Origin of the sequence: Huijunlia imazamoxiresistens (genome assembly GCF_037132455.1) — a bacterium.
In the GTDB taxonomy this organism is placed as follows: domain Bacteria; phylum Bacteroidota; class Bacteroidia; order Chitinophagales; family Chitinophagaceae; genus Flavisolibacter; species Flavisolibacter imazamoxiresistens.
Genome location: NZ_JBBBEI010000008.1, coordinates 1 through 57,102, shown reverse-complemented (window position 1 = coordinate 57,102; position 57,102 = coordinate 1). Strand labels below are relative to the sequence as shown.

The 57,102-nt window shown below is 55.4% G+C and carries 51 protein-coding genes (1 of these 51 only partly in view); 25 read left to right on the top strand and 26 right to left on the bottom strand.

Annotation, left to right across the window (positions count from 1 at the left end):
• Together V9K67_RS11810 and V9K67_RS11805 are read right to left on the bottom strand one after the other, a co-directional pair.
• Positions 1-554: the 5' portion of an SAM-dependent methyltransferase gene (locus tag V9K67_RS11810; RefSeq protein ID WP_336722647.1), read on the bottom strand. 154 nt of this gene lie to the left of the window's left edge; 554 of the gene's 708 nt are visible here — the first part of the coding sequence; its start codon is at positions 552-554; its stop codon lies off the left edge, out of view.
• Complete coding sequence (locus V9K67_RS11805; protein WP_336722645.1) at positions 554-1,312, bottom strand: EI24 domain-containing protein; 759 nt, start codon at positions 1,310-1,312, stop codon at positions 554-556. Before V9K67_RS11805 ends, V9K67_RS11810 begins: the two co-directional genes overlap by 1 nt.
• 69 nt (positions 1,313-1,381) lie before the next feature.
• On the opposite strand from V9K67_RS11805, the gene V9K67_RS11800 reads away from it, so the two are divergent.
• Complete coding sequence (locus V9K67_RS11800) at positions 1,382-2,002, top strand: DNA-3-methyladenine glycosylase (protein WP_336722643.1); 621 nt, start codon at positions 1,382-1,384, stop codon at positions 2,000-2,002.
• A gap of 80 nt (positions 2,003-2,082) precedes the next feature.
• Here V9K67_RS11800 and V9K67_RS11795 read toward each other — a convergent pair whose 3' ends face one another.
• Positions 2,083-3,099: a PorP/SprF family type IX secretion system membrane protein gene (locus tag V9K67_RS11795; protein WP_336722641.1), complete on the bottom strand. Its 1,017-nt coding sequence runs from the start codon at positions 3,097-3,099 to the stop codon at positions 2,083-2,085.
• A gap of 102 nt (positions 3,100-3,201) precedes the next feature.
• Positions 3,202-3,852: a uracil phosphoribosyltransferase gene (upp, locus tag V9K67_RS11790; protein ID WP_336722639.1), complete on the bottom strand. Its 651-nt coding sequence runs from the start codon at positions 3,850-3,852 to the stop codon at positions 3,202-3,204.
• A 160-nt stretch (positions 3,853-4,012) separates the two neighbouring features.
• On the opposite strand from upp, the gene V9K67_RS11785 reads away from it, so the two are divergent.
• Positions 4,013-5,107: an anhydro-N-acetylmuramic acid kinase gene (locus tag V9K67_RS11785; RefSeq protein WP_336722636.1), complete on the top strand. Its 1,095-nt coding sequence runs from the start codon at positions 4,013-4,015 to the stop codon at positions 5,105-5,107.
• An 84-nt stretch (positions 5,108-5,191) separates the two neighbouring features.
• Here V9K67_RS11785 and ade read toward each other — a convergent pair whose 3' ends face one another.
• Positions 5,192-6,808, bottom strand: a complete 1,617-nt coding sequence (gene ade / locus V9K67_RS11780; RefSeq protein ID WP_336722634.1) for an adenine deaminase — start codon at positions 6,806-6,808, stop codon at positions 5,192-5,194.
• 97 nt (positions 6,809-6,905) lie between these two features.
• On the opposite strand from ade, the gene V9K67_RS11775 reads away from it, so the two are divergent.
• The gene (locus V9K67_RS11775) at positions 6,906-7,601 is read left to right on the top strand and encodes a LytR/AlgR family response regulator transcription factor (RefSeq protein ID WP_336722632.1); all 696 of its coding nucleotides are present in this window, start codon (positions 6,906-6,908) and stop codon (positions 7,599-7,601) included.
• Between the two features lie 440 nt (positions 7,602-8,041).
• Positions 8,042-10,240, top strand: coding sequence for an ATP-binding protein (locus V9K67_RS11770; RefSeq protein WP_336722630.1), 2,199 nt, complete (start codon positions 8,042-8,044; stop codon positions 10,238-10,240).
• A gap of 490 nt (positions 10,241-10,730) precedes the next feature.
• On the opposite strand, the gene trmD is transcribed toward V9K67_RS11770, so the two are convergent.
• The 5 genes from trmD to dinB all read right to left on the bottom strand — a co-directional run bounded on the left by trmD (position 10,731) and on the right by dinB (position 15,835).
• Positions 10,731-11,402, bottom strand: coding sequence for a tRNA (guanosine(37)-N1)-methyltransferase TrmD (trmD, locus tag V9K67_RS11765; protein WP_336722629.1), 672 nt, complete (start codon positions 11,400-11,402; stop codon positions 10,731-10,733).
• Between the two features lie 44 nt (positions 11,403-11,446).
• Positions 11,447-11,845: an RNA-binding S4 domain-containing protein gene (locus tag V9K67_RS11760; protein WP_336722628.1), complete on the bottom strand. Its 399-nt coding sequence runs from the start codon at positions 11,843-11,845 to the stop codon at positions 11,447-11,449.
• Positions 11,846-12,016: 171 nt separating this feature from the next.
• Complete coding sequence (locus V9K67_RS11755) at positions 12,017-13,381, bottom strand: dipeptidase (RefSeq protein ID WP_336722626.1); 1,365 nt, start codon at positions 13,379-13,381, stop codon at positions 12,017-12,019.
• A 126-nt stretch (positions 13,382-13,507) separates the two neighbouring features.
• Positions 13,508-14,494, bottom strand: coding sequence for an EamA family transporter (locus V9K67_RS11750; protein ID WP_336722624.1), 987 nt, complete (start codon positions 14,492-14,494; stop codon positions 13,508-13,510).
• Between the two features lie 174 nt (positions 14,495-14,668).
• On the bottom strand, positions 14,669-15,835 hold the full coding sequence (dinB, locus tag V9K67_RS11745) for a DNA polymerase IV (RefSeq protein WP_336722622.1): 1,167 nt from the start codon (positions 15,833-15,835) through the stop codon (positions 14,669-14,671).
• Positions 15,836-16,042: 207 nt separating this feature from the next.
• Between dinB and V9K67_RS11740 the strand changes: the two genes are divergently transcribed.
• On the top strand, positions 16,043-16,645 hold the full coding sequence (locus V9K67_RS11740; RefSeq protein WP_336722619.1) for a DinB family protein: 603 nt from the start codon (positions 16,043-16,045) through the stop codon (positions 16,643-16,645).
• Here the strand turns inward: V9K67_RS11740 and rimM are convergent.
• From rimM to V9K67_RS11720, 4 genes are all read right to left on the bottom strand, one after another.
• Positions 16,602-17,117, bottom strand: a complete 516-nt coding sequence (gene rimM / locus V9K67_RS11735) for a ribosome maturation factor RimM (RefSeq protein WP_336722616.1) — start codon at positions 17,115-17,117, stop codon at positions 16,602-16,604. The two genes, V9K67_RS11740 and rimM, sit on opposite strands and share 44 nt — an antisense overlap.
• Positions 17,118-17,282: 165 nt before the next feature.
• On the bottom strand, positions 17,283-17,729 hold the full coding sequence (rpsP, locus tag V9K67_RS27245; protein WP_336722614.1) for a 30S ribosomal protein S16: 447 nt from the start codon (positions 17,727-17,729) through the stop codon (positions 17,283-17,285).
• A 271-nt stretch (positions 17,730-18,000) separates the two neighbouring features.
• Positions 18,001-19,686 carry a single-stranded-DNA-specific exonuclease RecJ gene (recJ, locus tag V9K67_RS11725; RefSeq protein ID WP_336722612.1) on the bottom strand — a complete coding sequence of 562 codons (1,686 nt, stop codon included), beginning with the start codon at positions 19,684-19,686 and terminating at the stop codon, positions 18,001-18,003.
• Between the two features lie 34 nt (positions 19,687-19,720).
• On the bottom strand, positions 19,721-20,683 hold the full coding sequence (locus V9K67_RS11720; RefSeq protein WP_336722611.1) for a polyprenyl synthetase family protein: 963 nt from the start codon (positions 20,681-20,683) through the stop codon (positions 19,721-19,723).
• Positions 20,684-21,021: 338 nt separating this feature from the next.
• On the opposite strand from V9K67_RS11720, the gene V9K67_RS11715 reads away from it, so the two are divergent.
• From V9K67_RS11715 to V9K67_RS11680, 8 genes are all read left to right on the top strand, one after another.
• Positions 21,022-22,605, top strand: coding sequence for an OmpA family protein (locus V9K67_RS11715; protein ID WP_336722610.1), 1,584 nt, complete (start codon positions 21,022-21,024; stop codon positions 22,603-22,605).
• A 310-nt stretch (positions 22,606-22,915) separates the two neighbouring features.
• Positions 22,916-23,728 (top strand): outer membrane protein assembly factor BamD, encoded by an 813-nt coding sequence (locus tag V9K67_RS11710; protein ID WP_336722608.1) that lies wholly within the window; start codon positions 22,916-22,918, stop codon positions 23,726-23,728.
• Positions 23,703-24,044, top strand: a complete 342-nt coding sequence (locus tag V9K67_RS11705; protein ID WP_336722606.1) for a DNA-directed RNA polymerase subunit omega — start codon at positions 23,703-23,705, stop codon at positions 24,042-24,044. Before V9K67_RS11710 ends, V9K67_RS11705 begins: the two co-directional genes overlap by 26 nt.
• A gap of 133 nt (positions 24,045-24,177) precedes the next feature.
• On the top strand, positions 24,178-25,371 hold the full coding sequence (gene coaBC / locus V9K67_RS11700) for a bifunctional phosphopantothenoylcysteine decarboxylase/phosphopantothenate--cysteine ligase CoaBC (protein WP_336722604.1): 1,194 nt from the start codon (positions 24,178-24,180) through the stop codon (positions 25,369-25,371).
• Positions 25,368-26,285: a type IX secretion system protein PorD gene (gene porD, locus V9K67_RS11695; RefSeq protein ID WP_336722603.1), complete on the top strand. Its 918-nt coding sequence runs from the start codon at positions 25,368-25,370 to the stop codon at positions 26,283-26,285. The genes coaBC and porD overlap by 4 nt, the downstream gene beginning before the upstream one ends.
• Positions 26,282-26,656 (top strand): DUF4296 domain-containing protein, encoded by a 375-nt coding sequence (locus V9K67_RS11690; RefSeq protein WP_336722601.1) that lies wholly within the window; start codon positions 26,282-26,284, stop codon positions 26,654-26,656. Before porD ends, V9K67_RS11690 begins: the two co-directional genes overlap by 4 nt.
• A gap of 23 nt (positions 26,657-26,679) precedes the next feature.
• On the top strand, positions 26,680-27,396 hold the full coding sequence (locus tag V9K67_RS11685; protein WP_336722599.1) for a CoA transferase subunit A: 717 nt from the start codon (positions 26,680-26,682) through the stop codon (positions 27,394-27,396).
• A 123-nt stretch (positions 27,397-27,519) separates the two neighbouring features.
• Positions 27,520-28,176, top strand: coding sequence for a 3-oxoacid CoA-transferase subunit B (locus V9K67_RS11680; protein WP_336722597.1), 657 nt, complete (start codon positions 27,520-27,522; stop codon positions 28,174-28,176).
• Between the two features lie 23 nt (positions 28,177-28,199).
• Here the strand turns inward: V9K67_RS11680 and V9K67_RS11675 are convergent, their stop codons facing one another.
• Together V9K67_RS11675 and V9K67_RS11670 are read right to left on the bottom strand one after the other, a co-directional pair.
• A complete protein-coding gene (locus V9K67_RS11675; protein ID WP_336722595.1) occupies positions 28,200-28,850 on the bottom strand; it encodes a response regulator transcription factor in 651 nt (216 codons plus the stop codon).
• Between the two features lie 32 nt (positions 28,851-28,882).
• Positions 28,883-29,725, bottom strand: a complete 843-nt coding sequence (locus V9K67_RS11670; RefSeq protein WP_336722592.1) for a sensor histidine kinase — start codon at positions 29,723-29,725, stop codon at positions 28,883-28,885.
• Between the two features lie 35 nt (positions 29,726-29,760).
• Here V9K67_RS11670 and V9K67_RS11665 point away from each other — a divergent pair, with 35 nt between their 5' ends.
• From V9K67_RS11665 to V9K67_RS11645, 5 genes are all read left to right on the top strand, one after another.
• The gene (locus V9K67_RS11665) at positions 29,761-30,468 is read left to right on the top strand and encodes a hypothetical protein (RefSeq protein ID WP_336722590.1); all 708 of its coding nucleotides are present in this window, start codon (positions 29,761-29,763) and stop codon (positions 30,466-30,468) included.
• Positions 30,469-32,057: 1,589 nt separating this feature from the next.
• Positions 32,058-32,714, top strand: coding sequence for a response regulator (locus tag V9K67_RS11660; RefSeq protein WP_336722589.1), 657 nt, complete (start codon positions 32,058-32,060; stop codon positions 32,712-32,714).
• A 54-nt stretch (positions 32,715-32,768) separates the two neighbouring features.
• On the top strand, positions 32,769-33,524 hold the full coding sequence (locus tag V9K67_RS11655) for an SAM-dependent methyltransferase (protein WP_336722587.1): 756 nt from the start codon (positions 32,769-32,771) through the stop codon (positions 33,522-33,524).
• A gap of 221 nt (positions 33,525-33,745) precedes the next feature.
• The gene (locus V9K67_RS11650) at positions 33,746-34,414 is read left to right on the top strand and encodes a response regulator transcription factor (RefSeq protein ID WP_336722584.1); all 669 of its coding nucleotides are present in this window, start codon (positions 33,746-33,748) and stop codon (positions 34,412-34,414) included.
• Positions 34,415-34,488: 74 nt separating this feature from the next.
• Positions 34,489-35,319: an aminotransferase class IV gene (locus tag V9K67_RS11645; RefSeq protein WP_336722581.1), complete on the top strand. Its 831-nt coding sequence runs from the start codon at positions 34,489-34,491 to the stop codon at positions 35,317-35,319.
• 18 nt (positions 35,320-35,337) lie between these two features.
• Here V9K67_RS11645 and V9K67_RS11640 read toward each other — a convergent pair whose 3' ends face one another.
• Both V9K67_RS11640 and mqnB read right to left on the bottom strand, forming a co-directional pair.
• Positions 35,338-36,174 (bottom strand): 1,4-dihydroxy-6-naphtoate synthase, encoded by an 837-nt coding sequence (locus tag V9K67_RS11640; protein WP_336722579.1) that lies wholly within the window; start codon positions 36,172-36,174, stop codon positions 35,338-35,340.
• The gene (mqnB, locus tag V9K67_RS11635; protein ID WP_336722576.1) at positions 36,171-36,824 is read right to left on the bottom strand and encodes a futalosine hydrolase; all 654 of its coding nucleotides are present in this window, start codon (positions 36,822-36,824) and stop codon (positions 36,171-36,173) included. The genes V9K67_RS11640 and mqnB overlap by 4 nt, the downstream gene beginning before the upstream one ends.
• A gap of 126 nt (positions 36,825-36,950) precedes the next feature.
• On the opposite strand from mqnB, the gene V9K67_RS11630 reads away from it, so the two are divergent.
• Genes V9K67_RS11630 through fabD form a run of 4 tightly spaced genes read left to right on the top strand, consistent with a single transcriptional unit; the run spans position 36,951 to position 39,350 of the window.
• Positions 36,951-37,364, top strand: a complete 414-nt coding sequence (locus V9K67_RS11630; RefSeq protein ID WP_336722573.1) for a 6-pyruvoyl trahydropterin synthase family protein — start codon at positions 36,951-36,953, stop codon at positions 37,362-37,364.
• Between the two features lie 29 nt (positions 37,365-37,393).
• Positions 37,394-37,810 carry a 6-pyruvoyl trahydropterin synthase family protein gene (locus V9K67_RS11625; RefSeq protein ID WP_336722570.1) on the top strand — a complete coding sequence of 139 codons (417 nt, stop codon included), beginning with the start codon at positions 37,394-37,396 and terminating at the stop codon, positions 37,808-37,810.
• A gap of 17 nt (positions 37,811-37,827) precedes the next feature.
• Positions 37,828-38,427, top strand: coding sequence for a GTP cyclohydrolase I FolE (folE, locus tag V9K67_RS11620; RefSeq protein WP_414696770.1), 600 nt, complete (start codon positions 37,828-37,830; stop codon positions 38,425-38,427).
• Between the two features lie 32 nt (positions 38,428-38,459).
• Positions 38,460-39,350, top strand: a complete 891-nt coding sequence (gene fabD, locus V9K67_RS11615; RefSeq protein WP_336722567.1) for an ACP S-malonyltransferase — start codon at positions 38,460-38,462, stop codon at positions 39,348-39,350.
• Between the two features lie 102 nt (positions 39,351-39,452).
• On the opposite strand, the gene V9K67_RS11610 is transcribed toward fabD, so the two are convergent.
• On the bottom strand, positions 39,453-39,905 hold the full coding sequence (locus tag V9K67_RS11610; RefSeq protein ID WP_336722565.1) for a GNAT family N-acetyltransferase: 453 nt from the start codon (positions 39,903-39,905) through the stop codon (positions 39,453-39,455).
• A 95-nt stretch (positions 39,906-40,000) separates the two neighbouring features.
• Positions 40,001-40,993, bottom strand: a complete 993-nt coding sequence (locus V9K67_RS11605; protein WP_336722563.1) for a beta-ketoacyl-ACP synthase III — start codon at positions 40,991-40,993, stop codon at positions 40,001-40,003.
• A gap of 86 nt (positions 40,994-41,079) precedes the next feature.
• Here V9K67_RS11605 and ruvA point away from each other — a divergent pair, with 86 nt between their 5' ends.
• Complete coding sequence (gene ruvA / locus V9K67_RS11600) at positions 41,080-41,661, top strand: Holliday junction branch migration protein RuvA (protein WP_336722561.1); 582 nt, start codon at positions 41,080-41,082, stop codon at positions 41,659-41,661.
• A gap of 70 nt (positions 41,662-41,731) precedes the next feature.
• Complete coding sequence (gene sov, locus V9K67_RS11595; protein ID WP_336722559.1) at positions 41,732-48,871, top strand: T9SS outer membrane translocon Sov/SprA; 7,140 nt, start codon at positions 41,732-41,734, stop codon at positions 48,869-48,871.
• A 287-nt stretch (positions 48,872-49,158) separates the two neighbouring features.
• Here sov and V9K67_RS11590 read toward each other — a convergent pair whose 3' ends face one another.
• The 6 genes from V9K67_RS11590 to V9K67_RS11565 form a co-directional block, all read right to left on the bottom strand.
• Positions 49,159-49,638 carry a hypothetical protein gene (locus V9K67_RS11590; protein ID WP_336722558.1) on the bottom strand — a complete coding sequence of 160 codons (480 nt, stop codon included), beginning with the start codon at positions 49,636-49,638 and terminating at the stop codon, positions 49,159-49,161.
• 251 nt (positions 49,639-49,889) lie between these two features.
• The gene (locus V9K67_RS11585; RefSeq protein WP_336722556.1) at positions 49,890-50,648 is read right to left on the bottom strand and encodes an SDR family NAD(P)-dependent oxidoreductase; all 759 of its coding nucleotides are present in this window, start codon (positions 50,646-50,648) and stop codon (positions 49,890-49,892) included.
• A gap of 54 nt (positions 50,649-50,702) precedes the next feature.
• The gene (locus V9K67_RS11580; RefSeq protein WP_336722555.1) at positions 50,703-53,372 is read right to left on the bottom strand and encodes a PKD domain-containing protein; all 2,670 of its coding nucleotides are present in this window, start codon (positions 53,370-53,372) and stop codon (positions 50,703-50,705) included.
• Between the two features lie 126 nt (positions 53,373-53,498).
• Positions 53,499-54,317 (bottom strand): alpha/beta fold hydrolase, encoded by an 819-nt coding sequence (locus V9K67_RS11575; protein ID WP_336722552.1) that lies wholly within the window; start codon positions 54,315-54,317, stop codon positions 53,499-53,501.
• Between the two features lie 5 nt (positions 54,318-54,322).
• A complete protein-coding gene (gene lnt / locus V9K67_RS11570; protein WP_336722550.1) occupies positions 54,323-55,897 on the bottom strand; it encodes an apolipoprotein N-acyltransferase in 1,575 nt (524 codons plus the stop codon).
• A gap of 113 nt (positions 55,898-56,010) precedes the next feature.
• Positions 56,011-56,664: a uracil-DNA glycosylase family protein gene (locus V9K67_RS11565; RefSeq protein ID WP_336722548.1), complete on the bottom strand. Its 654-nt coding sequence runs from the start codon at positions 56,662-56,664 to the stop codon at positions 56,011-56,013.
• 127 nt (positions 56,665-56,791) lie between these two features.
• Here V9K67_RS11565 and V9K67_RS11560 point away from each other — a divergent pair, with 127 nt between their 5' ends.
• Positions 56,792-57,037 carry a hypothetical protein gene (locus tag V9K67_RS11560; protein ID WP_336722547.1) on the top strand — a complete coding sequence of 82 codons (246 nt, stop codon included), beginning with the start codon at positions 56,792-56,794 and terminating at the stop codon, positions 57,035-57,037.
• Positions 57,038-57,102: the final 65 nt, after the last annotated feature.

Below are 57,102 nucleotides of genomic sequence, written 5' to 3'. Positions count from 1 at the left end.
ACCAGTGCTTCCATCAGGGCATTGTTGCGGTAAGGCGTTTCAATAAAGATCTGGGTGCAGGATTTCTGCCGCGATTCGGCTTCCAGCTGTTTAAGCGTGCGGGTACGTTCGGCCGCGTCGATGGGCAGGTAGCCGGCAAAATGGAATTGCTGCCCGTTCATGCCGCTGGCCATCAGTGCCAGCAGGATGGAGTTGGGGCCTACCAGGGGCTTTACCGGCACGTTCATTTGCTGGGCCCAGGCCACCAACTGCTGGCCGGGATCGGCCACGCCGGGGCAGCCCGCCTCGCTGATGACGCCAATGGTTTTATGCTGGCGCACCGCTTCGGTAAACGCCGCCTTGGTATCCGGCGTCACTTCTTTTATGTTGTGCCATTCGTAGTTATCGATCACCATTTCGCGCCAGAGGAGCTTCAGGTAGCGGCGGGCCGTCCGTTCGTTTTCCACGAAAAAGACGTCGCACTGCTGCACGGCGGTTAGGATATAAGCGGGAAGGCAATCCACTTGGCCTTCGTACAGAACGGTAGGGATCAGGAGGAGGGAGGCTGCGGGCATCAGGAGGTTTTTACTTTATGCAAACTTAAGGTGGCGGCTACTACGGCATAGGCGGGGGCCACTACCCAGCCCACCAGCACCAGGGAGTGCATCAGGTAAAAGATCAGGCCGTTGCCGATGGCCAGTCCCCGGTGCCGGCCGACGAAATAAATACTTTGGGAAAAATTCAGCTTGTTGCGTTCCAGGCTGTAGTCCAGCATCGAGAAGCCGAAATAATAGCACTCCACCACCAGGGCGATGAGCGGCGCCACGGAGCCGGCGATGGGGATCAGCGACAGCAGCACGATGGCCAGCAGGTAGATCGATTGCCAGAAGGTATTGCGCAGCGCCAGCCGGACGCCCCGCCCGACGTCGCGCAGGAACTGCGGAAAGCTGAACGGAAAATCCTTGCCTTCCAGGATGCTTTCGGTCTTTTCGCTCAGGTAGGCGAAGGCCGGCGAGCCCAGGATGAGAAAAAGGAACTTGAACAGGGAAAAATAAAAGAGCAGCAGGATAATCCACAGGAAGACGCCCGCCAGGACGAACAGGAAGCTGAGCAGCTCGTTGCGTTCCCGCTGCAACCAGGCTTCCAGCCCGGTCTCCCGGCTGATCAGGTGTACCATCTCGTTGGCCGATTGCAGGAAAAAGTACATGCCCAGGATAAACAGGACCGTATAAACGACGCCGGGGATCAGGATCCATTTCCACAGCCGGTGCTTGCGGATAAACTGGTGCGCCTCGATGTAAGATTGTATGGCAACAATGATTTCTTTAAGCAAGGATTAAATTTGAGCGATAAAAGTAAGGAATCGGGTTGCAATGACGCACCCCGGCCTGCATTTTCATCCATGGCGACAAATTATGAAAAGCTGCCGCTCTCCTTTTACCTGCGTGAGGATGTGGTAGGGATCACCCGGGAACTGCTGGGTAAGGTGCTGGTGACGAACTGGAACGGCGCGCATACGGCGGGCCGCATTGTGGAAGCGGAGGCCTATGCCGGTGAGGCCGACCGGGCGTCGCATGCCTTCCGGGGGCGGACCCCCCGCACGGGAGTAATGTTCGAGCAGGGCGGCACCGCCTATGTATACCTGTGCTACGGCATTCACCAGATGTTCAATATCGTTACCAACGAAAAAGGGAGGCCGCATGCCATCCTGATAAGGGCGGTGGAGCCCCTGGAAGGTATTGATATCATGTTGTGGCGGACGGGCAAGAAAAAGGCCGATGCCACGCTTACCCGCGGGCCGGGCAACGTTGGCAAGGCCCTGGGCTTCCATACCACCCAGTGCGGCCATTCGCTGCAAAGCGACGAACTGTTCATCGCCGATGACGGCTTCCGTGTCACCGACGATATGGTGGCCGTAGCCCCCCGCATCGGCGTAGACTATGCCGGCGAGCACGCACTTTTGCCGTACCGGTTTTATTTAAAGGGAAGTGTTTATGTAAGCGGCAAAAGGGGAATTGGTTAATTGGTTCATTGGGCCTTGACATTTGAGAGGCCGCCTCCCGATTCCTAATTAACCAATGACCCAATGAACTAATTCCATGTTTAAAATTTAGGACAATTCAGCTTCCGGGCATTGGGATCCTGGTGGCGCTTGATGTAGATGAGGGAGAACTCGGCTCCACCGCGGAGGTTGGAGGCCGGCTTTAATTTCGAGATATTGACGTCGTAGGTAGCGCCCACGTGAAATTCGCCGAATTCCAGCCCGATATAGGGGATCACGGCATCGCCGAGGCGGTACCAGCTGCCCAGGTATAGGTTGGTGGGGCTATTTTCGTCCCCGTTCAGGTTGAGCATATAGGCGCCGCCGAACACCGTATTGGTGGCATTGGCCTGCCGGCTGTAGTTGGCGCTGAAGTGCAGCTGGTCCAGCCCGCCGTTGACCGGCACCATGCCGCCGCCCTGGAAGGTGACCCGGGCCGGCAGGTAGAAATTGCCGGTATCGGTAAATTTTTCCTTGTGGCGGTTGAGGTGATACATCGACACGCCGGCGTAGATATTGTTCGAGCCGTTGGTGGTGCCGTTGTAGAGGATGCCGGTGCTCAGGTCAAAATACGACAGGGTGAGCCTGGAATTGTTGAAAGCTTCCTGCGACAGGCCGGTAAAGCCGTCGGCACGCAGCTGGTCCTCCATTTTCAGGCTTTGCGTGTTGAGCCGTTTGCTTACATAGGTGCCCTGGAAACCCAGCCCCAGCTGGTGGTAGCCGTTTTCATCCAGCCCTTTTTGGTAGGCGGTGGAGGCACCGAGGTAGTTGTATTGGAGGACGCCGCCACCGCTGCGGTCGCTAAAGCCCAGCAGGCCTATCCCGAACTGGTCGATCTCGGGAATAGCGTTTTTCAGGATGTTGCCATCCACCGAAAGGGTGTAAGTGGTAAAGGCGTTATTGATGGTAGGCCATTGGTTGCGGTAATTGCCGGCCACCCTCAGGGCGCCGTTGAACTTGCCGGTCAGGGCAGGGTTCAGGGTGAGCGGGGAGGCGAAAAACTGCGAAAAGTTGGGGTCCTGGGCAGAAGCGGCAATCGCGCCAAAACACAGCATTAGCAAAAAGGCGATCTTTCTCATTGCACACAGAGGTTGAGTATGAAAAATTACTAAGAATAAATTACAATTAAAAGCCATTCTCTGCGGTTCCCCCGGATTTTTCTGCGTTCGCCTGTTAATTCTCTACGATTGGGTTTTGGAGCCGAACGCCAGGTCGCCGGCGTCGCCCAGCCCGGGCACGATGTAGCCCTTAGCGGTCAGTTCGTCGTCGATATCGCCGCACCAGATGGTGGCGGTGGGAATTTCCCTTTTGACGTATTCAATGCCTACCGTGCAGGCAATGGCGGTGACCACGTGGATGCTGGCGGGATTGCTCTCCGCCTTGATGTACTGGATGCTTTTCACCAGCGAGGCCCCGGTGGCCAGCATCGGGTCGGAGAGGATCACGATCCGGTTGTCGAGCTCGGGGCTGGAAATGTATTCCATACGGATCTCGAAGGAGCCGTCCTTGTGGTGCTTGCGGTAAGCCGAAATAAAGGCGTTGTCGGCCTTATCGAAATAATTCAGCAGCCCCTGGTGCAGCGGAAGACCGGCCCGCAGGATGGTGGCCAGCACCGGCTGCTGTTCCAGCACCCTGCAAGCCGCTATTCCCAGCGGGGTTTGCACGTCCTTCTGGACCATCGGCAGCACCTTGCTGATCTCGTAGGCGGCAATTTCGCCGATGCGCTCCAGGTTCCGGCGGAACCGCATGCGGTCGTTCTGTACTTCCGTATCCCGGATTTCCGCGATCCAGTTGCTGACCAGGGAATGCGCTTTGCTTAAGTTAATGACCATGTGCATTGAGTTTCATCGATAAAGGCGAAGGGTTCCTGTCCTGCTTCCGCTCGTTCACTACCCTGCCAAAGCTAAGTACGAATTGCCAGATTCCTGATGCAACTTTTAGGCCTCCCCATTTGCTCCGTACCTATAACTTCGCAGCCTGTAACTTTCGCTTATGGTTTATAAAGTAATCGGATTAATGAGCGGCAGCTCGCTCGACGGACTGGATATTGTGTATACTGAATTGCACGAAAATGGCGGCAACTGGAGCTTTGAGATCCTGGCTTCCGCCTGCTATCCTTACGACAATGACTGGAAAGAGGCCCTGAAAGGCGCCACGGCGCTGAATGCACTGGACTACCAGCTGCTGCATACCGCCTACGGGCACTACCTGGGCAGCCAGGTCAACCGCTTTATCGAAGAGCACAACCTGCACTACCAGGTGGCGCTGATTGCGTCGCACGGGCATACTACCTTTCACCTGCCCGCCCAAAAAATGACCGCCCAGCTCGGCGACGGGGCCGCCCTGGCGGCCGCTACCGGCCTGCCGGTGGTGTCGGACCTGCGGGCCCTGGATGTGGCCTTCGGCGGGCAGGGCGCGCCCATCGTTCCCATTGGCGAAAAGTTGCTCTTCCGCGACTACGACCTTTTTCTGAATATCGGCGGCATCGCCAACATCTCCTTTAAAAAAGACGGGCAGTGGACCGCTTTTGACATTTGCCCGGCCAACCGGGTGCTGAACCTGCTGGCCGCCAAGCACGGCAAGGATCACGATCCCGGCGGGTCGCTGGCCGCCCTGGGCCAAGTGAACGAAGGGCTGCTGCAAATGCTCAACGAACTGGAGTATTACCGGAAACCGGCGCCCAAATCCCTTTCCAACAGTTTTGGTACCGACGAGGTCTATCCCTTGATCCGGTCCTTCGGCCTGACGCATAACGACAGCCTGCGCACCTACGTGGAGCATATCGTGGGCCAGGTAACGGCTGCCCTGGCCCTGGCCCCGGCCGGCGCCGAAGGCCCGCGCAAGCTGCTGGTCACCGGCGGCGGCGCCCTGAACACTTTCCTGGTGGACCGCCTGCGGGAAGCGGCCGCCGCCCTGCAAACAGAAATCGTCGTGGCCGACGAGCTGATCCTGAACTACAAGGAAGCCCTGGTCATGGCGCTGATGGGCGTGCTGCGCTGGCGCCAGGAATACAACACCCTTTCCTCGGCCACCGGCGCCGAACGCGACAGCATCGGCGGGGCGGTTTGGATAGGGCAGGAGGCTTAAGCAGTTTACAAGTTTACGGGTTTACAAGTTTACGAGTTCGTTACCGGCGCCAGCAACTTGTAAACTCGTAAACTTGTAAACTTATCATAGAAACGAAAACGCATCTCCGTCGAACAATCCCTTATCACTGAGTTTTAAATGCGGGATGACCAACAGGGCCATGAAGGAAAGGGTCATGAAGGGGGCGGAGAGGGACGAGCCCAGGTCCTTGGCCACCTGGTCGATGGCGGCATATTTTTCGGCTACGGTGTAGCCGTCTTCGGTGCTCATGAGCCCGGCTACGGGCAGGGGCAGCACCCATTCTTCTTTATGCATGCAGGCAATGCCGCCTTCGCTGGCGATCACCGCGTTGATGGCCCGGCAAAGGCTTTCGTCGTCGGTACCCACCGCCACGATGTTGTGCGAGTCGTGGGCCACCGAGGAGGCCAGCGCTCCCGATTTCAGTCCGAAATTTTTAATAAAGGCCTTGGCCGCCGGTGCCGGGTGGTAACGGTTGACTACTACCATTTTCAATACGTCGTTGTCCACATCGCTGACGATGAAGCCCTCTGCTACCTTAGGGGTCACCGGTAGTTTGTTGGTAATGAGCTGGCCGTCCAGCGCTTCGATCACCGGCAGGGTGGTTTCGCCCTGCCAGGGAACGGCAAGATCCTGCGGATGAAGGGGGCTGCAATGAAAGTTGTTGATGATGCTGATTGGTTGGCGGGGAATAGCGGACCGGCCCTGATCGGCTACCAGCTGGCCGTTGATATAGGTTTGCTGCACTTCAAACTGCTGCAGGTCGGTAACCACGATGAAGTCGGCGGGGTTGCCCGGTTGCAGAAGGCCTACGGGAAGTTGGTAGTGGGTCACGGGATTGACGCAGGCCGCCTGCAGCACGTTGAACACATCGAAGCCCCTGGCCACGGCACGGGCGCACAATTGATTGATATGACCGCTCACCAGGCTGTCGGGGTGCTTGTCGTCACTGCAAAACAGCACCATATGAGGATGAGAGTGGAGCAGGGAGGCCAGCGCTTCAAAGTTCTTGGCGGCGCTTCCTTCACGGATGATGATCTTCATGCCGCCCTGTATTTTGTCCAGGGCTTCTTCGAGGGTAAAGCATTCGTGGTCGGTGCTGATGCCGGCGGCAATATACCTTTGGGCGGCTTCGCCCCGCAGCCCCGGGGCGTGGCCGTCTACCGGCTTGCCCTGTTTGCGGGCGGCGGCGATCTTGCGCAGCACTTCCTCATCACCGTTCAGCACGCCGGGAAAATTCATCATTTCACTCAGGTATTTTATTTCCTCCCGTTCCATCAGGCTTTCCACATCGGCGGCATCAAGGGTGGCTCCGGCCGTTTCAAAGGACGTGGCCGGCACGCAGCTGGGGGCGCCGAAGAAAAATTTAAACGGCGTGGTCTTCCCGTTTTCGATCATGTAGTGCACGCCGGCCAGGCCGCAGACATTGGCAATCTCGTGGGGGTCGCTGACGGTGGCCACCGTTCCGTGCACCACTGCCAGCCGTGCAAATTCCGAAGGCACCAGCATCGAGCTTTCGATGTGCACGTGTGCATCGATAAAACCGGGGAGAATATAGGGCGCCTGTGGAAGGGCGGCCACAGGGGTAATGGACGCAATGATGCCGTCCACTACTTCCAGTCGGGCCGGAAAGATGCGGCGCTGCCCGATCGCTACGAGGTTGCCGGTAAGGGAAAAGTTCATAAATTAAAATTTATTCTACGGAATGCAAATTGTAAATTTAGCAGTAAGTATAAATTGAATTGATACAGGTTATATATTTGTTACAGACTCCTTACGTATGAGATGCTTGATCGTAGATGATAACCAGATGGCCCGCATGGCAATGAAGCAACTGGTCAGCCAGGTGCAGGTGTTAGAGCTTATTGCTGAATGCAGCAATGCATTGGAAGCGTATAACTATTTGAACACCGAGCAGATCGACCTGCTGTTGCTGGATATTGAAATGCCCGGAATGACCGGCATCGAACTGACCAAGAAGCTGGGAAACAAAAGTCCCCTGATCATCTTTACCACCGCCAAATCGGATTACGCCGTGGAAGCCTTTGAGCTGAACGTGGTGGATTACCTGATCAAGCCGGTTAACCTCGTCCGCTTCCTGCAGGCCGTCGAACGGGCGGAAGAAGCCCTGGACAGCAACAAGGAAGATGTGAAGATCGAAGCCCAGGAGTTTGTATTCGTAAAAGATAACGGTATCTTAAAGAAGCTCAACGTCGAGGACATCCTCTACCTCGAGGCCATGGGCGACTACGTAAAAGTACATACCAGCCAAAAATTCCATGTGCTCCATTCCACGCTGAAATCCATCGAGGAAAAACTCTCCCCCGCCAAATTCATCCGTGTTCACCGCAGTTATATCGTGGCCCTCCAGAAGATCGACTTCATCCAGGACGGGGTCATTAATATCGCCAAGGCCAGCATCCCGGTGGCCGAAACCTATAAAGCCTCCCTCAACAGGCGCCTGAACCTCCTGTAAAAGCTCATCGCAGCTTTTCCGCTTTTCATCGAGGCGTTGCCGCTGTTAAACTAAATACCACTCCAGGCCCCCCGGTCATGAGATACTTTTGTGTTGTCGGTCAGCGAAAACCCGTAATTATTTATCAGGGTTACTGCCACAAACAAGTATTAAATAAAATCCTATGTATAAACCGGAGGCCATTTTGAATGTTTTTCCAGACAACCAATCCATTATGAAAAGTTATGCCCTTCATTTATTTGTTTCAATAATCCTGTTAATCATTTCGGAATACTTTTTTCTACAGGAAATTTTCGGCGACAGGCAATGGCTGACCCTGTTCCTGTCTGCTTTGGGCTTAACTTCTAATATTGTATTCATTTCCTATATATTTAAACAATACAAAAAGAATTATCAGGATTCATAACAAATGATTTTTTGTATTTTAGTTGGCCGACTATATGCAAAAAATCTTTTTTAAATACCTTGCCCTTTGGGGTTTCCTGATCGGCATCCTGTTTATTGTTTTTCTGCAGTTTATATCCGGCAGGAACATCAACCGCCTGATCCAGGGCAATAAAAGCCTGCTCCATGAATTGGCGGTCCAGAACAATCTTCAAAAGGTCCAGTTCGACATCATCCGCCTGGAAAGCGATGTACGGGGCGCCGTCATTTCCGGCAACGGGGTTTTCCTGGAGGATGTCAACCAGCGTATCACCGGGGTCGAGACGGCCGCTGCCGGTTTAAAGGATCTCCAGGGCATGAAGGCGAACAGGACGGAAGTGGACCTGCTGCACTTCCTGATTCGCGAAAAACTCCAGTTTACCCGCCAACTGATCACTACCTACCAATCCACCGGCAAAGCCGCCGCCGAAAAGCTCGTCAGCACCAACCGCGGCAAGGTTATCACCGACAGCCTCAACGAAGTCATCAGTAAGCTCTACAGCGATCGGCAGGGTACCCTGCAGCGGATTACCGCCTCCAATGAAAAGAATGGCCAGCAGGCGCGCACCTGGGGCCTGGTACTGGCCGCCATGGCCTGCCTGTTCCTCATTATCGTTTTCCTCTACATTACCAATCAAAGCGCCCAGCAGCAGCGGATGATCGCCAACCTCAACCAGTCCGAGCGCAAGATCAAGGAGGCGGCCCGCCTGAAGGAGCAGTTCATGGCCAACATGAGCCACGAAATTCGCACGCCGATGAACTCCATCATCGGCTTTACCAACTTGCTCAAGCGCACCAACCTCAACGATTCCCAGCGCCAATATGTACAGAACATCCACTCGGCCGGAGAAAACCTGCTGGTGCTGGTCAACGATATCCTCGACCTGTCGAAGATCGAGTCGGGCATGATGCATTTGGAAGAAACCAATTTCAGCTTACGCAGCCTCATCAGTTCCATCGGCGCCATGTTCATCGAGCGGATCAAGGAAAAGAAACTGGAGCTGAAGATCGAGGTGGCCTCCGAAACCCCGGACATCCTGTGCGGCGACGCTATCCGCCTTACCCAGGTGCTGGTGAACCTGCTGAGCAACGCGGTCAAGTTCACCGAACGCGGCGGCATCACCATTGTTGTCACCTCCATTTACTGCACCGAGGAGCGGGCACGCCTGCGCCTGGTAGTAGAGGATACGGGCATCGGCATCGCCCGGGAAAAGCAGGCAGCGGTATTTGAGCGCTTCCAGCAGGCCGATTCCGAAACCACCCGCAAGTTTGGCGGTACCGGCCTGGGGCTGTCCATCGTCAAACAGCTGGTGCAGCTGCAAAAGGGCTCCATTGAACTGCAGAGCGAGCCCGGCCGCGGCTCGAAGTTCACCGTAGAGCTGGAATTCAAGATCCCCGACGCCAATGAAATGCTCTCCAATGCCATTGCCGCAGAAGCCGCCACCCCGGTCAAGCTGGATACCATCAAGGTGCTGATTGCCGAAGACAATACCATGAACCAGCAGCTGATCCGGCACCTGATGAAAAGCTGGAATATCGAATGTACCCTGGTGAACAACGGCGCCGAGGCGCTGGAGGCCCTGAAAAGGCAGAGTTTTTCGCTCGTGCTGATGGACATCCAGATGCCGGTAATGGATGGGTATACCGCCACCGGCATCATCCGCAACGAGCTCCATATGGACATTCCCATCATTGCCATGACGGCCCATGCCATGATCGGCGAAAAAGAAAAATGCATGCAGCTGGGCATGAACGACTATGTCTCCAAACCGATCAAGGAAACGGTTCTTTATAATATGATCGCCCAGTATTCACACTACAATGCGAGTCCTGGCCATCACCGGGACGAGGCGCCCAATCACCACGAGCCTGCCTTCCGGTACATCCGGTTGAACTACCTGCACGAATTGTCCGGCAACGACGAGGAGTTCGAGCGGGCTATGATGGAGCAGTTTGCCAAGCAAACGCCCTCGGAGCTGGGCGAATTGCAGGAGGCTATTGACGCATCTGATTTTGTGGCCATCCGTAAGGTAGCTCATAGCCTGAAATCTACGGTAGGCTATATGGGCCTGGCCTCGGAGCTGCATCCTTACCTGGAAAAAATAGAAAAGTCGGCCGTTGGCCAGAGCATGACCGAGGTCCGTTCCAGTTTCGACCACGTACGTACCGTTACCCAGAATGCGATTGGCGAGGTAGAAAAATACCTGGCGTTATAACCGTTTCACCCCTTTAAAAACCGGTATGGGCTTCTTTTACAGGGCTTCAGCGATAAAACTGGGGCGTTCATCGAAACAAAGCCTTTTCCTGAATTCCGCCCTGTAATTTTACATCATCAACTCAAGCGAAGCACATTAAAAAAAGCACATAAAAACTTCTTCATAAACGACTTGGTTTCGTATGGTTAAGGGTGAAGCCCTGCTATTCCTGGCGGGGCAATTTTTTTTCCTGAATAAACATTTAAATTACTATAAAATAGCTTCTTGCCTCCTGTTTCAATAGGTGGGAGCAATGTCCTAATCTAATCACAGCCTTTTGTTTCTACAAGAGGCTCTTTTGTTTTCGGCCCCCCATGATCACACCCCGTTATCCACCTCCCCAAAATAAAAATGCGTTCCGGATTTTTCAATCAACCACGGAACGCAAACGAGTTTGTAAACTTGCGAACTCCTAACTCAGGAACTTTGGAACTCAGAAACTCTGGAACTTTCAGAGCAGGTCCGGCCGGCGTTCTTCCGTTCTTTTTACGGCCATATCGTGGCGCCAGGCTTCCACCTTCTTCGGGTCGCCGCTCAGCAGGATATCGGGTACCTTCCAGCCCCGGAAATCGGCCGGGCGGGTATAAACAGGCGGCGCCAGCAGCTGGTCCTGGAAGGAGTCGAAAAGGGCCGAGGTCTCATCGTTCAGCACACCGGGAATCAGCCGGCCGATGGCGTCCACCAGCACCGCTGCGGCCAGTTCGCCGCCACTCAGCACATAATCGCCGATGGATATTTCCATGGTCACGAAGTGTTCGCGAATGCGTTCATCGATGCCTTTATAGTGCCCGCAGATCAGCAGCAGGTTTTCCTTCAGCGAAAGGATGTTGGCAGTTTTCTGCTGCAGGGTGGCGCCGTCGGGGGTCAGGTAAATGATTTCGTCGTAGGTCCGTTCCTTCTGCAGGTGCTCGATGGCATTGGCCAGGGGTTCGCACATCATCACCATGCCGGCGCCCCCGCCATACTGGTAGTCGTCTACCTGGCCGTAGTCGTTCACGGCCCACTGGCGGAGGGGGTGCAGGTGCACTTCCAGCATGCCCTTGGACTGGGCCCTTTTCATAATGGAGTGGGAGAGGGGGCTCTCCAGCAGTTCGGGTAAAACGGTAATAATGTCTATACGCATAAGGCGCAAAGATAATCGTGCTTTCCGGTTTGTCGGGCGGCGGGTTATTCCTCTTCCTCGGGGCCCATAAAGCCGTCCAGGTCCCGCCTTTGCTTTTTGGTGGGGCGGCCGATCTTGCTGGGGCGTTTGCCTGTATGAAACGAAGCCGCCTGGAACTGCATCCGGTCGAGCTCTTCCTGGGGGGTAATGTCCACGTAGTACTTGATGGCTTCGGAATACGCCATCCGGTTGTGCAGCAGGCCGGTGACCTTGATCCGCCAGCGTTTGGCCTCGGTTTTCACTTCGTATTCCTCGCCCTCGCTGACGGCTTTGGACGCCTTGACGGCGGTCCCGTTCAGCTTTACCTTGCCCGTATCGCAGGCGGCGGCGGCCATGGTGCGGGTTTTAAACAGGCGGATGGCCCACAGGTATTTGTCGATGCGCAGTTTTTCTTTTTCAGCCATAAGGAAGTAAAATTAAATAATCCCGGTAGTTCATAGGAAGGGCGGCCTGTTAAAAGCCGCCCGAATGCAGTGAAGAGTTCGGAACCCTGCAAGGCCGTTTGCAGGGGAAAAGGCTTTTCCCGGGTTCCGAACTCTTTTCTTCTCTCTTTATCTCTTTCCCTTCTTTTTCTCCTAGCCTTCTGCGAAGAACTTATGGAAGTAAGGGATGGTTTCGATGCCCTTGTAATAGTTTTCGAGGTTAAACTTTTCGTTGGGGGAGTGGAGGTTGTCGCTGTCGAGGCCAAAGCCCATGAACACGATCTTAACGCCCAGCTCTTTTTCCAAAATAGTGCAGATGGGAATGCTGCCGCCGCCGCGTACCGGGATGGGCTCCTTGCCGAAGGTTTCGCGGATGGCGCTGGCGGCCGCCTGGTAGGCCTTGCTGTCGATGGGCGTGATATAGGCTTCGCCGCCGTGGTGCTCAAACGCCTTTACCGTTACCGAAGGCGGGGCGATCTTCTGGAAATGGTCCAGCAGGATGCGGGTGATTTTTTCGGAAGACTGGTTCGGCACCAGGCGGGCCGAGATCTTGGCCGTGGCCTTGGAAGGCAGCACCGTTTTGGCGCCTTCGCCGGTATAGCCGCCCCAAATGCCGTTCAGCTCCAGGGTAGGACGGATACCGGTCCGCTCGTTGGTGGTAAAGCCGTATTCGCCCCACAATTCCTGTACGCCCAGGTCTTTCTTATAGTCCGCTTCATCATAGGGCGCCTTCGCCATCAGGCTTCTTTCCGCCGGCGTGGCTTCCAGCACGTCGTCGTAAAAGCCGGGGATGGTAATATGGTTTCTTTCGTCATGGCAGGAGGCGATCATTTTGGCCAGGATGGTGATGGGGTTGACCACGGCGCCACCGTACACGCCGCTGTGCAGGTCGCGGTTGGGGCCGGTTACTTCCACTTCGATATACGAAAGGCCACGGACGCCAATGTCCAGGGAGGGGGTGTCCATGCTGATCATGGCGCTGTCGCTGATCAGGATCACATCGGCCTTCAGCAGGTCTTTGTGGGCGGCCACGAACTTGCCGAGGCTGGGCGAGCCGATCTCTTCCTCGCCTTCGATGAGGAACTTGATGTTGCTTTGCAGCGAGCCGGTCTTTACCAGGGTTTCCAGGGCCTTCACGTGCATGTAGAATTGCCCCTTGTCGTCGGCGCTGCCGCGAGCATATACTTTCCCGTCCTTGATCACCGGGTCGAAAGGGCCGTGGTGCCAGAGCTCCAGCGGCTCGGCCGGTTGCACGTCGTAGTGACCGTACACCAGCACGGTAGGTTTAGCGGGGTCCACTATTTTTTCGCCGTAGACCACGGGGTGGCCTTCGGTTTCCATGATCTCCGCTTTGTCGGCCCCGGCATCGAGCAGGCGGCGCTGCACCAGTTCGGCGCAGCGGCGCATATCTTCCTTATTCTCGCTTTTGGCGCTCACCGAAGGGATGCGCAGCAGCTCCAGCATTTCCTCTAAAAACCGGTCTTTATTCTGTTCCTGGTAGTCTTTCCAAACTTGCATAACGGTTGAATGGGTTGTGTAATGAAAAAGCCCTCCCTTTCGTCCCGGGGAGAGGTGCAAACTATCATTATAAATGTAAGCGGAAAGTCCGAAAGTCCGGAAGCCGGAACCTCAGAAGACGCCGGGTCAGGTCTTTCCGGCTGCCGTAGGTTCCTTCTTGCGGACCTCCCTTTTCTTTTCCCCCTTTTCCGGTTGAGGGCTTTCGGTCTTTTTCTGGAGGTTCACCAGCAGCACCCCTCCCAGGATCACCGCCAGCGCCAGCACTTTCTGATAGCCGATAGGCTCGCCGGCAAACAGCCATCCCAGGAACACCGCCACTACCGGGTTTACGTAGGCGTAGGTGCCCACCTGCGCCGCGGGCCGCACGCTCAACAGCCAGATATACGACATATAACCGACGAACGACCCAAAGAAGATCAGGTACAGCAAGGCCCAGATAGAAGCGGTGGTGACGTTTTCCAGGCGGAAATGCGCCGCCTCCCCGGTGATCCCGCTGGCCGCCAGGGACACCAGTCCTGCCGCCAGCATTTGGATGGCGGCCTTCATGGCGGTGGAGCAGTCGGCCGACACGTACTTCGAATAGAGGGAGCCCGCCGCCCAGCCGATGGTGCCCACCATCAGCACCAGCACGGCCACCATTTTCCCCGGGCCGTAGAGATCGTTGGACGAGCCCTTGCCGGCAAACAGCAGCATGACCCCCACAAAGCCGATCAGCAGGCCCAGGACGACTTTCTTATTGCGGAAATTATGGGCCCATTGTCCCCGGTCGAGCAGGATGAACCAAAGGGGCACCGAGGCCACGATAATGGCCGCCAGCCCGCTGGGCAGGAATTGTTCCGCCCACGCCAGGGCACCGTTGCCGGCAAACAGCATCAGGATGCCGCCGACGGCGACGCTGCCGAAGGAGCGGGGGGAAGGGAGCTTTTCACCCCGGGCCAGCAGCCATCCCAACAGCAGGACGCCGGCCGTAACAAAGCGGGCGCCGGCCATCAGCAGGGGCGGAATGCTTTCAATGGCATACAGGATGCCCAGGTAGGTAGAGCCCCAGATGATGTACAAAGCGGCAAAAGCGGCCACCACAAGGGCTTTCGAGGGTGAGGAGGAAGGAGTCATAGGTAAAAAGAGTGCAAAGATGGAGCGGGATGGAAATGTAAAATGTAAAATTTTGAATATAAAATGTAAAATATGGATGAAATGCCGGAGGAGAAAGGGGAAGGTAGCAGGAAAATAGGCCCGGAAAAAATGGCTTATCCTTATTTTACATTTTACATTCTGCGGTTTTACATTTTATATTTTCTTTTTCAGGGTGCTGGCTTTGGTGACGGCGGTGTTACCATAGCGGGTTTTCAGTCCGTCGATGGTTTGATAGAGCTGCATCTTTTCGTGCGGGTCTTCAAACAGGTTCATTTGCAAGGTCACCGGCGTCAGCTGGCTGAAGCGTACGCCCAGCAGCCGTACTTTTTCGTCCTTTTTATACAGCTTGCCGAAGATGTCTTTCACTTTGGCCAGCAGCGTATGGTCCAGGGCCGTATAATCCACGGTCTCCTGGCGGGTGGCGGTTTCAAAGTTGGCGTAGCGGATCTTGACGGTGATGCAGCCCGCCAGCTTTTTTTCTTCGCGCAGGTCGCGGGCGGTTTTTTCGGTCAGGCGTACCAGTTCGCCCTGCAGGAAGGCAGGGTCGCTGCTGTCCTCGGCAAAGGTGCTTTCGCGCGAAACGGATTTCTGCTCGCTGTACCCTTCCACCGGCGCCTCGTCGATGCCGTGCGCCTTCCGGTGCAGCGAGCTGCCCCAGCTTCCCAGCAGCTGTTCCAGCCGTTCTACCGGCGCCTGTGCCAGCTGCCGGATGGTATGCAGGCCGGCTTCCTTTAATTTCTGTTCCGTTTGTTTGCCCACCATCGGGATCCGTTCTACCGGCAGGGGCCACAGGAAAGCGGTTTCCCGGCCCGGGCCGATCTCCAGGTAGCCGTTGGGTTTGGCTTCGTTGGTGGCCATTTTGCTTACCAGCTTGCTGGACGACAGGCCATAGGAGATGGTCAGGCCCGTCTCTTTGAGGATCGTTTCCCGCAGTTCGCGGGTATACCGGGCCACGCCAAAATAACGGTCCATGCCGGTCAGGTCGATATAAAACTCGTCGATGGAGGCTTTTTCAAACAGGGGTACTTTGGCGGCAATAAGGTCCGTGACCTGGCGGGAGTACTGGCTGTAAAGGGCATGGTTTCCCTTCAGGAAGAGGGCGTGCGGGCAAAGCTGTATCGCTTTACGGGCAGCCATGGCGCTGTGGATGCCGTACTTGCGGGCCTCGTAGCTGCAGGCGGCAACGACGCCGCGTACCGGGTCGCCGCCGACGATCAGGGGCTTTCCTTTCAGGGAAGGGTCCCGCAGGCACTCCACCGACACAAAGAAGGCATCCAGGTCAAAATGGGCGATCCGCCGGGCAGGGGCAGGTAGGGGCATGGGGGCAAAAGTAGGGATTTGGGTATTGGGAATTAGGGAATTAGGATATTGGTTAATTGGGTATTCGTTAATTGGGATATTGGCAATTCGTAAGGATCCTTTCGGCGGCAATGCCCAATATCCCAATATCCCAATTAACCAATACCTTAACTTGGTTGGGCCGGGATTTTGCATGCAGGTTGGATAGTGGATCAAAAACAAATACACATGAAAATCCAGCAAGAGGTCTTACTCAATAATTTGAAGCAGGATGTACAGGTAATTTTGGATTGTGTGGAGGCGTTCCGGGAAGAAAAGGATGCCTTGCGGATACAGCCGGTTCCCGGGCAATGGAGCATCACCCAGATACTGGAGCATTTGAATAGCTACGGCCGGTACTACCTGCCGGCGATCGACCGGGCGCTTTGTTCCAGCCCGTCCCGGCGCGACGCCTGGTTCAATTCCGGCTTTTTGGGAAATTATTTTACCAATCTGATCCGGCCGGCGAATGTATTTGAAGTAAAGAACAAGATGAAGACCCAGAAGGCCCACGACCCCGAGAACAACCTCGATCCCGATAAGGTGCTGGACGAGTTTGTACAGCAGCAGCAACAGCTCCTGCAGCTCCTGGACCATGCCGCCGCCAAAAGCCTGAACGACATCAAAGTGCCCATATCCGTGAGCAAAGTGGTAAAGCTAAAGCTGGGCGATACCTTCCGCTTCCTCATCGGGCACGAGCAGCGGCACATGATTCAGGCCCGCAATGCCTTGCACACCATTGGACTGTCTACAGGTAAATTTCCAGCAATCCTTCAGGCAACTCCACAATAACCTGGTTTTTCCGGTTGTCGATTTTCAGAAGCGTTTGTTCATTCAGGGGAATGAGCACTTCTTTGCCTTCGATTTCAATGCGGCACAGCACCTGGTGGGGCTGTTCGATCACTTCCAGGATCTTGCCCAGGGTTTTATGGTGCTCCACGATGTCGAAGCCCAGTAAATTGATGGGGGAGGATTTGGCGGAGAACTTCTTGAAGTCCGCCTCGGGAAACCAAACTTCCTTCTGGGCCAGCTTGACGGCGGCCTCGCGGGTGTTGACGTCCTGGAGCTTCAGGTAGATCTCTTCCTCGCTTTTGATGCGGGTGCTTTCGATAAACCAGGGGATAAAGGAGTTCTTGCGTTCCTCCACGAACAGGGCGTTGAGGCCTTTCAGGGAGGTTTTCTTTCCCAGGTTGTGTTGCAGGATCAGCTCTCCCTTCAGGCCGAAGGCGCTGACCAGCTTGCCGACTTTAAAGTATTCTGTCATGTTTTTTAAGTTCCTGAGTTTCTGAGTTCCTAAGTTCCTGGGTTGTTTGGGTTGTTGCCATCGGTAAACAACTCAGAAACTCAGGAACTTAGGAACTCAGGAACTGTTTGAATAAAAAAAAGGCGGCAGTAAACTGCCGCCTTAGTTCGTTGAAAGTCCGGACGATTATCCCTCAGAGCCGGGTTGGCTTTCAGTCCTGCGCTCAGGCCTGCGATACGGCGGATTTCTTCTGGCTCTTCTTTCCCGTTGCGCCGCTTCCTGGCGCTTCTGGATTTGAGCTTCATGCTCAGTATGCCATTTCTGGAATTTCTCCATAGCCGTCGCATCGTCAAACAAGCCCAGTTTCACACCGCGGAGCAGGTGCTTCAGGTATAAAACGCCCTTGTACGATAAAATCTTACGCACGGTATCCGTAGGCTGAGCACCTTTGTGCAGCCATTCCAATGACTTCTGACGATCCAGCTGGATAGTAGCGGGGTTCGTTAAAGGATTGTACGTACCGAGTTTCTGAATGAATTTACCATCGCGGGGGCTGCGAGCATCTGCAACAACAATGAAGTAGAACGGTCTTTTCTTAGAACCGTGTCTCTGTAAACGGATTTTAACTGGCATCTTAAATAGACATTTAAATGCGGTGAACAAATAAAATTACCGGGCAAATGTAAGTCAGAGATTGAAATCCTGCAATACTTAATTGTAAAGATTTGGTTAACAGGCTGAGGCGTTCCTAAGTTCCGGCGTTCCTAAGTTCCCGAGTTAGTGGACAGTTGTGCCTGTTTACCAATAAGTTATGAGTTTAAAGGGAGTGTTTATTGCAGTTTGGGGCCTTGCCGGCCCGGAGTTACGCCAACCCAGGAACTCAGGAACTTAGAAACTCAGGAACTCACCACGTGCCGCTTTTTTTAACGTCCACCACCTTCATTTGCAGGGATTTTTCGCCGTTCCAGTCGTTTTCGTCGAGGCGGAAGACCACGTCCACGGGACCGCCGCCCTCCAGCAGGGGCATTTTGGCAGCCAGGCCGAAGCCGATGCCGGTGACGATCATGCCTTCCTGCTTCAGCACAAAGCGCAGGTGGGTGTCTTTTACCACCTTGCTGTAGCCGGTATTGTATACGTTGCGGGCCACGAAGGTGGGGCGGAGGTTGTCGGGGCCGAAGGGCTCCATCTGGCAAAGAATGTCGTAAAAAGGCCGCCGGATGTCGCGGAAGTGGATCTCGGCGTCGATGACGATCTCGGGGATCAGCAGCTCGGGGTGGATGGAGGCCTGCACCACTTCCTCGAATTTTTGGCAGAAGGCTTCCACGTTTTCGGGCTGCAGGGTCATGCCGGCCGCGTAAAAGTGGCCTCCATAGCCCAGGAGCAGGTCCTTGCACTGGTGGACGGCCTCGTATACGTTAAAGCCCGAGACGCTCCGGGCCGAGCCGGCCACGTATTCCCCCGAACGGGTTAAGATAATGGTAGGGCGATAGTAGTGTTCGATCAGCCGCGAAGCCACGATGCCCACCACGCCTTTGTGCCAGTGGGGCTGGAACAGCACGGTGCTTTTGCGGTTCAGCAGCAGCTCGTCGTTCTGGATCAGGGCCAGGGCCTCTTCGGTAATGTTGCTGTCGGCCTCCTTGCGGCTGCTGTTGTCGGAATGCAGCTGCTCGGCCCACTGCATGGCCTCCTGCAGGCTGGCGGCAATGAACATCATGACGGCCTTGCGGGCATCGTCCATCCGGCCGGCCGCGTTGACGCGGGGCGCAATAATAAAGACCAGGTTGTTGATCTGCAGCTCTTTATTATGGTTGCTGAGGATGCTCAGCGCCTGGATGCCGAAGTTGGGGCGGTTGTTGGCTTTTTCCAGGCCGAAATACGCCAGGATACGGTTTTCGCCGGTGATGGGCACAATATCGGCCGCGATGGCCGTGGCCACCAGGTCCAGGAAGTTGTAGGCCTCCTGCTCGGGCAGGTTCAGCCGGTGGCAAAGGGCGGTAATGAGCTTGAAGCCCACGCCGCAGCCGCATAATTCTTTATAAGGGTAGGGGCAGTCCTTTTGTTTGGGGTTGAGGATGGCTACGGCCGGGGGCAGCTCGTCGTCGGGCAGGTGGTGGTCGCAAACGATAAAGTCGATGCCCAGTTCCTTGGCGTAGCGGATCAGCTCTATGGATTTGATGCCGCAGTCTAGCGAAATGACCAGGGAATAGCCGTTTTCGGCGGCAAAGTCGATCCCGGCCTTGCTGATGCCGTAGCCTTCCCGGTAGCGGTGGGGGATATAGAATTCGGTGGCGTCGTGCTGCTTTTTGATGAACTGGTACATGCTGGCCACTGCCGTGGTGCCGTCCACGTCGTAGTCGCCGTAGACCAGGATTTTTTCGCGGTGGAAAAAGGCGTCGGTGATGCGGTTGACGGCTTCCTGCATGCCCTTCATCAGCCAGGGGTCGTGCAGGTCGGTCAGCTGGGGACGAAAGAACCGCTTGGCTTGGTCGTAGCTGGAGATGCCCCGCCCGGCCAGGACCGTGCAGAGTACCGGGTGTATCTTCAAAGCGTGAAACAGGGCCTCCGCTTTTTCCGGACACACCCCACCCATTCGCCAGCGCTTTTCTTTCATTACCAGAGGAGTCTTAATATTTTCTATCCGTTACAAAGTTTACTAAATCTTCGAATCCGTCGCGAAATTCGGAGGGGGGAAAAGTGTGCAATATATCCAAAGCCGCTTGTTTGTACTCATTCATTTTGTTAATAGTGTACTCGATGCCGCCGGCTTTGGTCACCACATCAATAATATGGGCCACCTTCGATTTGCGGGTGTTTTCATTCCTTATTATATATATAAGCTCCTTGCGGGTCTTTTTATCCACCGTGTTGAGGGTGTAAATGAGCGGCAGGGTCAGCTTTTTTTCCTTGATATCGTTGCCGGTGGGCTTGCCCACGTCCTGGAAGGCGTAATCGAAGAGGTCGTCCTTGATCTGGAAGGCGATGCCGATCTTCTCGCCGAACAGCCGCATCCGGGCAGCGGTTTCCTCGTCCTGGGTGGTCGACCAGCAGCCGGCGGCACAGGCCGAGGCCAGCAGGGAGGCCGTTTTGTTTTTAATGATCTCGAAGTACACGCCCTCGTCCAGGTTCAGCGACCGCGACTTTTCCATTTGCAGCAGCTCGCCCTCGCTCATCTGGCGCACGGCCTCCGAGAGGAGCTGCAGGATCCTAAAGTCGTGGTTATCAAGAGAAAGCAGCAGGCCCTTGGCCAGCAGGTAGTCGCCTACCAGCACCGACACCTTGTTTTTCCAGAGGGCGTATACCGAAAAGAAGCCGCGGCGCTCCAGGGAGTCGTCCACCACGTCGTCGTGCACCAGGGTGGCGGTATGCAGTATTTCTACGAGTGAGGCTGCACGGTAGGTGGATTCGTTCACTTCGCCTCCCAGCCGGGCGGCCAGGAACACAAACATGGGACGCAACTGCTTGCCCTTGCGTTTCACCACGTATTGCATGACACGGTTGAGCAGCGGCACATTGCTGTTGACCGCCTCCTTGAACTTCTGTTCGAAGATCTTCAGCTCGTTCTCTATTAAATTAACGGGTAACTGCATTCGTAAAATGGCGGAAAGGTACAAAGGCAAAAATATATTACCGCAAATGGTAAAAGAATTGCATTTTTGCGCGGGCTAAGTACAAAGAAATTTAAGGATTTCTCAAGTAATTATTTCAAAAGTTTGGTAATTATATGTCAATGTATATTTTTGCCCAAGATTAGGACATTGTTTTCAAAAATTAATAACACGTTATGGCAAGCAAGAAGTACTCTTTTTTGACAGGTGTATTATGCCTGTTGGCATCGTACGGCTTTTCTCAGGATACGAGCCAGGTTCCAATGGCGGCAGATTCCTCTATTATCCCCAACCGTAGATTGCCTCAGCACACAGAGTTCATGAACGGTACTTATAACTTCCCCGCGAAACCCCGCAACCAGTGGGAAGTGGGTGTGAAAGCCGGTGCCTTTACCGTCAGCAGCGACGTATCGGCTATTTTTCCTACCCTGGGCCTGGGCGCACACGTGCGTAAGTCCTTCGGTTATGTTTTCTCTGCCCGTTTAGAATACATGTATGGTGTAGGTAAGGGTATGAACTACTTAAGCGCCGTGAACTACGGAAAGAACACCGCGCTGAACGGCAATACCAACGCCGACCTCGGCGGACCGGGTGCCAACTACAACACCTTCCTGTTCTCTCAGGGCGGTACTCCCGTGGCTCCGATCTATACCCGTTCTGCAGCACAGCCGGTTGAAAAAGTGTTTTACAACTATAAAACACAGGTACACGACCTGGCCCTGGAAGGTATCATCACTTTGAACAACATCCGTTTCCATAAAGCAAAGACCGGCCTGAACATCTATGGTATCGCCGGTATCGGTGCTACTATTTATGAAACAAAGGTGAATGCCCTGGGTTCCGATGGCAACCGTTATAACTATAACTCCATCGACCCCACGCTGGAAACCTGGAAAAACCGCAAAGAAGTAAGAGACCAGATCAAGGCCCTGCCCAACTGGGATGACTCTTACGAAACGGCTGCGGAAAAGCAAGGTCCCCGTCGTCCGAAACTGTTCGGCATGACCTTCAAGCCCGTGGGCCACGTAGGTGCCGGTGTCGCGTACAAGCTGAACAACCGCTTCAACATCGCCCTGGAAGATCGCTTCACCATTACCAAGGATGACCTGCTCGACGGTCAGCGCTGGCAGGAAAACCAACAAGGTGCTCCTTCGCTCACCCGCGACTACGACGCTTACAACTTTGCATCGATCGGTATCAACTATAATATCGGCGCCAAAGCTACCGAGCCCCTGTACTGGCTGAACCCCCTGGACTACGCTTACAGCGAAATCCGCAACCCCCGCCTGATGCGCCTGCCCAAACCCGTTCTGCCGGATGCTGACGGTGACGGTGTAACCGACCAGTTCGACCAGGAGCAAACTCCCCAGGGTTGCCCGGTTGATACCCACGGTGTAAGCCGCGATACAGACGGTGACGGTGTTCCGGATTGCCGCGATAAAGAACTGGTAACCCCCACTTATTGCCAGCCTGTTGATGCGGATGGTGTCGGTAAATGTCCTTGCCCCGAAGGTTGCGGCGTGGATACAACTGCCAACGCCTGCGCTACCAAACTCGGAGCCCTGCCCAGCGTAACCTTTGCCGGCAACAGCATTACCCTGAGCAGCGATAACCGCAGCCTGCTGGCCAGCATCGCTAGCCGCATGCGCAACAACCCCGAATGTAAAGTAGTGGTGATCGGCTACTGCGCCTCCAGCAAGTCGGAGCAACAAAGAAGCTGGGATCGTGTGAACTCCGTAATCAACTACCTGGTAGAAAAAGAAGGTGTGAGCGCCGACCGCTTTATCTTCCAGTACGGCCAGGAAGGTGGTGATTGCAACACGGTTGACCTGCGTGCCGCCGCCTCCAACGAAGAAGGTCCGACCAACGTGCCGGCTCCGCACCCGAACCTGAGAAGAAGATAATCCTTCGCTCAAAATAAAGCAGCACCCGACGGCTGCTCCTATCTACGGACACTGCCGTCTCGTCTCGTCTCGCCTGAGGCGAGACGAGACGAGACGGCAGGAGTTCCCTGGAAATGGCTCCGTATGTGCATCACTTTTCATCTGGATGGAGACAGGCCGGCACTGCCCGCGCCTGCCCTAAAAACAGACTTTTTCAGCAGCCCTTCCCGCGGAGGGGCTGCTTTATTTATGTTAATCTTAACGCCTGCAGGGGGGTGATCTGGAGAATTTCAGGAATATTTGCCCAAACTGTTTAACTTTGCCACCCTTTATGAGATTTTTTTGCATATTTTTCCTTTCTTTTCTGCTGGTGAGCTGTGGAGGCGTCAGCAAAGTGCTGAAAAACCCTGACCCTGCGTATAAGCTCCGCATGGCCGAACAGTATTATGCCAAAGGGAAATATGTGTTTGCCCAGCAACTGTACGAGGACATCATGCCCTATTACAAAGGCAAGCAGGAGTTCGAGGATATTTATTATAAATATGCGTATACCGCTTATAACCAACGCGATTACCTGAACGCTGAAAACCTGTACAAGACCTACCTGGAAATATTTCCCAACAGCCCCAGAGCCGAAGAAATCGACTTTATGCGGGCCTTTACCTTTTACAAACAATCGCCCAAGCCCGAGCTGGACCAGACCAATACCATCAAGGCCATGGGCATGATGCAGACCTTTATCAACACCCATCCCGGGTCGCAGCGCAACAAGCAGGCCGCCGAGATCATCGATATCTGCCGGCGCAAGCTCGAAGCCAAGGACCTGAGCACCGCCAAACTGTACTTCGATATGGGGCAGTTCCGGGCAGCTGCGGTTTCTTATGCTTCTTTGTTAAATTCGTATCCCGATTCACCGACAGCGGAGAATTATAAACTGATGGTTATTCGGTCCTATTTCCGGCTGGCAGAGTTAAGTGTGGAAGAAAAAAAGGTGGAGCGTTTTGAAAAAGTAGTGGAAGAAGGCCACGACTTCATGGACCGCTTCCCGCAAAGTTCCCTGACCGGTGAAGTGGAACGCTATATCAATCAATCTCAAACAAACATCAAAAATTTTTCAAATGAGCAGACTAAGACGTCAACTTAGTACCAGCACTTCCAATAACGTGGAAACCCGCAACCTGAACGACCTGAAGGAAAAGACAGGTAACCTGTATGCGGCCATCGCTATTGTGGCCAAGCGGGCGAACCAGATCAACATTTCCATCAAGGAAGAACTCCACAACAAGCTGGAAGAGTTTGCTACCCATACCGACAGCCTGGAGGAAATCCACGAAAACAAAGAACAAATCGAGATCTCCAAAGCCTACGAGCGGATGCCCAACCCCGCCCTGCTGGCTACCCAGGAGTTCATGGAAGGCAAGGTGTACTTCCGGAAAACCGAGGACGACCTCTTTCAATAAACGCATTGACGAACGGGAAAAAAGCGGTGGATCTTCCATCGCTTTTTTTGTTGGATATCGCAAAGGGGGATAAATTGCTGTTTTCGCCGGCGGTAAAACAACGCCTTCCGGCGCTTAAAATTCCATGATGGATATGTTGACAGGTAAACGAATATTGCTGGGCATAACGGGCAGCATAGCGGCCTATAAAAGCATTTTCCTGGTACGGCAGCTGATCCGTGCCGGGGCCGAGGTAAAGGTGATCCTGACGCCGGCCGCCGGGTCGTTTGTTTCCAGGCTGACGCTTTCCACCCTTTCCAGGCATCCCGTGCTGGTAGACCTGTTCGACGAGCAGTCGTGGGCCAACCACGTGATGCTGGGCCGCTGGGCCGATGTGATGCTGGTAGCACCCCTGAGCTGCAATACGCTCAGCAAGATGGCTTATGGCCAGTGCGATAACCTGTTGCTGGCCACCTACCTGTCGGCGACCTGCCCGGTGCTGGTAGCCCCGGCCATGGACGAGGACATGTGGCACCATCCCGCTACGAAAGAAAATATCCGGCGCCTCAGGGATCATGGCTGTACCGTGCTGCCCGTGGAAAGCGGCGAGCTGGCCAGCGGGCTGACGGGGGAAGGCCGGATGGCCGAGCCCGAAGTAATCGTACAGCTGATCGGCGAACATTTCGAAAAGCACCAGCAGCTAAACGGCAAAAAAGCCCTGGTTACCGCCGGGCCAACATACGAATCCATTGACCCGGTCCGTTTTATTGGAAACCATTCCTCCGGCAAAATGGGCTTTGCCATAGCCGAGGAACTGGCCCGCAGGGGCGCCGAAGTAACCCTGGTGGCCGGCCCGGTTTCGTTAAAACCGACCTCCGCCGCTATTAGGCTGGTGCCGGTAAAGACCGCCGGGCAGATGTTCGAAGCCTGTATGCAGCAGGCCGACCAGTATGACATCGCGGTGATGGCGGCCGCCGTAGCCGATTATACACCCGTGGAAGTGGCCGAACAAAAGATCAAAAAGTCGGATGACCAGTTTTCCATCCAGCTTAAAAAGACAAAAGACATCCTCTTCCACCTGGGCCAGCGGAAAACCCCACGGCAGGTGCTGGTAGGGTTTGCCCTGGAAACCTTCGACGAAGAGCAGCACGCGCTGAAAAAGCTGCGGGAGAAAAACGCCGACATCATCGTACTAAACTCCCTGAACGATCAAGGCGCCGGCTTCCGGTCGGATACCAATAAGGTGACGCTTTTCCATAAAAGCGGCCAGGTGCAGCCGTTCGACCTGAAGGCCAAGGAAGGGGTGGCCAGGGATATTGTGGACTCAATTACCTCGTTATTGCCATGAAAAAGATATTATTCGCTATCCTGTTGCTGGTGCTGGCCGGAAGGGGCCTGGAGGCCCAGGAGCTGCAGGCCCGCCTGACGATCCAGTCGGGCAAGATCAGCTCCAACGTCAACAAAAAAGTCTTTCAGACCCTGCAGACGGCCCTGAACAACTTCCTGAGCAACCGGAAATGGACCGGCGATACCTACCAGCCCAATGAAAAGATCAAGTGCCATTTCCTGATCAGCATTGACCAGGATATGGGCGAGAACGTCTATAAGGCTTCCCTGACGGTACAGGCGGCCCGGCCGGTATACAATACAGCCTATGAGTCGCCCCTGGTGAACTTCGTCGACAACGACTATGTGTTCCGGTATGTGGAATTTCAGCCCGTGGAATTCAACGAAAACAGGGTGCAGGGCAACGATCCGCTGGCAGCCAACCTTACCGCGGTGCTGGCCTATTATGTGAATATCATTATCGGGCTGGACTACGATTCGTTCAGTGCCCGGGGAGGCGACCCTTATTTCCAGAAAGCCCAGAATATCGTTAATAACGCCCCGGAAAGCCGCGATATCATCGGCTGGAAAACCTTTGACGGCGTCCGGAACCGTTACCGCCTGGCCGAGAACTTAGTGGACAGCCGCTATACCCTGATCCATGATGCGGTCTACGGGTATTACCGGCAGGGCATGGACCTGTTTTCGGAAGACGAGGAAGTGGCCCGCGAAGGGATCCTGGCTGCCCTGGTGGCCCTGGGAACCCTGAACCAGGAATTTCCCAATTCCATGATCCTGCAGTTCTTCTTCCAGGGAAAAAGTACCGAGCTGGTGAAGATCTTCAGCCGTGCCAAGCGCGATACCCGGGTGAAAGCCAGAGACCTGCTGACCAAGCTGGACGTGACCAATGCCAATGATTACAAAGAACTAAAATGATACGAGCGTTAACCATTTTAAGCGTTTTGCTCCTGTGCTGGGGCTGCGGGGGGAACTCCCAGGTGCCCCGGGAAGTGCTGCCGCCGCAGAAGATGCAGCAGGTGCTCTGGGACCTGATCCGTGCGGATGAGCTGACGTATGCCCGGTCGGGCACGGATACCAATGCCACCAAGCTCATTCACCGAACCACGCTGTACCAGCAGGTGCTGCGGATCCACCGCATCAGCAAAGAGGTGTTCCGCAAAAGCTACAGCTATTACCAGCGTAATCCCGACCTGATGAAGGTGATCATCGACTCGATGTACCACCAGGCAACGGCCCCGCCGCCGGCGCCGCCGCCGATGAAAATGGTGAAGCCGGTGAAAAAGTAAACAGGCCAAAAAATGATTGTTGCATGAATAAAGTTTTTGCCAATGCCCGCGCAGCCCTGCAGGATGTTCCCGAGGGTGCCACGCTGATGGTCGGCGGATTCGGGCTCTGCGGCATTCCGGAACATTGCATCGCCGCCTTACGGGAATCGGGTGTGAAGGGTCTTACCTGCATTTCCAACAATGCGGGCGTGGACGATTTCGGCCTGGGACTGCTGCTGAAAGCACGGCAGATTAAAAAAATGATCTCTTCCTACGTCGGCGAGAACGCGGAGTTTGAGCGGCAACTGCTGAGCGGTGAGCTGGAGGTGGACCTCATCCCGCAGGGAACACTGGCGACCCGTATCCAGATGGCGGCCATGGGCATCCCGGCTTTTTATACCCCGGCGGGCTACGGCACCGAAGTGGCCCGGGGCAAGGAAGTGCGGGAATTCGGGGGAAAAATGTACCTGATGGAACTGGCGCTGCCGGCCGATTTCGCGTTGGTAAAGGCCTGGAAAGGCGACCGTTACGGCAACCTGGTCTTTCGGAAAGCCACCCGCAACTTTTCCGCCTCCATGGCCAAGGCGGGCACCATTACCGTAGCCGAGGTAGAGGAACTGGTAGAGCCCGGCGAACTCGACCCCGATTCCATCCACGTGGCCGGCATCTACGTCCACCGCATCTTCCGGGGCTCCAACTACGAAAAACGGGTCGAACGCCGCACCGTCCGCCTGACCCGTTCCGGGAATAATAAGCAATAAGCAATTAACAATAAGCAAAGGGCAACCTTTACCCGACCTGGCAGGTTTTTAAAGCCTTCCGGGTCGTCTCCCTGAACTCAGGAACTTTGAAAGGCCCCCTTCACCTTTAAACGACCTTGTTTTATGGCTTTGGACAAATTTGGAATTGCGGAACGCATTGCCCAGGAGCTCCGGGACGGCATGTATGTCAACCTGGGAATCGGCATTCCCACCCTGGTCTCCAACTACATTCCCGAGGGCATGTTCATTATGCTGCAGAGCGAGAACGGCATCCTGGGAACGGGGCCTTACCCGACCGAGGATGCGATCGATCCCGACCTGATCAATGCAGGCAAGGAAACCGTCACCGTACTGCCTGGAGGAGCCTTTTTTGACAGTGCGGAAAGCTTTGGGATGATCCGGGCCGGAAAGATCGATTTAACGGTGCTGGGGGCCATGGAAGTGAGTGAGCAGGGGGATATAGCCAACTGGAAGATCCCCGGAAAAATGGTGAAAGGGATGGGAGGCGCCATGGACCTGGTGGCCAGTGCCCGTAACATTATCGTAGCCATGATGCATACCAACCCGCAGGGCGAATCGAAGCTGTTGCCGCAATGTACCCTGCCCCTGACGGGAGTGGCCTGCGTCAAAAAGGTGGTCACCGACCTGGCGGTGCTGGAAATTACCCCGGATGGCTTTCAATTGCTCGAGCGCGCACCGGGGGTGTCGGTCGAAGAGATCCGGAGCAAAACGGCGGGTCGCCTGCTGGTGCCGGCCGACGTGCCGGAAATGCGCTTGTAACCCCCGGCGGCCCTGGCAGCGCCTTAATCCACCAGGTTGTTCTTGACCGCGAAAAATACCAGCCCCGCGGTGTTTTTACTGCCGAAGCGCTCCATCAGCCGGTCTTTGATGGCTTCCACCGTGCGGGCGCTGATGTCCATCTTCTGGGCGATTTCCTGGGCGGTATACTCCGTACAAATGAGTTTTAAGACTTCTTTTTCCCGGTCGGTCAGGGTGATCTCGTTATCGAGCGACGGCACCACCTTTTGTTTGGAGTGCGACCGTTTCAATAAAATGCGGTTGACGAAATTATTCAGGTAATAGCCTTTTTCGCAAACATCCATGATGGCGCGCCGGATATCCTGGGGTTCGGAGTTTTTCAACAGGTAGCCATGAGCGCCGTTCTCCATCAGGTGGTACACAAAGCGTTCGTCTTCGTACATACTCAGGATGATTACGTGGACGTCGGGAAATTCCTTGCTGATGATCTTGGTGGTTTCAATGCCGTCTTTCTGCGGCATCCGCAGGTCCATCAGCACGACGTCGGGTTCGGCGGCCGCCAGGTTCTGAAGCAGTTCGTCCCCGTTTTCGGCCTCCAGGACGAATTTAATGTTGGTAAACGAACGTAAGGAAAGGATGACCCCCTTGCGGAACAGTTTGTGATCGTCGGCAATAGCAACCTTAATTACCTGCATATGAAAGAAATGATAAAAATGTAATGTGTTGATTATTGTTCATTTTCGGAAATTTCATCTCCTGGAACTTCAATTGTCACCTTGAAATTGTCCTGGGAAGGATCTTTCTCAAAAAATATGGTCCCACGGGCCACCTTCATGCGGCTGCTGATATTTTTCAAACCCAAACCGGATTTACTCTTGTTCAGTCGTTCAAAATCGCTTTGTACCAACCCCTGGCCATCGTGTTCCAGCCACAGGACAAAGGTATTTCCTTTCCTGTTCTGCGTAAGATGGATATAGGCAGGATGGCTGTGTTTTAAAATGTTATTCACCAGTTCCTGGATCACCCGGAAAATGTTCATTTCTTTCTCGGTATTCAGCCGTTCGCTATAGTCGTAAAACTGGCTGTAGGCTTCCAGGGAGCCTGAGCCGTTCAGTTTGTGAAAAATATCGTTGACGGCCGATTCCAGGCCGAAGTTTTTCAAGGTCGGCGGCATCAGGCTGTGGCTGATGCCCCGGATCAGCTGAATGGCTTCATCGATGATCTCCCGGGTCAGGGCAATGGATTCCCGTTGGGTATCCTTATCCTGCTGGACGAGGTTTTCGTTGAGGTACAGGCGGGCGGTAGCCAGCAGGGGCCCGGCGTCGTCGTGGAGGTCGGCGGCAATACGCTGCCGTTCTTCCTCCTGCGATTCGATGGAGGCCTGCAGCAGGATCTTTTGCTGTTCCTGCTCGATCTGCTGCAGCCGCAGCTGGTAGCGGATCACCCGGCGCTGGTGAAAAATGATAAAAAGGACCAGCCCTACCGTCAGCACCAGCATGCCCAGCGTGCCGAGGAACAGCACGGTATACATTTGAGGATTGGCATTATTCGCAGCTTGTAATAAAAACATCAGGCAAGGTCTGTGTAACTGTTAAAACTAAGTTGTTGATTCTGTTTGGGGTTCTTCAGCCCAAAAATAAGAATGCCCACAGAGAACAGCAGGTTTTTAAATGCATACAGGAAATAAGTGAATACATAAAACCCGGTCAACTGTGTTTTGTGGACATCGTTGGTAAAGATGTAAATAAAAAAGGAGCCGGCCAGATAAAACATGAAGGCAATGATCATCCAAAACCGGTAATCATCGTAAATAAACAGCGTGGCGGGATTGTTGAGCTGTTCGTAGAGGTAATAAAACGAAAAGACCAGGATAAAGATGGACTCTACGCCAATAGGGACGGAGTCGATCTTGCGGAACTTGGCAAACAGGCCGTACAGCAGGAAAAAGACGCAAAGGACCACGGAGGCTGCGCTGATGAGGTTGCGGATCCACTTTTTCTGGATACACATCCGGATAAAAAAGGCAAAGCAGCAGTATTCAAAAATCGTTACCAGGCTGAAATAGAGCCGCCGAATGGGGCTGCCCTTATGAATATAGGGAAACAGCAGGGCGCCCAGGTAAGAGATGGCTGCATACAATACGATCAGTTGCAGCTCTTTTTGACGTTTGCATTTCGAAAAAAAGAACAGGAAAAGACCGATAGGGAGAAAATCGGAAAAGACTCCGGTATAGTAAAAAAAGCTTTCTATCGTATGGATATTTCCTCAAAAATAGAAAACTTACTAAGTAAAAAGTACAGTTTTCGGTTTTAGCTTTCCCACCAGGCGATCGTATCGGGTTCGTCGGGGTTGGGACGGAAGGAAATGAGCGCGTACGCCGCTATATTCGGTTTCATAGTAATACGTTTTTAATGGCTAGTGCGAAGGGATAGGGGGAGCAGTGGGGCCGGGACTTAATTTTCCCACCAGGCAATGGTTTCAGGCTCGTCGGGGTTGGGGCGAAAGGAAAGCGAGCTTTGTTGCAGGGTATTCGTTTTCATAGTATTACGTTCTTGAAGTTATAAAAGGTTACCGGATTAATAAGGCAGGGAATGGTTAATTTTCCCACCAGGTGATGGTTTCGGGTTCGTCGGGGTTGGGGCGAAAGGATACAGGGGCTTGTTGCAGGGTATTCGGTTTCATAGTAGTATATTGATCAGTTTTCAAAGGGATTGCTGGGTGATTGCGACAGGAAATGATTAATTTTCCCACCAAACAATCGTTTCGGGTTCGTCGGGGTTGGGGCGGAATTGAATAGCAGCTTCTTTTATAGCCTGGGCGATCATATCGGTGCGTTTTATAAGAATCGGAATAGGGTGTTTACCAAATAAAGTAGGAATGGTTCAGCGTTTTCACGGCTGCGGACGGTGGCGGAGGGTTAGTTTTCCCACCAGGTAATGGTTTCAGGTTCGTCGGGGTTGGGGCGAAAGGTTACAGGGGCTTGTTGCAGGGTATTCAGTTTCATAGTAGTATATTGATCAGTTGTTCGAAGGGGTTACATGATTTTTAAGGAAATAGCTTAATTTTCCCACCAGGCAATCGTTTCGGGTTCGTCGGGGTTGGGGCGGAAGGTTACAGGGGCTTGTTGCAGGGTATTGAGTTTCATAGTAGTAAGTTGTTTAATAGTTTGTATAGGGAACGCGATCAGGGGTAAGGGCATTAGTTTTCCCACCAGGTGATGGTTTCGGGTTCATCGGGATTAGGGCGGAAGGCGATGGTGGGTTGTTGCAAAGTATTCAGTTTCATAGTATTACGTTTATTTCAGTTTGAAAGGGTTGCGTGATTGATTACGATGTAAAATTGTTCCCTGGGCGGATTTTTTACAATAGGGGGGAAATAAAGGGCATACGGATGCAATTGCCTGAAATGCGGTTGCAGCAAGCGTTTCAGGGAAAATTGCCGAGTATTTATCCGGGCAAAATTTAGGAAAAGTACGTGCCTTGTATAGTAAAAATACGATGCCGGTCCGGCCCTTTGCTGGTTCTCAACAAGGGGCGGAATCCGCCTTTCAGGTGGCGGGGTACGGGGAGGTGGGAGGAGGTAAACCCTTGAAACCCTTAAAAAAAAGCAAAAAACCTGCCGTACTCATGGCTTGTTGACAGGTGGTCCGTTTCCTGCTTCATAAATTTACCTCTAATTGGAACGTGGTACAAGTGCAAAAAAGATGCCTTAAAAAAAGATGAAAAAGGAGGGCGGCATTATTCGTAAATGTACGCGACTGGGCTGCGTATTCTTACTATTGTCCGAATCCTGCCTTTTCCATTATCTTTGATGGTATCTCATTTGTTGATGACCCGTATAAAGCCTGAGCCCTTTGGAAGCTGCCGATTTTATTTGTAACTATTAAAATCCACCCCGGATAAATGAGCCTTGAGACTATTAAAATTGCCATAGCCGATGACCATAAAATATTCCGCGACGGCATCAAATTATCTTTAAAGGAAAAAACTGGCCTGAAAATTATCTGGGAAGCAGAAGACGGCAAAGACTTGTTGCAGAAGCTGCAGACCAACCGTCCCGACGTGCTGCTGATGGACATCCGGATGCCCGAAGTCGACGGCCTGAACGCCATCAGCCAAATCCGCAAAGAATACGAACAACTCAAAATCATCGTGCTGACCATGTACGACGAGCTGGAAATGATCACCCAGATCATGACCATGGGCGCCAACGCCTACCTGACCAAGACCTCCGATCCCGAGGAAATCCACCAGGCCATCGTTTCCTGCATGACCGACGAATTCTATTTCAACGACCTGGTGAACCAGGCCGTGCTGCTGAAGCTCCAGCAAAAGAAAAAAACAAAGCAGGCGTATCCCAAAACGGTCAAGCTGACCGAAAAAGAGCTCAAGATCCTCAAATTCATTGCCGAGGACAAAACCACCGAGGAGATCTCCCGGGAGGTGTTCCTGAGCCCCCGGACCGTGGAAACCATCCGGCAGAAAATGAAGGACAAGGTGGGCGCCAAAACCATTGCCGGCCTGGTCATGTACGGCATGCGCAACCGGCTGCTGGAATAATCCCGCCGGTTTTCCCCATTCACGCTCCTTCACTTATCTATAGGTACTTTTCCCATGCAACAGCCGCCCACTCCCAACGCCAACAGCCGTTTATTCCAAAGCTTTTACAAAGATGTCTGGCGCAAGCTGATCCCCGACGGGCTGACCGAGGCGGAAACGGACTTTATTGAGGAGGTGGGCCGCCTGAAGGCGGGCAGCCGGGTGCTGGACCTCATGTGCGGCTACGGCCGCCATACCCTGGCCCTGGCCAAAAGGGGCTATGCCGTGACCGCCGTGGACAACCTGCCCGATTATATCGAGGAAATCGGCGAAACGGCCCGCAGGGAAGCCCTGTCCGTAGAGCCGGTGCTGGCCGATGTGGTGGAAGCTGCTTTCCAGGGTCCCTACGATGCCGCCCTGTGCATGGGCAATTCCTTTGCCTCCTTCGATGCGGAAAATACGGCGGCCCTGCTGCACAAACTCGCCGCCTGCCTCCAGCCGGGAGGCGTGTTCATCATCAATACCTGGATGCTGGCAGAGATCGCCATCAAACACTTCGAAGAAAAGACCTGGCTGTATGTCGACGAGTTTAAATACCTGCTCGACAACCGCTACCGGCTCCAGCCCTCCCGCATCGAAACCGACCATATCCTCATTGCCCCGGACGGCCAGACCCAGGTGCTGAAGGGAGTGGATTACATTTTTAGCTTTGCGGAACTGCAGCAATTGCTCGAACAGGCCGGCCTGTCGATCCGGGCTGTGTATTCCACGCCCCGCAAACGCCCCTATGTTTTTGGCGACAAACGCGCCTACATCGTTGCCGGCAAGTAGCCGCCGGCGCCCTCCCCGCTTTGAATTGCGGCTTTTACGGTCCTCTTCGTAAAAGCACGCAGAAAATACCCGAAAAATACCCTATCTGGCAGGGGTACAACCGGTTATAGCACTCCTTTTGCGGTTTTCAACAGAATAAATGCGTAGTTATACGATAGGAAAGTCCGTTGATTTTAAGGAATTTGCATTGTGCTTTTTCAAAATGTCATAAAATTTTACTTATGAAAAATCTCGAACCGGAAGTGTTGAAAGTCGTGATCGCTGATGACCATGCCCTGTTCCGCGCTGGGGTGCGCACCGCCCTGTCGGGCCGCAAGGACATCCAGTTAATCGCCGAAGCCGAGAACGGGATGCAACTGCTGCAACTGCTGAAGGACATAAAACCCGATGTTATTCTGCTCGATATTCAAATGCCCATCATGGACGGCCTGACCGCCCTGCCGGAGATCCGCAAAATCTACCCCGACATGATCGTCATCATGCTGTCGATGGTCAGCGATTATTCCATGGTGTCCAAAATGATGGAAGTCGGCGCCAATTCCTACCTCACCAAGGAATCGGACCCCGAAGTGATCTACCAGGCCATCAAATCCTGTTACGAAGGGGAGTTTTTCTTTACCGACCTGACCAATCGGGCCCTGTTGAGCGGGCTGCGCAATAAAAAGCGCCCCGAGCCCCCCACCCCGGAAGTGTTCCTGAACGATAAGGAAGTGATGATCCTCAAACTGATCTGCGAGGAGCGGTCCACCAAGGAAATTGCCGACCTGGTCGACCTGAGCCCCCGGACTGTAGAAGCCATCCGCGACAAGCTGAAAATAAAAACCGGTACCAAATCCCTGGCCGGGCTGGTGATGTTCGCCGTGAAAGCCGGGCTGGTGGAGCATGCGTAAACCGGGCCGCCCTTTCTACCCCGTATTTTTACGGTACGGCCCTATTTCCTGGCTTTTTGGTTCATTTTTGCCGCATGAACGCTATTTGCTTGAACGGCCGGATATACGCGGCAGATGAACCCCTGTTTACGGCCCAGAACCGGGGTTTCCGCTACGGCGACGGGGTTTTTGAAACCATCAAGGTCTACGCGGGTCATATCCTGCTGGCGGCGTTTCATTTTGACCGCCTGTTCCTGAGCCTGCGCCTGCTGAAAATGGAGGTGCCCTCCAGCCTGAACCGGCAGGAGCTGTCGGACCAGGTACTGCAGCTGTGCCGCCGCAACCATTGCCTGGACCGGGCGCGGGTGCGGCTGGCCGTGTACCGGGGCGACGACAATGTCGCCAATTATGTGCTGGAAGCTTTTCCGCTGGCAGCGGAAAGCAGCCGCCTTAACGAACAGGGCTGGACCCTGGAACTTTTCCCCTATGCCCGCAAAAGCTGCGATGCGCTGGGCAACCTCAAAACCGCCAATTACCTTCCTTTTGTGCTGGCCGACCTGTACGCCCGGGAAAAAGGCGTGGACGAATGCCTGCTGCTGAACGTGGAAAACCGGATCTGCGAGGCTTCCAAGGCCAACATCTTCCTGGTGCGGAACAACGAAGTGCATACCCCCGCCCTGCACCAGGGCTGCGTCAACGGCGTCATGCGCCGTTTCCTCATCGAACGCCTGAAGCAGAACAACATCGTGGTTCACCAGCACGAGCTCACCGAAGACCTGCTGAAAGAAGCCGAGGAGGTGTTCCTGACCAATGCCATCAACGGCATCCGCTGGGTACAGCGCTACCACCAGTCCACCTACACCCGCCACTTCATTCAGCAAATTCATTCCTGGTGCTTTCCTTCCTTTCCCGAAGGCCCGCAATAAAGGGCCGCCTGCTCCGGCTTACAGGAACAGGTCTTCCGCGCCGGCAACGGCCCCCTCCTGCTGCCTGCCGTCGCGGTAGATCCCATACAGGTTTTGGATGGCCTGCCGGCCCTCGGCGCCCAGGTCCAGCGAATAGTTGTTGACATACAGGTCGATATGCTTGCGCATGACTTCCTTGTCCATGGCCTGCGCGTGCTGCTCCACAAAGGGCGGCAGGGCAGGGTAATGGGCAAAGGCGTATTCGAGGCTTTTGCGGATGAGTCGGCCCAGTTGCTGCTGCACCGTCCCGTCGAGGCCGCGTTTGACGGCGATACAGGCCAGGGGGATGGGCAGGCCGGTTTGCTGCTCCCAGTATTCGCCCAGGTCCATGATTTTTACCAGTCCCCGCTGGGCGTAGGTAAAGCGGTTTTCGTGGATCAGCAGGCCGAGGCGGGCTTTTTGCGACAGCACCGTGTCCTCGATCTCGGAAAACAGGACCGGGAAGCGGTTGCGGGCGCCGGGAAAGGCAAAGCTCAGTAGGAAGTTGGCCGTGGTGTTTTCGCCGGGAATGGCGATGGGGGCGCCGGCTACCTCTTCGGCCGCCAGCGGTGCGCCGGCCACCAGCAGGGGGCCTACGCCCTGGCCCAGGGCGGCGCCGGAAGGCAGGGCAATGTATTGGGAAAGGTGCTGGAAAAAAGCCGGGAAGCTGAGTTTGGTAGCGTCCAGCCTTCCTTCAGCCGCCCAGCGGTTGAGGGTTTCGATATCTTCCAGTACGGGTTCGACCTGCAGCCCTTCGGTATCGATCTTGTTATGGACCAGGGCATCGAAAATAAACGTGTCGTTGGGACAGGGCGAGAAGCCCAGGGTAATCTTCATAAGTGACATAATTTAAGCAGCAGCAGTTCCAGGTGTCGGTTCAGGTTGGCCAAGGCCTGCTGGAGTTGCCATTTGCTTTTGTCGCGTTCGCCTACGAAGTTCGAAACGGTGCGGATTTGCAAAAAAGGTACTTTCTCCATCAGGCAAACGTAATGCAGGGCGGCGCCCTCCATGCTTTCGACGCTGGCGCCGGAAGCGGTTTTGTAGTGCAGGATACGCTCGGGATGGGTGGTGATTTCGTTGATGCTCACCCCGTCCACCATCGGCAGGCCGGTGGTGCGCAGCAGGAGGGGATCGTTGCACAGCTTTCCCTCCGTCCAGGGCGGTTCGTTCAGGGCCACCAGTCCCAGGCCGAAGAGCGAGCGGAAGCTGCCGCCTTCGAACACGCCCAGGTCGCCGATGCTTTCCCGTTCCACCACTACCGTATCGCCCGGTTCCAGGCCGTCGTCCAGGCTGCCGGCAATGCCGGCCTGCACCACCAGGCGGGGGCGGTCGGCACAGAGCCGTTTGGTGAGGGCGTAGGCGGCGGCGGTCAGGCCAACGCCGGTCACCAGCACTTCCACCCTGCTTTGGAGGCCGGCGTGCCGGTCGATCAGCTCCAGGGTGGGTTTGATTTCCAATTCCGTTGCCGCACAAAGCAATAAATCCATAAGCAAAAATAACCACTGAAGGGAATGGACGAACGAATTTGCCGCCGGCCGGCCCCCTTTGGGGCATCAAACTATTCCGTAATAATCAGCCGTCCGGTGTTACCTTTGCGAAAATTTTGGAAAAGAATGGTGTATCTCACCCGTTTGGAACATTTTAATGCGGCTCACCGGTTGTTCAACCCGGCCTGGGACAGCACAAAAAATGACGAGGTTTTTGGAAAGTGTGCCAACACCAACTGGCATGGACATAATTACGACCTGTATGTGACCGTAAAGGGAAAGCCCAACCCCGAAACAGGCTTTGTGTTTGATGTGAAAAGACTGAGCACGATCATCCGGGAGCACGTGATCGAGAAAGTGGACCACCGGAACCTGAATGTGGATGTGGATTTCATGCAGGGAAAGTTTTGTTCTACCGAAAACCTGGCCATTGGCATCTGGAACCAGCTGCAGCCCCATCTGCCCGCAGACATCCGGCTGCACTGCATCAAGCTGTATGAAACGCCCCGCATTTACGTGGAATATTTTGGCGAAGAATAGGTCATTGACCACTGACAAAAAACATCCTTATGAACAGACGAGTTGCCGTATATCGACGGGAGCACTTCAACGCCGCCCACCGTTTATACAATGCGGGCTGGAGCGATGAGCAGAATTATAACGTTTTCGGAAAATGCAGCCTGCCGCATTTTCATGGCCATAATTACGAGCTGGAGGTGAAAGTGGTGGGCCTGCCCGACCCGGCCACCGGCTTTGTCATGGATATGAAGCGGCTCTCAGACCTCATCAACGAGACGGTCATCTACAAGTTCGACCATAAAAACCTGAACCTGGATACCGAGGAGTTTAAATCCCTCAATCCAACGGCTGAAAACATCGTAGTCGTTATCTTTAACCTGCTGCGGCCCCATATCGATCCCGCGCTGGACCTGGTGGTAAGGCTGTACGAGACGCCCCGGAACTTTGTAGAATACCCGGCTTCCTAAATCGAATAAACAAGAAAATGGCTTATCATAAATCGGATCATTACGATAAAGACGTTACGGAACAATTGATGTATCACTACCGGAAGATCATTGAGCTGACGGGAGAGGATGCCGATCGCGAAGGACTGATGAAAACGCCCGAGCGGGCGGCCAAGGCGCTGCAGTTCAATACGCAGGGCTACAACCAGGACGCCGTGGCGATCCTCAACTCGGCCCGCTTCAAGGAGGAGATCAGCGAAATGGTGATCGTCAAGGACATCGAGCTGTATTCGATGTGCGAGCACCACCTCCATCCCTTTTTCGGCAAAGCCCATATCGCCTATATTCCGAACGGCTATATTACCGGCCTGAGCAAGCTGGCCCGTGTCGTGGACGTATTTGCCCGCCGCATGCAGGTGCAGGAGCGCATGACCACCCAGATCCTGGGCGCCATCAAAGAAAGCCTGAACCCCCTGGGCGTGGCCGTAGTGATCGAGGCCAAGCACCTGTGCATGATGATGCGGGGCGTACAAAAACAGAACTCCGTCACCACCACCTCGGCCTTCGACGGCGAGTTTCTGAACAACCATATCACCCGGAATGAATTTTTAAATCTGATTTCGGCCAAACTCTCGTAAACTGCAACTATAACATTTTTAAATACACTTTGATGAAGCATGCATTTGTTTTCCCGGGACAGGGGTCGCAATATCCCGGCATGGGAAAATCATTTTATGATACCAATTCTTTTGCGAAAAAGATCTTCGAGCAGGCCAACGAAATCCTCGGTTTCCGTATTTCCGACGTTATGTTTGGCGGCACGGAAGAAGACCTGAAGCAAACCAGGATCACCCAGCCTGCCATCTTCCTGCATTCCATAATCGCTTTTAAAAGCATTGAAAATATCCGCCCCGAAATGGTGGCCGGCCATTCGCTGGGCGAGTTCTCGGCCCTGACCGCCAACGGCACCCTGAGCTTCGAAAGCGGCCTGCAACTGGTCAGCCTGCGGGCCGAGGCCATGCAGAAAGCCTGCGAGCAAACGCCTTCCACGATGGCGGCGGTGCTGGGCCTGGCCGATGATAAGGTAGAAGAGATCTGCCGCCAGGTGCAACAGGAAACCGGCGAGGTGGTCGTACCCGCCAACTACAACTGCCCCGGCCAGCTGGTGATCTCCGGCAGCATCAAAGGGGTGGAAACAGCCTGCGAACAGCTGAAAGCAGCCGGTGCCAAAAGAGCGCTGGTGCTGCCGGTAGGCGGCGCTTTTCACTCGCCGCTGATGGAGCCTGCCCGCCAGGAGCTGAAAAAGGCCATCGAGGCCACTAATTTCCACACCCCCTCCTGCCCCGTGTACCAGAACGTAGCCGCCAAGGGCGTGGTGGACCGCGACGAGATCAAGCAAAACCTGATCGATCAGCTGACCGGCGCCGTAAAATGGTCGCAATGCGTCCAGTCCATGATCTCCGACGGCGCCTCCCGCTTCACCGAAGCCGGCCCCGGCAAGGTCCTTCAGGGCCTTATTCTGAAGATCAATAAGACCGTTCAGGCGGAAGGCGTTAGTTAAGTTTCAAAGTTCCTGGGTTCCTAAGTTCCTGAGTTGTTTGGATGGATAAATGCATGTCCTACCTAAAGAACTCAGGAACTTAGGAACTTAGAAACGCAGGAACTATAGAAGACTGATCGAACAATTCAAATAGTCCCTCTCAAACGCGGAGGGATATTTTTTGTAGAAGTTGATGGCGGGTTCGTTCCAGTCCAGCACCTGCCATTGTACGCCGTTGAGCTTCAGGTGTTTCGCTTCTTCCAGCACGGCTTCGAACAGGCGTTTGCCGAGGCCTTTGCCCCGCAGTTCTTCGGTTACCAGCAGGTCCTCGAGGTACAGGCGCTGGCCCTTCCAGGTGCTGAAGCGAATGTAATAGAGGGCAAAGCCTTGCACCACGCCCTCCACTTCGGCCACGAATGCCCACCAGACCGGGCGGGGGCCAAAGCCGCTTTCCACGAAATGCTCGCGGGAAACCGTTACTTCGTTTTCGGCCTTAACAAAAACGGCCAGCTCCCGCACCAGTTCCAGGATGCGGTCGCAATCTTCTCTTGTTGCTTTACGCAGGGTAATCTCCATGTTGCTTGTTGCTTTTGCGCGATAGAATACAAAACAGGCCTGTAAAAGAGTGCTTCTCTTACAGGCCTGTATGTTTATGGGTGGGTATCTTTCTCTCAGTAGGCCCACTTGACCAGGGTGGAACCCCAGGTAAAGCCGCCGCCGAATGCGGCCAGTACGATCTGGTCGCCTTTGTTCAATTCGTGGCGCCAGTCCCACAGGCAAAGCGGGATGGTGGCCGCGGTAGTATTGCCGTAGCGGTGGATGTTGAGCATGACCTTTTCGGAGGGCAGGCCGATGCGGGCGGCCGTGGCATTGATGATGCGCTTGTTGGCCTGGTGCGGTACCAGCCAGGCAATGTCGTCGCCGGTGAGCTTATTGCGCTCCAGCAGTTCGGCGCTGACGTCGGCCATGCCGGTAACGGCGAATTTGAATACCGACTGTCCTTCCTGGTAGATGTAGTGTTCCTTGTTGGCCACGGTTTCCACGCTGGCCGGGCGCATCGAGCCGCCGCCTTTCATGTGCAGGTGCTGCCGGCCGCTGCCGTCGCTTTTCAGGATGCTGTCCAGCACGCCGTAGCCTTCGGTATTGGGTTCCAGCAGCACGCCGCCGGCGCCGTCGCCGAAGATGATGCAGGTGGTGCGGTCGCTGTAATCCACGATGGAGCTCATTTTATCGGCCCCGATCACTACCACCCGCTTGTAGCGGCGGCTTTCGATCAGGCTGGCGCCCAGGGTGAGGGCGTATAAAAAGCCGGAGCAGGCGGCGCTGATATCAAAGCCGAAGGCGTTTTTCGCACCTACCTTGTCGCTGATGACATTGGCGGTGGAGGGGAAGATCATGTCCGGGGTAACGGTGGCGCAAATAATGCACTCGATCTCCTCGGGGCTGATGCCTCTTTTCTCGCAGATCTGTTTTACCACGGGCACCGCCAGGTCGGAAGTGGCCAGGCCTTCGCCTTTCAGGATGCGGCGTTCTTCAATGCCGGTGCGGGTCATGATCCATTCGTTGGTGGTGTCCACCAGTTTCTCAAGGTCGGCATTGGTGAGCCTGTCTTCGGGAACGTACCCGCCCACAGCGGTAATTGCGGCAGTAATTTTTTTATCCATTACAGAAAAAAGTCTAATCTTTTTTTAAGGTGGGGCGAAGATAATTTAAAGTTTGGAGTTGGAGTTTCCTTTTCTATTTTGCACGAATGATTGCGTTTTTAAAAGGCCGGTTCGAGAAAAAGACCCCCGCTACCGTATTCGTGGATGTCAACGGCGTTGGCTACGAAGTTCATATCAGTTTAAACACCTATTCCAAAATCCAGGACCTGGACAGCGGCACGCTCTTCACCCATTTGCTGGTGCGCGAAGACGCCCACATCCTGTATGGATTTTTTGAGGGAGGCGAAAAGGAGATGTTCCTGCAGCTCCTGGGCGTTTCGGGCGTCGGCGCGGCCACGGCCCGGGTGATGCTGTCGTACATGAAGCCCGAAGAGCTGAGCCGGGCCATCATCCAGGGCAACGCCAAGCTGCTGGAAAGCATCAAGGGCATCGGCCGCAAGACCGCCGAACGTATTATCGTAGAGCTGCGCGACAAACTGGGCAAGCAATCCCTGGAGGTGAATATTTCGCCCCTTCAAAGCAATAGTTTTCATAATGATGCGTTAAATGCCTTGGTCGCGCTGGGGATCAACCGCCAGGCTGCGGAAGGGGCCGTGAAGAAAGCCTTACAGGAAAATGCCGATTATACCGTGGAAGAATTGATCAAAAAAGCCCTTCAGAATCTTTAAAAATCCCTGTAGAAAAACTAATTCTTTGAGAAAGTTTAGCTTGAACCGCTGTTTTATCCATATTCGACATTTGCTGATTGCTGTTTTGCTGCCCTGCGCCTTCCTGCTGCAGGCCGCGGCTCAGGACAGTGCATCCGCAGCCGGAACCGGCAGAAGGCCTGGTAGCTCCGATACCATCCCTTTTCCGCTGCAGGACCGGCGTGGTGATTATTATACCTATCCCAACCGCAACAAATTCGACTTCGCGGATACGGCCTTTATCAAGCGCTCGGTAGAATACGATCCGAAAACAAAGCAATACTACATCATCGAAAAGCTGGGCAACCAGTACTACCGGACCCCCATGACCTTTTCGATGCAGGAGTTCCTGGACATGCAGGGCCGCAAGGACGAAAACGAATATTTTCGCAAACGCGCCAACCTGCTCATCGACCTGAACCGCCGCAACTATAAGCCCAACTTCGGCTTTTCCAAAGACTGGGTGAACCGCATCACCGGCAACGGCAAGGTGGACATCAAGCCTTCAGGTTACGTGGACATCGCCGCCGGCTACCAGGGACAAAACATCAAAAACCCCACCCTGCCCGAACGGGCCCGCCGTACCGGGGGCTTCGACTTCCCCATGAACGTGCAGCTGCAGGTGGACGCCAACATCGGCGACAAGATCAAGCTGCCGATCAACTACAATACCCTGGCCAACTTCGATTTCGAGAACCAGCTGAAGCTCGATTACCGGGGCAAGGACGACGAGCTGCTGAAAGTGTTCCAGGCGGGCAACGTCAATTTCTCTTCCAAAAGCACGCTGATCCCCGGCGCCCAGTCGCTCTTCGGGGTAAAAACGCAGCTGCAGTTCGGAAAGCTGTTTGTGACGGGCATCCTGGCCAACCAGCGCTCCCAGCGGCAAACCCTGGGCCTGCAGGGCGGCTCGGCCACCCAGACCTTTAACCTGAGGGCCGACGAATACGAAGAGAACCGCCACTTCCTGATGGCCCAGTACTTCCGCAATCACTACAACCGCTCCATGAGCACCCTGCCCGTGGTGACCAACAATATCCAGATCCTCCGGGTGGAGGTGTGGGTAACCAACCGCACCGGCGCCACTACCGAAACCCGCGACGTGGTGGGCCTGATGGACCTGGCTGAAAGCGCTCCCTATAACCCGCGCTGGGTGGGCTCGCCCGACTCGCTGCCGCGCAACGACGCCAACGAATTGTACCGCATGCTGGTGAACCGGCCCGAGGCCCGCAACTCCACCCAGGTGCAAAGCGTGCTGACCACCATGGGCCTGCAGCCGGTACAGGAGTTTGAAAAAACCTTTGCCCGCAAGCTGCAGCCGACCGACTTTTACTTTAACCCCCAGGTGGGCTTCCTGTCGCTGAACCAGCCCCTGCAGCCCGACGAAGTGCTGGGCATCGCCTACCAGTACACCTACAACGGGCGCGTGTTCCAGGTAGGCGAGTTTTCGCAGGACGTGCCGCCGGACAGCAGCGGCAACGCGCAGAAGGTGCTGTTCCTGAAATTGATGAAGGCCACTTCGCAGCGCCCCAACCTGCCCCTCTGGGACCTGATGATGAAGAACGTGTACGGCGTGGGTTACGGCCAGCTGGAACGCCAGGACTTCCAGTTAAATATTATGTACGAAGAGCCGAGCCTGGGTGAAAAACGCTACCTGCCCGAGGAGTCCCTCCGGCAGGAGCATAGGGGCGAGCCGATCCTGAGCCAGGTACGGCTGGACCGCCTGAACAACCAGAATGACCCGCAGCCCGACGGGGTGTTCGACTTCGTGGAAGGCTATACCGTCATCTCCTCGCAAAGCCGCATCATCTTCCCGGTGCTCGAACCCTTCGGCCGCGACCTGGAATATGTGTACGCTTCGCCGGCCGAAGCCGCCAAGTATTTATATTATCCCCTGTACGATACCATCAAGGCCATCGCGCAAACCTTTGCCAACCTCAACCGCTTTAAGCTGGTGGGCCGTTCCAAGTCGGCCAGCAATACCGATTACCAGCTGGGCTTCAACATCCCCCAGGGTTCGGTAACGGTAACCGCCGGCGGACAGGTGCTGGTGGAGAACGTGGACTACGAGATCAACTACGACCTCGGTACCTTGAAAATCATTAACTCGGCCATCATCAACGCCGGCCTGCCCGTGCAGGTGCAGTACGAGAACAATGCCTCCTTCGGCCTGCAGCAGCGCAACTATATGGGGATGCGCCTGGATTATTTAATGAACAAGCGCCTGACCCTGGGCGGAACCATCGTGCGCCTGGGCGAGCGCCCGTTCTTCACCAAGCAAAGCTATGGCGACGACCCCATCCGCAATACCATGTACGGACTGGACTTCGACTACCATAATGATAATATCCCCCGCCTGACCAACTGGCTGAACCGCCTGCCCTTCTATGCCACCACGGCGCCTTCGTCCATTACCGCCTACGGCGAGTTCGCGGCCCTGAAACCGGGCCACGCGCCCCAGATCGGCAAGGGCGGCGCCGGTGTTATATATATAGATGACTTCGAAGGCACCCGCTCCAGCGTCGACCTGCGCTTCCCGCTCACCAGCTGGACCCTGGCCTCGGTGCCCCAGAAAGCCACCGACGCCAACGGGCAGGTGCTCTTTCCCGAAGCCGAGCTGAACGACGACCCGGCCAGCGGCTACAACCGCGCCAAGCTGGCCTGGTACAACATCGAGCCCGTGCTGCAGGAACGCGGCAGCGGCGGCTCCAACAACCCGCTGCGCGGCAACCTGGCCGAGCTGTCGAAGCCCGAAACCCGCCAGGTGCTGCAACAGGAAATTTTTCCCCAGCGGACCTCCGACCTGGGACAGGCCCTGCTGACTACCTTCGACCTGGCCTACTATCCCAAAGAAAAAGGCCCGTACAACTTCCTGGCCGATCCCACCCGCATCAACGGCAACGGACAACTGCTGCAGCCCCGCAAAACCTGGGGCGGCATCATGCGCAATATCGACCAGACCGACTTTGAGACCAGCAACATCGAGTTCATCGAGTTCTGGATGCAGGACCCTTTTATTAATAAACCGGGCAGTGCCGGCGGCGAGCTGTATTTTAATATAGGCAACCTCTCCGAGGACGTGCTCAAGGACGGCAAGCGGCAGTACGAGAACGGCCTGCCCACGCCGACGCAGTCCACGCTCCTGGACGAAACCGCTTTTGGTAAAGTGCCCCGCAACCCCCTGCAGGTGACCAATGCCTTCAGCAACGACCCCGCCGACCGCCCCTACCAGGACGTCGGTTTCGACGGCCTGCCGGATACCGCCGAGGTGCGCAAGTTCCAGCCCTACCTCAACCAGCTGCAGTCCAACTTCGGCCCCAGCTCGCCCATTTACCAGCAGGCCATCCAGGATCCCTCGGCCGATAACTTCAAGGGATACCGCGATGCCTCTTTCGATAAGCAGGTGCCCATAGCCGGTATCCTGGAGCGTTATAAGAACATCAACAACCCGCATGGCAACTCGCCGGTGGCCGCCACAACCGACCAGTTCTCCAGCGCCTTCACGCTTTATCCCGACCAGGAAGAGCTGAACCGCGACAATACCCTCAACGAAACCGAGGAGTACTTCCAGTACCGCGTGGAACTGAAACCCAACATGCTGGTGGGTACCAATTATATTACCGACAAGCGCGAGGTACGCGTGAACCTGGCCGATAACACTACCCGCACGGAAAACTGGTACCTGTTCCGCATACCCGTAAAGGAGTATGACGCCAAAACCGGCAACATCCCCGACTTCAAGTCCATCCGGTTCATCCGCATGTTCCTGACCAACTTCGAGGATTCGGTGGTTTGCCGCTTCGGTAAGCTGGAGCTGGTGCGCAACCAGTGGCGCAAGTTCCAGTACGAAACCGACAGCTCGGGTAATTACAAGCCCCTGCCCGCCAGCGACCCCACCACCCTGGACATCCTGGCGGTGAACCTCGAGGAGAACGACCGGCGTCAGCCCATCCCGTATCGCCAGCCCCCGGGCATCGAGCGCCAGCAGCAGATTTCCAACAACAACGTGCAGCTGCTGCTCAACGAGCAGTCGTTGAGCCTCCGTGCCTGCAACCTGCAGCCCAATACGGCCCGCGGCGTGTTCAAGACCATGAACCTCGACCTGCGCCAGTACGGCAAGCTGTCCATGTTCATCCACGCCGAGTCGGTGAACAACGCTGCCGATCTCAAAGACCGCGAGCTGAATGCCGTGGTGCGCATCGGCAACGACTTTGTCAGCAACTATTACGAAATAAAGATTCCCCTGAACGTTACGCCCTTCGGCGCCTACGACTCCCTGGCCATCTGGCCCGAGGCGAACAACCTCGATTTCGACCTGGGCCTGCTGACCCAGCTGAAGCTGCGCCGCAACAGTGCGCCCAACCCGTCGCCTTCCGCTTATTATTCGGAAACGATCGGTGGGAAGAGCTACGCCATCCTGGGCAACCCCAACCTGGGCGAGGTGCGGGGGATGCTGCTGGCGGTGCAGAACGCCCGGCCCACCGCGGCCTGTACCGAGGTATGGTTTAACGAGCTGCGCCTGTCGAGCCTGGACGAAAAAGGCGGCTGGGCCGCCCTGGGCCGCGTGGACCTGCGCCTGGCCGACCTGGGCAACGTGAGCTTTACCGGCAACCTGAAAAGCCGCGGCTTCGGTACGCTGGAGCAAAGGGTGAACGAAAGGAGCCGCGAAGATTTTTCGCAGTTCGACGTGAGCGCCAACCTCGACCTGGGCAAGCTGGTGCCCCCCAAGGCCGCCCTGCAAATACCCATGTATGCGGGCATCAGCCAAACCACCAGCACGCCGGAGTACGATCCCTACGACCTGGACGTCAAGCTGCAGGACAAGCTGCGCAATGCCGCGGGCAACGCCAAGGACTCCATCCGCCGCGACGCCATCGACCTGCTGACCATCAAGACGCTGAACTTTACCAACGTCAAGAAAAACCGCACCGGCGATAAAAAGCCCCAGCCCTGGGATATTTCCAACATCGACGTCAGCTATTCGTACACCCGCCAGGAGCGCAGCAACCCCATCATCGAAAACGAGGAGCTGACCCGCCAGCGGGCGGCCCTGGGCTATAACTATGCGCCCCAGCAGCGCTTCGTAGAACCGCTGAAGAACGTGGTGAAATCCAATTCGCCCTGGCTGTCGCTGATCCGCGATTTCAACTTCAACTACAAGCCTTCGGTGCTCTCGTTCAAGGCCGACCTGTTCCGCCAGTTCGGCGCCCTGCGCTCGCGCAACGTGGGCGGCGGTGCATTCAAGTTCCCCGAGACGTATGATAAGTATTTCTATTTCGACCGCTTCTACACCCTGCGCTGGGACCTGACCCGTTCCATCACCTTCGACTTCAACGCGGTGAACAACGCCCGCGTGGACGAGCCCTTCGGCCGCCTGGATACGAAGCAAAAGAAGGATTCGGTGCAAGGCAACCTCCTGAAAGGCGGCCGCAATACCCGCTACCACCACGATGCCACCCTGTCGTATACCCTGCCTACGCAGAAGTTGCCGATGCTGGACTGGACCTCTATCCGGGCCACCTACACCGCCAAGTACGACTGGATCGCCGCCTCGCTGCTGGCCAAGAACCTCGGCAACACCATGATGACGGGGCAGACCCGCAACGTCAATGGCGAGTTCAATTTCGACCAGTTATATAATAAATGGAAGCTGCTGCGTGCCGTAGGCGCCGACAACGCCGCCAAAGGCGCGGCCCGCCAGCCAAAGGCGCCGAAAGACACGGCGGCCAAAAAGCAGAAAGACCCAAACCAACTGCCCCAGCTGAGCGGCGTACCGAAGTTGGCCCTGGGCCTGCTGACCTCGCTCAAGCGCATCGGTGTACAGTATACCGAGGACATGGGAACCTTACTGCCCGGCTACCTCGACAGCACCCAGTTCATCGGCATGAACTTCCGCAGCCACAACCCGGGCTGGGGGTATATTTTTGGCTACCAGCCCGATACCAACGGCATCAATAGCCTTGGAGCCCGGGGCCTGTTGACGCGGGACAGCCTCTTCAACGCCCTGATCCAGCAGCGCTACAACCAGAAGCTGAACATTACCGCCCAGGTCAGCCCCATCCGCGACCTGACCATCGACCTGACGCTGGACCGGACCTACGACAAGCAGTATTCCGAACTGGTGAAGGATACCGGCAGCAACTCGGGCCTGCGGCGCTACAACCCGTATGCGACGGGCAGCTTCAGCATCAGCTATATTTCGTACCACACCTTGTTCACCCCCTTCGATCCCAACGTGGTGTCGCAAACCTTCCGGCAGTTCGAAGCCAACCGCTCGCTCCTGTCGCAGCGGCTCGCGAAGCAAAACGGCTATGCCGTGGGCAATCCCCAGGATGCCGAAGGTTACGTAGCCGGTTATGGCCGCTATGCGCAGGATGTGCTGATTCCCGCCTTTATTTCGGCCTATACGAATAGGGATCCGACCTCGGTGGCCCTGGTGAAGAACTCGAATAGCAACCTGCGGTCGAACCCCTTTGCCCGCCTGCTGCCCAAGCCGAACTGGAACATTACCTATAACGGCCTGACGCGGATCAAAGGCGTGGAGAAGCTGTTCACCAACTTTACGATCCGTCATGGCTATACCAGCAACCTGAGCATGAACAGCTTTACCACGGCGCTCCTGTTCCAGGATCCGTTCCATGCGGGTATGCCGTACTTCCGCGATACGCTCACGGGCAACTACGTGCCGTACTTCCTGGTGCCCAACATTTCCATTGCCGAGCAGTTCAGTCCGCTGGTAGCCGTGGATATGACCTTCACCAACCAGTTGTCGACCCGCTTTGAATACAGCAAGAGCCGGCAGCTGAGCCTGAGCCTGGTGGATTACCAGCTGGCGGAGAACCGCTCCACGGAATACATTTTCGGGTTCAACTGGCGCAAGCGGGGCGTGCCCTTCCTGCAAAATGTGCGCATCGGCAAGAAAGGCACGAAGCTGGAAAACGACGTGACCTTCCGCATCGACTTCAGCCTGCGCGACGATGCCACCGCCAACAGCAAGCTCGATCAGAATGCCGCCTTCGGAACGGCCGGCCAGAAGGTGACGCGGATCTCGCCCTCCATCGACTATGTGCTGAACAAGCGCATCAACCTGAAGTTCTATTTCGAACAGAACCGCATGGAGCCCAAGATCGCCACCTCGGCCCCGATCACCACCACCCGCGCCGGCGTGCAGATGCGGATATCGCTGGCGCCGTAAACGACTGTAAATAGCTATAAAAAAGCCCCGGAAGTGTTTCCGGGGCTTTTTTATAGGATTGTAATCGTAAAGCTGGTGACAGCTCTTAAAGTAGTGCGTTTTCCTTCTTGTCTTTGACGGCACTGGACCCCGTCCCGCCTCAGCGGAGGAGGGATCTGATACGCCAGTAAACTTGAAATGCAGTAGCAATCCTGCTATATTCCCAAGATAAAGGCATGAAAAAAGGCCGCTCCTTTCGGGCGGCCTTTCAGCTATTTTCATATAGGTATAAAGCTATTTAAAACAATTTACGGCTGGATGGGCTGCTTCTTCAGCAGCATCACATAACCGCAAAGGCCCTTCTTTTTGTGTTTGTTGATCTGTACGGGCTTGATCATATGGAATTCTGAAAATTGCGGCTGGTAGGAGTAGGAGATGATGTTTCCATCCACGTCGCCCCACAGTTTCTTTTGATAGACCACCTGTTTTTCATTCCAGTCGAACATCCGCACTTCGTACAGGCGGGAGGTGGGCTCACCCACAAACACGAACTGGTACCAGGAATTCTTCTGCAGCGGCACGATCACGGGCAGCTCGTATTCGCTTTCCATGCTTACCGATGCTTCTTTCAGCACCACGAAACCTTCTTTGGCGTAAAGGGCTTTCAGGCTGTCTACCTGGAAGTTAATGCGGGGGTTCTGGCAGTCCTGGAGTTTAATCACTTCCTGCGCCGAAGCAAAAAGACTGCTTGCCAGCAAAATAACGAACAGCAGATAAGGCTTTAACATATGATACGGATTTTTCAAGGGATTTTCTATAGGTATCGGATTCGGGTATAAAATTAAAAAAAAGACGATTAGGTATGCAGCACTTGAAAGGGCATTTTACTACTTTAGGTGTATCCTCTAAGCAAAGATTAAAGGAAATAAAGCGGGAAAATGGGGATTTCATTCTACATGCAGCAATGTAACTAAATTGATGCCAAAGATTGATGGGCTGGGTCCTTTTTTTACTTGCTCCCAAAAAATGTTGATCGGAATCAATCCTTGTGCAGGTAAAACGAATTGGCCTGCTGGGTGGGCGTCAGTACCAGGTCGTTGATGCACACATGCGCGGGCAGGGAGGCCGTAAAGTACACTACTTCGGCCACATCCGCCGCCGACAGGGGCTGGTAGCCTTCGTAGATTTTCCGGGCGGCGGCTTCATTGCCTTTGAAGCGGACCAGGGAAAATTCCGTTTCGGCGGCCCCGGGATGGATGGCGGTCACCTTGATGCGGTAAGGCAGCAGATCCACCCGCATGGCCTTGCTGATGGCGTCAACCGCAAATTTGCTGGCGCAATACACATTTCCTTTTTCGTACACCTCCTTGCCGGCAATGGAGCCCATATTGATCACATGGCCGTGGCCCCTTGCCATCATCAGGGGCGTCACCGCCCGGGAAACATAGAGCAGCCCTTTTACATTCGTATCGATCATGATGTTCCAGTCCTCCAGGCTGGCATCCTGGAACAGGTCGCGCCCCAGGGCCAGCCCGGCATTGTTGACCAGCACGTCGATCGTTTTCCATTCTTCGGGCAGCCCCTCCACGGCGGCAAAGACGTCTTCCTGCACCCGCACGTCAAAGGGAAGGGTGTAGCAGGAAACCTTGTACTGCTCCTCCAGCCTTTTGCGCAGGTTTTCCAGCCGCTCCTGTCTCCGTCCATTCAGCAGGAGGTTGTAGCCATTTGCGGCAAATTTATCGGCACAGGCTTCCCCGAAGCCCGATGTGGCCCCGGTAATGAATACGGTTTTTTTCATGGAGGCAAAAATAGTTTACGAGTTCCTTTCGGGCGCCAGCAACTCGTAAACTCTCTACCGGATCAGCGTCATCGTGCCTTTGGCAAAGAAGGGGCGGCCGGTGTAGTCGATAGCCTTCACGAGCCAGGCGTAAACGGCGGAGGGTTGCTTTTTGCCACGGATGGTGCCGTCCCAGCCCTGGCCGTTGATGGTAGTGCTGAACACCATCTCGCCCCAGCGGTTGAATACGCGGAAGTACTCGATGCGGGCAATGCCCGCCGCTATGGGGCGGAACACATCGTTCAGCCCGTCGCCGTTGGGCGTAAAGGCATTCGGCACAAAGACCTGCGGGTGCGTGGAGAAGATCCGGACCGCTACAGATGCCGAATCCACACAGCTGATGCTTTGGGTGATTTTGGTCACCAGCACCTGGTAGCGGATGTAGTCGAAAGAGCCGTCGTAGACCGCCAGCGGGTTGGCGATGTCGGTCCGGCTGAGGGCGGTGGCGGGGCTCCACAGGTAGCTGTCGCCGCCGGTGGCCTGGAACTGGAGGGGCTGGCCCACGATGACCGCCGTATCGCGGCCGGCAAAGGCGGGAATCTTCGGCAACACCCGTACTACCACCGTATCGCTGACCGGCTTGGGGCAACCCAGGGTGTCGCGCACCGTCAGTATATAGGCGGTGGTATCGGTGGGGAATGCCACAGGTGACAGCGTAAAGGAATTGCTCAGGGTGCTGGGCGGCAGCCAGTAAAAGTAGCTGGCCACCATGCTGCCCTGTAGCTGGGCGCTGGTGCCGTAGCAGATAGTGGTATCCGCCCCGGCCCGGGCAATGGGGTAGGGTACGGTGCGTACCCGCACGGAGTCGGTAGCCTGGCAGTGGCCGATATGGGCCGTGACGGTATAGCGGGTGTCTCCGGGGGGGCGGGCGATGGGGTTGTAAACCGCCGGGTTGTCCAGGGAAGCGGCAGGGCGCCATTCAAAGCGCAGGCCGTCGCCGCGGGCCAGGAGCTGTACCGGGTCGGTGGCGCAGATGGTGGTATCCGGAAAAGCCTTCAGGGTCACCGTATCCACGACCCGTACCCGCACCGGGGCGGTATTGAGGCAGCCGAAATGGTCCAGGGTCACCACGTAGGTGGTGGTAAGGGGCGGGGTGACGGTGGGGGTGGCGGTATTGCTGTTCTGGATATTGTACAGCGGCGTCCAGCTGAAGTTGCCGTTGCCATAGGCTACGAGCTGCAGGGCGTCGCCGTTGCAGATCAGGGTGTCGGCAAACTTGACGCTCAGCGGCGGCTTGTCGATGATCTCCACTTCCTTCGGCAGCGTATCCACGCAGCCCTTGCTGCTGCCCACGATCAGGCGGGCGATGTACCTGCCGATGGAGGGGTAGGTGTAGGAGGGGTTTTTAACGGTAGAAATGTCGGTGTTGGTATTCAGGTTGCCAAAGTCCCACGACCAGGCATTCACCTCGCCGTAGCGGGCAACGGTCTTATCGGTAAACTGGGTTAGTTTGCCGGCGCAGATGCCTTCGATGGTAAAGTCGGGGGTGAAGCCGGGGTACACTTTGAGCTGGGTGGTGGAGCTGTCGCTGCAGGTTTGCCCCCTGTTGACCACCAGCTTTACGCTGTAGGCGCCGGTATCGGGAAAGGTAAAGGTCGGTACGGGCTGGGTGCTGGTCCCGGCCGGGCCGGCATCCCAGAAGTAGGTTCGGTTTTGTGTGGAGTTGTTCTCGTTCTGGAAGGTGTATTGGAAGTTGTTGCAGTTGATGTAGGAGGGCTGCAGCTGGGCGCCGGCAAAGTCGCAGTCGTAGACGTTGACGATAAAGTCCTTGCGGTGGTAGCCAATGTGCTTTCCCTGGCGGTATTCATTGATGCACACGGCGATCACGTAGCGGCCCACGGGTGGAGCGATGCCGGTGATGATGCCGGTGGCGGGGTCGATCCGGGTATTGCCCAGGGGATTGCTGCCGGTATAAGTGCCGGAATATACCACCGGCTTGTAGCTGTAGGTGGGCCCCGAAACGGCATCGGGTTCGGCGGGGGTGTCAAAGCTGGCATTGATGGAGGCGCCCCCGTCAAAGGCATCGCAAAGCGAATAGACCAGGTTGTCGCCGTCCGCATCGGTAGCGCTGAAGTTCAGGCTGTAGGGTTTTCCCTGGCAAACGATCGACAGGCCCTTGGCGAACTGGGGGCTGCTGTTGTGGTCGGAGCCCAGCACGCCGGTTCCCGGGATCTGGCAGGCATAGGTAGAGCCGACGCCTCCGCCGCCGGAGGTGTTGACCGAGTTGCGTACATTCCCGAGCGGGGAGATGCGGCAGCAGGTCTGGTAAACGGCCGTATAGCCTTCCGCTTTATTCTCCAGGCTTACCTCGATGACATAAGTGGCGGTATGATAATTCAGCTGGGGCGGGTTGTTGATGCAGGGAGGGTAGCCCGTCACCGGCAGGTTTTCATTGCCCGAACTATCGACCTGCCAATACTCACCGCCGGCGGGGTTGGGCACCCGTACCCAGTTATTGTTGTTTTTGTAGTAAATCCCGATAGCGACCTCGGGGGGCATCGGGGCGCAATTGGTGCTGGTCAGATCGCAGTCCTTGTCCCGAAACAGCCGCAGCACGATCCGGTACCTGCTTTGCCCGCCACTGGAGCTCAGGTACTGATAGGTCATTTCGCCGCCGACAATATGCGCTGCAAAGGCCGGCAGAAAAAGGAACAGGAGGGCGATAAGGGAATAAAGCTTTTTCATTGCTGCAATTAGTTGTTCCCGGCCAGCCGGGAGAAAGCGCATCGGGCGTTTTGGATGACTCTTCCCCTGGGACTTTCATTTACTGCTGAGGTTAAAAATTTCCTGCAGAAAAAAAACAAACGGATGTTAGCCCAGGGCCGACAAATACTCCCGCAGCAGGGCGGCGCTGGTTGCCGGTTCTTCACGCATGCCCATATGTCCCGATTGTTCGAGGATGTGGAGGTGTGCTTTTTCCGGCAGGTGTGCCTGCTTCAATCCATCCGACAGAGGTACGGTGTTATCGTGTTTTCCCAGGATAAACAAAACCGGGTAGGGCTTTCCCTGGAGCAGGCCCGTACGGTCGGGGCGGCGGATCATGGCTTCGTAATACGCTACCAGGGCTTCCTGGGAAAAGTTACGGGCGGCCAGCACCTGTTCTTCAATAAGGGAGGGGTTGCTGTCTTTGGTGACTTCGCTGAACTGGCCGGGGATAGCCGTTTTCAGGAACTCGAAGGCTCCATTATCCTGTATAAATTTGATGCCCTTTTTGCGGGTGGCCACTTTTTCGGCGCTGTCGGCAAAGGCCGTGGAATGAAACAGGCCCAGACCGTTCAGCAGTTCGGGGTATTTTTCGGCAAAAGCCAGGCTGATATAGCCGCCCATGCTGTGGCCGATCAGAACGGCCTTGCCTTCTCCGCTGGTAACGGGGGCGTTGCTGCTTTCCTTTTCCACGATCCGCTTGACGGCCGCGGCCATACCTTCCATGCTCATGTCGTCGATGGGTTGGGAGTTGCCGCTGCCGGGCAGGTCGGGGACGATCACATGAAAGCCGGGGAGTTCCATCCACTGTTCCCGCCACACGGTTCCGTCTTCGCCAAAGCCATGCAACAAGACCACCAGGGGACCGCTGCCGGACGAGCGGTAAAAGAGATGCTTTCCGTTGAATTCAACTGCTTTCTGTACCATGAAGTTTATGTGGTTTTTTGTGAAAATCGACGCCGGAGGAACAGGATGCTGGTTCCTGCCAGGGCGATGAGGGAAATGGTATTAAAAATAAGGGAAAGATAGTCGCCGTGGCGTACAAAAAAAGTTTGGTGCTCGATGGGCTCGATATTCATTTTGATGGAAGCGGGCGTGTCCCAGGGCTGGGGCTGGTACACCGTTCCGGCCGGGTCGATAAAGCAGGAAATGCCGGTATTAGCGCTGCGGGCCACCCAGCGGCGGGTTTCGATGGCGCGCAGCCGGCCGTAGTTCATGTGCTGCCGGTAGCCCTGGGTGTTGCCCCACCAGCCGTCGTTGGTGATGATGGTAAGGATATTGGCGCCCTTGCGCACGAAGCCGGTGATGTAGTTGCTGTAAATGCTTTCGTAGCAGATGATGGGGGCCGCCAGGTAATAATGCTGCTTGTCGGCAAAAACGGCCCGTTCTTTATCGCTGCCCAGGGCGCCGCTGGCGCCGCCGAATTTTTCGAAGATCACGTTCAGCCACAGCAGGAAGGACGGCAGGGTTTCCACGCCCGGTACCAGCTTGGCCTTGTGGTAGTAGGCGATCGGGTATTGGGCGGCCAGCAGGGTGGCGGCGTTGAATTCGTCGTAATAAAAATGTTCGGTCTTGTGGAAGCGGGAGGTGGGGGTGGCCGCCGCCTTGTCGGTACCGTAACTTTTAAAGCTGGCGATGCCGGTGAGCAGGCTCAGCTGGGGGTGGGCCGACAAAAAGGCAAAGACGGGCTGGAAGTAGGGGTTCTGTTCGAGCTCGCCTTCCCACACGGCGGCCGGCACCGCTGTTTCGGGCCATACCAGCAGTGCCGTTTGGTTGTCCACCTGTTTTTCGGACAGGTTGATGAGGTTTTGCACCTGGGCTTCTACGGTGCCTTCCGCGAATTTCTCGTTGTAGGGATCGATATTGGGTTGCACCACCACCACGTTCTTGGTGGCATTGCGGGCGGCGACGGCAATTTTTTGGGACTCCCGCTTCAGCAGGTTTTTGGAAACCAGGATGGGTACGATCAGCAACAGCAGCAACAGGGCCAGTCCGCCGAAATAGCGGCCACTGCGGCCCCTTTTGAGGTATTCGGTCAGCAGGCCGTAGAACAGCACATTGCTGAGCAATACCCAAAGCGTGCCGCCGGTGGTGCCGGTAGCCTCGTACCACTGGATCCAGCCGGTTTGCAGCGCAAAGGCATTGCCCAGGGTCAGCCACGGCCAGCTGAGCTCCCAGTTGTGGTGGATATATTCAAAGCTGATCCAGAAAGCGATCAGCGACACGTAGCCGGCGGTGCGGCCGAGGGTTCGTTTGACCCGGTGCATCAGCAGCCACGGCAGGCACATCAGCAGGCTGTTGAGCAGGATGGCCAGGCCGGCGCCCACCGCCGTGGCATTACCCACCCACCAGGTGGTCAAAACGTTCCACAGCAGCATATGCAGGTAGGTGTAGCCGAACAATTTTTTGGTCCCGCCTGTATGGTCTTCGATCCACAGCAGCGGCACCAGGGCAAAAAAGATCAGGAAGGTGAAGGAAGAGGTCGGCCATGCTGCCCACAGCAACATACTGCCGAGTAAAGCCAGGAGGTAGTGCGAATATTTTCCCAAACGATTGTTTTGCTGTAAAATTATAGGTTGCGCTCTGCCGCGCCAATTCGGATTGGGCGGTTGTTCCCGTTTTAATCAATCCCGGGCAGGTATTGCCGGTATAACGCCTGTCTTTTTTCTTTGGTCACCCCGCCCCATTGTTCGGCCAGGGGTGAGGGTGAGACCAGGGTAATGCCCGTCATCAGGCGCTGGCGTCCCTGGTGGTCGGTGAACACAAAGCTGCGCAGGCGTGGCCCGCTTTTCCGGGTAATCTTCATCTTCTCCAGGCGGCTGCCTTCGCGCAGGATCCGCAGGGCCAGGGTCTCTGCATTGACCTTGCCCGAGCTGCTGGTGAAGTAGAGCGTGCTGATGGAGGGGTGGCGGTCGAGCAGGTCGATCAGGCCGGTATGGAGCTCGATGCTTTCCAGGGCCGTATCCATGGCGCTGCCGGCCGTTTCGCAGGAAAGCACCACGTCCGAAAGGGCCAGGTGAAGCTCATCCATCAGCGCCATGCGTTGCCGTACCGCCTCGGGGCTGCGGTCGAAGAGGAAGTTGCGGTGGTAGAGGGCAGCCATGTCCTGCCAGAAGTTGTTGTCGATGCTGCCGTAAAAGAAGTCCACGTCGGTAGGGCGCAGGCGGCCAAAGGCCTGTCGGATCAGCACACTGGGAAAGGTGCCCAGCAGCAGGGCCACCGGCCGGGGCGGTACGTACAGGCCCTCCAAAATATACGAATGGTACACGCGCATGGCGGAAATGCAAAGTTTAGCAGGTAACCTGCAAAAGGGTGGCCGGATTTCTGAGGGTTACCTTGTAAAGGGTTTTCGCTTTAGCATGCAGGAAACTTATTTACTTTAACGCCCTAATCCTGCCGAAATGAACGAAATCGTACCATTAGACCAATTTGAGGACCCGGTGTTGCGGCAAATGATCCACCAGAAGCTGACCTCGTTGAAGGACTACGAGCAGGAGATTCCTGCCGTGTTCATTGTCCATGACCTCCTGCACAACAACGTGCTGTATATGTCGCCGCGGGGACTTGCCGGGCTGGGCATTACGCTGGACGAGGTGCGCAACCTTTCCAAAGAAGAGTACTTTAATCGTTATTTCGGGAATCCCTGAAAATAGCTTTTCCAGAGGCTTACTGATCAGATCGGTAGGCCTCTTTTTATTATTGAAGGGTATGT

Excerpts from the sequence above, each read along its gene's own strand:
- V9K67_RS11645 (WP_336722581.1), top strand. The coding sequence starts at position 34,489 with ATGAACGCTATTTGCTTGAACGGCCGGATATACGCGGCAGATGAACCC.
- V9K67_RS11680 (WP_336722597.1), top strand. The coding sequence starts at position 27,520 with ATGGCTTTGGACAAATTTGGAATTGCGGAACGCATTGCCCAGGAGCTC.
- V9K67_RS11770 (WP_336722630.1), top strand. The coding sequence starts at position 8,042 with ATGCAAAAAATCTTTTTTAAATACCTTGCCCTTTGGGGTTTCCTGATC.
- coaBC (WP_336722604.1), top strand. The coding sequence starts at position 24,178 with ATGTTGACAGGTAAACGAATATTGCTGGGCATAACGGGCAGCATAGCG.
- V9K67_RS11750 (WP_336722624.1), bottom strand. The coding sequence starts at position 14,494 with ATGACTCCTTCCTCCTCACCCTCGAAAGCCCTTGTGGTGGCCGCTTTT.
- ruvA (WP_336722561.1), top strand. The coding sequence starts at position 41,080 with ATGATTGCGTTTTTAAAAGGCCGGTTCGAGAAAAAGACCCCCGCTACC.
- ade (WP_336722634.1), bottom strand. The coding sequence starts at position 6,808 with ATGAACTTTTCCCTTACCGGCAACCTCGTAGCGATCGGGCAGCGCCGC.
- V9K67_RS11625 (WP_336722570.1), top strand. The coding sequence starts at position 37,394 with ATGAACAGACGAGTTGCCGTATATCGACGGGAGCACTTCAACGCCGCC.
- mqnB (WP_336722576.1), bottom strand. The coding sequence starts at position 36,824 with ATGGATTTATTGCTTTGTGCGGCAACGGAATTGGAAATCAAACCCACC.
- V9K67_RS11690 (WP_336722601.1), top strand. The coding sequence starts at position 26,282 with ATGATACGAGCGTTAACCATTTTAAGCGTTTTGCTCCTGTGCTGGGGC.
- V9K67_RS11670 (WP_336722592.1), bottom strand. The coding sequence starts at position 29,725 with ATGTTTTTATTACAAGCTGCGAATAATGCCAATCCTCAAATGTATACC.
- V9K67_RS11560 (WP_336722547.1), top strand. The coding sequence starts at position 56,792 with ATGAACGAAATCGTACCATTAGACCAATTTGAGGACCCGGTGTTGCGG.
- V9K67_RS11800 (WP_336722643.1), top strand. The coding sequence starts at position 1,382 with ATGGCGACAAATTATGAAAAGCTGCCGCTCTCCTTTTACCTGCGTGAG.
- V9K67_RS11715 (WP_336722610.1), top strand. The coding sequence starts at position 21,022 with ATGAACGGTACTTATAACTTCCCCGCGAAACCCCGCAACCAGTGGGAA.
- V9K67_RS11575 (WP_336722552.1), bottom strand. The coding sequence starts at position 54,317 with ATGGTACAGAAAGCAGTTGAATTCAACGGAAAGCATCTCTTTTACCGC.
- V9K67_RS11630 (WP_336722573.1), top strand. The coding sequence starts at position 36,951 with ATGGTGTATCTCACCCGTTTGGAACATTTTAATGCGGCTCACCGGTTG.
- V9K67_RS11610 (WP_336722565.1), bottom strand. The coding sequence starts at position 39,905 with ATGGAGATTACCCTGCGTAAAGCAACAAGAGAAGATTGCGACCGCATC.
- V9K67_RS11585 (WP_336722556.1), bottom strand. The coding sequence starts at position 50,648 with ATGAAAAAAACCGTATTCATTACCGGGGCCACATCGGGCTTCGGGGAA.
- V9K67_RS11785 (WP_336722636.1), top strand. The coding sequence starts at position 4,013 with ATGGTTTATAAAGTAATCGGATTAATGAGCGGCAGCTCGCTCGACGGA.
- V9K67_RS11720 (WP_336722611.1), bottom strand. The coding sequence starts at position 20,683 with ATGCAGTTACCCGTTAATTTAATAGAGAACGAGCTGAAGATCTTCGAA.
- rpsP (WP_336722614.1), bottom strand. The coding sequence starts at position 17,729 with ATGCCAGTTAAAATCCGTTTACAGAGACACGGTTCTAAGAAAAGACCG.
- V9K67_RS11675 (WP_336722595.1), bottom strand. The coding sequence starts at position 28,850 with ATGCAGGTAATTAAGGTTGCTATTGCCGACGATCACAAACTGTTCCGC.
- V9K67_RS11705 (WP_336722606.1), top strand. The coding sequence starts at position 23,703 with ATGAGCAGACTAAGACGTCAACTTAGTACCAGCACTTCCAATAACGTG.
- trmD (WP_336722629.1), bottom strand. The coding sequence starts at position 11,402 with ATGCGTATAGACATTATTACCGTTTTACCCGAACTGCTGGAGAGCCCC.
- porD (WP_336722603.1), top strand. The coding sequence starts at position 25,368 with ATGAAAAAGATATTATTCGCTATCCTGTTGCTGGTGCTGGCCGGAAGG.
- V9K67_RS11710 (WP_336722608.1), top strand. The coding sequence starts at position 22,916 with ATGAGATTTTTTTGCATATTTTTCCTTTCTTTTCTGCTGGTGAGCTGT.
- V9K67_RS11740 (WP_336722619.1), top strand. The coding sequence starts at position 16,043 with ATGAAAATCCAGCAAGAGGTCTTACTCAATAATTTGAAGCAGGATGTA.
- V9K67_RS11655 (WP_336722587.1), top strand. The coding sequence starts at position 32,769 with ATGCAACAGCCGCCCACTCCCAACGCCAACAGCCGTTTATTCCAAAGC.
- V9K67_RS11685 (WP_336722599.1), top strand. The coding sequence starts at position 26,680 with ATGAATAAAGTTTTTGCCAATGCCCGCGCAGCCCTGCAGGATGTTCCC.
- V9K67_RS11795 (WP_336722641.1), bottom strand. The coding sequence starts at position 3,099 with ATGAGAAAGATCGCCTTTTTGCTAATGCTGTGTTTTGGCGCGATTGCC.
- V9K67_RS11760 (WP_336722628.1), bottom strand. The coding sequence starts at position 11,845 with ATGGCTGAAAAAGAAAAACTGCGCATCGACAAATACCTGTGGGCCATC.
- V9K67_RS11660 (WP_336722589.1), top strand. The coding sequence starts at position 32,058 with ATGAGCCTTGAGACTATTAAAATTGCCATAGCCGATGACCATAAAATA.
- recJ (WP_336722612.1), bottom strand. The coding sequence starts at position 19,686 with ATGGGTGGGGTGTGTCCGGAAAAAGCGGAGGCCCTGTTTCACGCTTTG.
- V9K67_RS11755 (WP_336722626.1), bottom strand. The coding sequence starts at position 13,381 with ATGCAAGTTTGGAAAGACTACCAGGAACAGAATAAAGACCGGTTTTTA.
- V9K67_RS11650 (WP_336722584.1), top strand. The coding sequence starts at position 33,746 with ATGAAAAATCTCGAACCGGAAGTGTTGAAAGTCGTGATCGCTGATGAC.
- V9K67_RS11580 (WP_336722555.1), bottom strand. The coding sequence starts at position 53,372 with ATGAAAAAGCTTTATTCCCTTATCGCCCTCCTGTTCCTTTTTCTGCCG.
- V9K67_RS11605 (WP_336722563.1), bottom strand. The coding sequence starts at position 40,993 with ATGGATAAAAAAATTACTGCCGCAATTACCGCTGTGGGCGGGTACGTT.
- dinB (WP_336722622.1), bottom strand. The coding sequence starts at position 15,835 with ATGCCCCTACCTGCCCCTGCCCGGCGGATCGCCCATTTTGACCTGGAT.
- upp (WP_336722639.1), bottom strand. The coding sequence starts at position 3,852 with ATGGTCATTAACTTAAGCAAAGCGCATTCCCTGGTCAGCAACTGGATC.
- rimM (WP_336722616.1), bottom strand. The coding sequence starts at position 17,117 with ATGACAGAATACTTTAAAGTCGGCAAGCTGGTCAGCGCCTTCGGCCTG.
- V9K67_RS11565 (WP_336722548.1), bottom strand. The coding sequence starts at position 56,664 with ATGCGCGTGTACCATTCGTATATTTTGGAGGGCCTGTACGTACCGCCC.
- V9K67_RS11590 (WP_336722558.1), bottom strand. The coding sequence starts at position 49,638 with ATGTTAAAGCCTTATCTGCTGTTCGTTATTTTGCTGGCAAGCAGTCTT.
- folE (WP_414696770.1), top strand. The coding sequence starts at position 37,828 with ATGGCTTATCATAAATCGGATCATTACGATAAAGACGTTACGGAACAA.
- V9K67_RS11640 (WP_336722579.1), bottom strand. The coding sequence starts at position 36,174 with ATGAAGATTACCCTGGGCTTCTCGCCCTGTCCCAACGACACGTTTATT.
- lnt (WP_336722550.1), bottom strand. The coding sequence starts at position 55,897 with ATGTTGCTGTGGGCAGCATGGCCGACCTCTTCCTTCACCTTCCTGATC.
- V9K67_RS11775 (WP_336722632.1), top strand. The coding sequence starts at position 6,906 with ATGAGATGCTTGATCGTAGATGATAACCAGATGGCCCGCATGGCAATG.
- fabD (WP_336722567.1), top strand. The coding sequence starts at position 38,460 with ATGAAGCATGCATTTGTTTTCCCGGGACAGGGGTCGCAATATCCCGGC.